Raw genomic sequence first — 56,665 nt, 5'->3', positions numbered from 1 at the left:
TGGCGAACCCGTAGATCTGGTCGGTCATGACTGGGGCTGCCTGCTGACAGGCCGTCTGACGTCGATCCGGCCGGATCTGGTGCGGACCTGGACCGGCATCAGTGGGCCGATCGACCCGGAATATCCGTGGCACTATCTCGCCAAGATCTGGCAGACGCCAGGTGAGGGCGAGCAATGGATGAAGGATCTCGACCTCGAGGAATTTGCGGCGAAACTCATCGAGGCGCAGATGCCGAAAGATGCGGCGGATGAATCGGTTCGGCATCTCGATGCCACTATGCGGGCAAGCATTCTCGCACTTTACCGTTCCGCAATCGAGGTAGGGGCGGAGTGGAAGCCGGGTCTGAGCAGCATAACCGCGCCAGCGCTAGTGATCTGGGGCCTGGACGATCCGTTTCTGCCGCACCGCTTCGCCGACGAGCTCGGCAATGCCACACACGCACGCGCCGTCGTTAAGCTGCGCACCTCGCATTGGCCGATGATAGAGCGTCCGGCCGATGTCGCGCGCGAACTCGAGGCCCATTGGGCTCACGGTTAACTCCCTACGCTTGCGTCACTTGGGCTCAAACCCACGCAGCCGCAACGTGAACGGCAATGCTTGGTCTCTCGCTATGCATTTGTCCGGAAACGAAACCATGTGACGCAGCACGGCGAGCATTGCCGGGCTGCACCAGACAGGAGCACGCCTACATGACCAATTCAGCAAACTCCCGGATCAGCGTCGGCATCGTCGGCGCCAGTGCCGATCGAGGCTGGGGCGGAATTGCTCACGTCCCGGCACTGCGGGCGCTCGATGCGTTCCAGATCCGCGCCGTCAGTACAACTCGTATGGAGAGTGCGAGCCGACTGGGCGCCGATCTCGCCTTTGACACACATCAGGCGCTGGTCGTTCGGCCGGAGGTCGACTTGGTGGTGGTTGCGGTCAAGGTGCCGGATCACAAGCAGGTCGTTTCGGACGCGCTCGCCGCGGGCAAGATGGTCTATTGCGAATGGCCGCTCGCGCGAAATCTATCGGAAGCCGAAGCGCTGGAGGGGCTTGCCCGCGAACGGCGGCTGCGTACAGTTATTGGCCTGCAGGGCGGCCTGCATCCGCCGATCCGCTACCTTCACGACCTCGTCCGGCAGGGCGTGATCGGCATGCCGCTCAGCACGAGCATCCGAGCGCATCTGAACGACGACATGTGGGTCGGCCGATATGACCCGCCATTCGAGTACATGGCTCGCGCAGAGAATGGCGCGACGCTTCAAAGCATCATGCTCGGCCACGCGCTCCAACCACTGGCCCACGTACTCGGCGGATTCGAGAGCCTGTCCGCCATCGTCGCCAATCAGCGCGGCGACGGCGTCCGCCTTTCGGATGGCTCGTGCCACCCGAAGGATGCGCCCGACGAGATCATCGTCGCCGGCGTTCTCGAAGGCGGGATCGTCACTTCGCTGCATTACAGTGCCGGACAGTCCGTCGGCTTGGTGTGGGAGATCCAGGGCACGGAAGGCAGTCTGCGCGTGGAGACGGCGTCGGGCTACATCCACTTCGGTGATATGACCATCACGTTGCGCCGCGGCAGCGAGCCTGTCCGGCACCTACAGGTCCCAACAGCATATGCGGCTCCCGACCTGCAACTCGAAGCGCCCGCGGCGGGTGTCGCCCGGCTCTACGCCCAACTCGCCGCCGACCTCCGCGACGGAACCGCAGATGCGCCAGACTTCGCGGTCGCGCTCGATCGTCACCGGGTGCTCGAGGCGATTACACAGGCCAATCTAACGGGTCATCGCCAGCATCTGTCCCTCCGCGTTACAGGCAACCCCAATCCCTAAAAACCTAGGAAGGGCCCCAGGTCGACGTGTTGAAACGCCCCGGCTATGCAATCGAAGTCTGACTTCGGTACAGTTGTGCGGCCGGGTTCCAGCGTGTGTCCGGCGTTAGAAAGCGGCTTCAACACGTCGCGGGCCTTTATGGAATACGAAGATCAGATCCAATTGAGCCACCACTTTCCGATATTGTGGCTTTGACTAGATCCGGTTTACATAAAGGGGCGCATCATTGGTGAGAGGCTGGGCGCAAACGTCTCCGCTCAAGCCTCACACCAAATTCGAAACTAGTCCCGTCGTCTCTCTCTTCTCATGCGCTCATGCTGCCGGCGTGCGTCTTCTGCCATGATCTGGCTTAGCCTTGCTGACTCAAGGGTCCGCAGTTGTGCGTCGTCACGACGCTGCTGCTGCTGGAGCATACATGCGGTATGAGACGAAGATCCATATTGTGCGCCCATTCCCGAGCAGGTGTCGAGATCGGCGTAGCGTTCCTGTTCCGGTGTCTGGCAACCGGTCAGGATAAGGAGGCCTGCGAACATTGTTCCGGCAGACAGGCGTCGGATGACGATGTGATCTTGGGGGGCTTTGCTCATTTGATGTACCTTCTTTTTAGGCAAGTCAGTCAATTGCGAGAGCGAAGCGCGATCCCGCCAAAGCCATATGGAATCTCACAGTTACGCAGAAATTACGTGATTCCGGACCAAGCTGGCTTTCACGGTTGACCCCGACGCGACGTCATAGTTCAGGCAGTGTGTCGATATTGTTTGATTGTGGCGGCCCGCGTTGGCGCCGTCGACGATGCGAGGTTCGACATGACTGCACCTGATCTCATCCCGATTGAAACGCTTTTTGGAATGCCAGAATTTTCGCGGGCGCAGATTTCGCCCGATGGCCGGCTGGTGGCCTATCTGGCCCCTTGGCGTGGACGGTTGAATATCTGGGTGCGGCCAGTCGGACAAGGCACGGCGCGGCGACTGACGGGCGATGACACGCGCAATATCGACGGCTTTAGTTGGACGCGAGATACTCGCTACCTTCTCTTCATACAAGACACCCAGGGCGACGAAAACTGGCACCTTCATCGTGTGGAGGTGGACGGGGCAGAGGCGGTGGGTGGGAAGGCTAGGACTGTCGACTTGACGCCTTATTCCGGCGTGCGGGTAATGGGACTGGAGTTGTCCGCCGCGTTTCCAAGCAAGGCTTTCGTGCAGATGAACCTTAGAAGTCCGGATCTGATCGACCTGTACGAGGTCGATATCGAAAGCGCTGAAACCAGGGTCGCGGCCTTGAATCCTGATCGGTTCGTACGCTGGATCGTTACGCCGAACGGACCGATGCATGCCTTCATCATCAACGACGTGGGTGACCGCGAACTGGCTCGTTACGAAAACGGTGTTTTCACCACGTTGGCGAAGCTGAGCGGACGCGACCAGCCAATCGGACCGATGCCGCTGATGGTTGCGGCGGATGGAGAGAGCGTCTTGGTTGGCTGCAACGCGGGCAGCGACCATACCTATCTTGCTGCCATTGACCTTGCGACGGGCAAGTGCAGGGTAATCGACAGCCAGCCAGATTGCAGCCTCGATACGCCACGGCCCGAGGCCGACCCGCGCTTTCCCTCCAGCCTAATCACCAATCCTGTGACAGGCGAGCTGCTGGCAGTGCGTTACCTTGGCAAAAGACAGCAGATACGGCCGCTGAACCTGCGTTTCGCCGCCGTTCTAAACAGCTTACAGCGTCTGTCAGACGGGGAAATAGGCTACATTTCCTGCGATGCCGGTGGGCGACAATGGGTGGCAGAATTTTGGGATGACCGGCATCCCGGTACGACATGGTTTTACGAACATGAGAGCGGCGAAGCGCATGTGCTTGGCGAGCGATTCTCAGCGCTCTCGGCTGAGCGGCTGGTGAGCGTGCGACCCATCGATGTGATTTCGCGAGACGGATTGACCTTGCCGTGCCATGTCACGCTGCCAGTCGGGTTCGATGCCAAGGATGAGCCGCGTGCGCTGCCCACCGTGCTTCTGGTACATGGCGGGCCGTGGTATCGCGACGCCTGCGTTTATGATCCTGAAGTGCAGTTCCTCGCCAACCGCGGCTATGCCGTGCTGCAGGTGAATTTTCGCGGCTCGACCGGTTATGGTAAGGCGTTCATGCAAGCCGCGATAGGGGAGTTCTCCGGGCGTATGCATGACGACCTGATCGACGGGCTCGACTGGCTAATCGGGCAGGGTATTGCCGACCCGGCGCGGGTGGCGATCTACGGCTGCTCCTATGGCGGTTACGCCGCGCTGGTGGGCGCCAGCTTCACGCCGGAGCGTTTCACCGCAACCATCTCCTACTCCGGCATCTCCGATCTCCGGATGCTAGTGAATGGAGTGGTCCCGTTCGTACAGCCTACGCTGATCAACACCTACCTTTCTTACATGGGCGATCCGGACATCGAGACGCAGAACCGGGACATGCTTGCGCGCTCGCCGGTAAGCCGGCTTGATTGTATTTCCAAACCGCTTTTGGTGGTTCACGGCGCGAACGATGTGCGTGTCGCAAAGGCACAGGCGGATATGGTGGTGGAAAGGGTGCGTGCGAATGGTGTGGAGGTCGACTATCTTCTCAACGAGCGCGAAGGGCACTGGTTCATCAACGAGGATAGCAATATTGAGCTTTATCGGAAGATCGAGCGCTTTCTTGCACGGCATTTGAGGGGCGAGTAATGAGGGCGGCGCATGCGCAGTAAGGAGATTGCAGGACTGGCGCGCGTGAGCATCCGCACGCTGCGGCACTACCACCAGATCGGACTTTTGCCGGAGCCGCCAAGACAGAACAATGGGTATCGCATCTACAGCGTGCCGCATTTGATCCGACTGCTGCGTATCGGTCAATTGACAGCGCTCGGTTTCTCGCTCTCGCAAATCCCAGCGTTTCTCGACGGTCGTGCCGAGATGAGCGGGGACAGTTTGGACGCTCTTCTTGAGGGGCTCACGCGGCAGATCGAACTTCTGGAGCGTCAACGCCGGGCTGTTACAGCCCTGCGTGACGGCAAAGGACACCCCGACATGGCGCCGGAATTTGCTGCGTCTCTGATGGCGCTGGAGGTCGGGCGAGAGCCGAAAGCGGTGCGAGCTGGTCGGGAGCAATCTGTACTCCTGTCACACCTTTTGAATGAAGAGCAGCACGCAGAACTGGCTCGGCTCTATGACGAACTAGCGGATATCGAACATGGTGTTACCGCAAGAGAACTGGGGGATCGATTCGATGCGTTGGGGCCCGGTAGCGACGACGTCGAGATTTCAGCGCTTGCCGAAGATTACATCGCCCATCTTGGATCATGGATGAGGGACTTCGACAACGCCTTGAGCGGCGGTAGGAGGCACCAGGCAGCAACGCTGCTCTGGCTTCATGCCCTGGAGAATACGAACAACCAGCAGAAGCGCCTGCTGGTGGAGATCAACAGCGGGCTGGCGTCTGAGCGGTGATCGGTGGTTTGCGTCGGGCCGCTCGCAAAATGATTGATCGATTGCGGGGTCGAGCCCAGTCGGCCCGGCGAGCTTGAAAATTTGCGCTGTCCTTACCCGGACATCATCAAGCCATATTCTATACACTTGGTTATGACTGGATTCAGTTATAACCAAGAGCAATATCATGGATATCAACGTTGCTTTAAAGGCATTCATCCGCACCGTCGAGAAGGGTTCTATTACTGCTGCGGCACGGGACCTCGGGGTAACGCAGCCGGCGGTCACAAAGCATATTTCGAACCTCGAACGGCACGTTCAAGCCAGGCTTCTGGAGCGCTCGTCGAAAATCGTTCGCCCGACGGCGCATGGACTCGAATTATACGAAGCCAGCCGCATTGCGATCGCATCAATCGACGCGGCGCTGGAGGGCGTCCGCATCAACACAGGTGAAATCGAAGGCAATCTAAGAATTCACGCCCCATCTTGCATTGGTGTTGGTCATCTCGAACGTATAGTCGGGGAATTTCAGGATGAGTATTGCGGGATCTCCGTCGAACTGGCTCTCGACGAGCGCACAGTCGACTTGGTCTATGATAATTTCGATTTGTCAGTCCACTACGGCAAAATCGAGGATCAGGACGTCATCGCACGCCGCATCGGTTGGGTGGAGCGATTTCTTGTAGCGTCCCCTCTATATTTGGAACAGGTAGGGCAGATCGACGATACGGGACGGCTTTCAGAGCTCGAGGTCATTGGCACTCCGAAGATGCTCGCTCAGCGCAACACTATTTCCCTATTGGGACCTAGTGCGCGCGCCGAAGACGTCACCGTCAGGCCATTACTTATAACGAACAATGCGCATGTCATGATTGCAGCACTTTTACGGGGACGGGGTGTGGGACTGGTGCAGAAGAACCTCGTCTTGGACTTGTTGGCCAGCGGCGAGCTGGTTAGGGTGCTTCCCGAGTATTGGCTGCGATCTACCGAAGCTTTTCTTGCTTATCCGTCCACAAAGTTCATGCGACCGGTCGTCCGGGCATTTACGGACTTCGTTATGCCGCGGCTCCGGAACATTGACGGGATCTCTCCGGAGCAGCGGTAGCCCTACATGGCATAGCCAACGGTTATGACGGCTATCACTCATACAGATATGGAATATTCCGTCTGTTGAAGGATACCGTGCGACTCAAGCACGTGTGCCAGCCGCAACCCGAAAGTCGCCTTCCATGATGCAGAACCGAAACAGTTTCATATCCCGTCGTACGTTCATAGTCGGCTCTTTAGCCGCGCCGGTCATACTCGGCGGATGCACAACAGTCCAAGAAGGATCGGCCTCGTCCCAGCCCATTGCCACTCCGCAGCCTTCACCGGTCGGCCCGGATCTTGCTTCCCGTTACGCTGCATTTGAAGACGGTGGACATTTCGTTCCTGCAGTTCCTTTTGAGCGAATGAACCCGGAATATCTCAGGCAGCGCGTTGCTGACCCGACCGGGGAGGCGCCGGGAACTGTTGTCGTCGATACGCCAAGGCGATTTCTCTATCTGGTGGAAAACGGCGGAACTGCGTTACGATACGGCGTTGGCATCGGGCGCGACGGATTTTCATGGGAAGGGAACGGATATATCCACTGGCGTCAGCATTGGCCAAGATGGAAGCCGCCAAGCGAGATGATTGCCCGGCAACCCGAACTGGAAAAATACTCTGTCGCAAACGGAGGGATGGATCCTGGTCTTCATAACCCGCTCGGCGCTCGGGCCCTTTATATTTTTCAGAACGGAGAAGATACGCTGTATCGTCTCCACGGCAATCCCGAATGGCAATCAATCGGCAAGGCCGTTTCATCCGGCTGCGTCCGCCTCATGAACCAAGACATCGTTGACCTTTATGACCGCGTTCCGTTCCATGCCCCAATCGTCGTGCATCAGACGCCGATGGCGGTGTGATGGTAAATTGAGTGTTACGCGTTCCGAGATGCTTGGCGGCGATACGATTGCGATGGTCGCCTAATAATACTGCGGGGCAAGATCGCTGCAGATATTTTCTGAAGAGAGCCACACGTGGGGAAACGCGGCGAGCAGACCGTTTCTCAGCCATTGCTGTGCCGGGTGCCCGTCATTGCGACGATGCCAGGACAGCACGAATGGTACCGGGTTTAGGGGGAGCGGGAAATCGAAGACTGCAAGACGCTCCGCAAAGCCTGAATGAGCAACGACGCTTTCGATGACGGTCGCGACCATATCCGACGATGCAACCAATGCCGGTGCGACGTGCATATGAGGAATAGTCACGGCCGCCCGCCTCCTGAAATTCTTCGAAGCCAGTGCGGCATCAGCAACATCCAGACCCTCATTATCGGGCGCGACCAGGATATGCGTCAGAGACAGAAACGTCTCGGGATCGAAAGGGCGGCCGAGGATTGGATGATCCTTCCTAAGGATACAAACGAACCGCTCCTGGAAAAGCCGGGCACTCAGGATCCGGCTCGTGGGCGTGGGAGGAATGCCGACCGTTAGATCGACGCCGCCACTGTCGAGCAGGGAAACCGCGTCATCACGGCTGCTATAATCCCTGACCTTGATATCAATTCCGGGGGCTTTTTCCTCAAGCAGCGACAGGAGGCGCGGCAATATGACTGAACCAGCATGTGCCGAAACGGCAATGGAAAAAGATATGGTCGATTTGCCGGGATCAAAACCCTGCGTAAATTGCAATGTCCGCTGAATTTCCCGCAGAGCAAGTGAGATCGGTTCGGCAAGTTCTACCGCTCGCGGTGTAGGCTGAAGTCCGTTCGGCCCGCGAACGAATAATTCGTCACGCAGCAGAAACCGCAATCGCGACAAAGCCGCGCTCATGGCCGGCTGGGTCCGCCCAATACGGCTTCCGGCACGTGTGACATTGCGCTCGGAATTGAGGGCATCAAAGGCAACGAGAAGATTGAGATCGATACCGTGCAAATTCATGGAATGGATAATTAAACTCATCCCTCATCGATCTCAAGCATCTTTTCCGTGTCAGCGCGAGTGTCCGTTTCCGTCATTCAGCAACCAACCCGGATACTCGACGGGTAGACGACTGACCTCATCGAGCTTCGCCATGTCGTTATCGTCCAGCTCAATCGATGCGGACCGAATGTTTTCCTGCAATTGCTCGACGCGCTTCGCACCGATGATGACGGTCGAGACGACCTTTTGCTTCAGCAGCCAGGCGATCGCGATTTGCGCCGGGCTGGAGCCGTGTTTCTCCGCGACAGCTTTCAGGACCACGATCAGGGGCTCTCCCCGTATGCGATCGATGGGTGGAAAATCCAATTCCGTCTGTCGACCGCCTGCGGCATTGCCCCCAGCTGAATACTTTCCGGTGAGATAGCCGCCGGCAAGCGGACTCCAGACCATGAGGCCAACACGTTCCGATGAGAGCAGCGGGCCGATCTCCCGCTCCAGATCGCGTCCGACAAGCGTATAGTATGCCTGCAGCGACGTAACAGGTGCGAGGGCTCTGGCGCGTGTTATCCCGATCGCCTTCATGACCTGCCACGCGGCCCAGTTCGAAAGACCGATGTAGCGAACATCGCCGGCCCGGACGAGTGTATCGAGCGCCTCCAGCGTTTCCTCGATCGGTGTCGCGGAATCGAATGCGTGGATCTGGTACAGGTCGATGTGGTTCAGACCCAGCCGGCCGAGGCTTGCCCGGCATTCAGAGATTATATGTCCGCGCGAAGCACCGCGATCGTTCGGTCCGTCACCCATGGCGGAGGCGACTTTGGTGGCGATCACGACATCGCTGCGCGACACTCCAAGGTTCTTCAGTGAACGTCCCAGTATTTCTTCGCTGCGTCCGTGCGCATAGACGTTTGCCGTATCGAACAGGTTTATGCCGGCGTCGAGAGCGGCCTTGACCAGTGCATCGGCATCCCCCTGTCCAAGTCTTCCCACCTTTCCCCATAGCCCGTCAGTTCCGCCGAATGTCATGGCGCCGAAACACAATTCCGACACGAACAACCCGCTTTCACCCAGCTTGCGCATTTGCATGATGTCGTCCTTCTTTTTGAAATTCTCGAGTTTGGCGGGCGGCGGTAGCTTTCGTTGAGCGTATTGCCAATTGATTGCGCTAACGGCCTGCTCGACATCCGGTACGAACGCCGAGCCATTCTGCGATACCTCAAACGAGGTGCTGCCGTTCGCCAGTTCTTGCCGCAAGCTCGACGGCCGCGATCAAACGGCTGTTATGGCGGGCATGTTCGAAACCGGGAGTGGTATATGTACCATTCCTCAAATCGCGCCCCAGGGACGCATAGACCTCCCCGACATTGATAGCGGCTCCTGCCCAGAAATCGGCGGCTGTTGGGCCTACACCGTTGGCGACCGGCCTATCGGGCGCAGCAAATTCCAGGCTTGATGAAATTGAAATGTCTCCGACCTGTACACCTGCCAGATGATTGCCGGTGAGCTTTAGCCAGCCCTGCGAGCCACGGATCTCGAAAACGAAACTCGCGTCATCTGCAGGGACGCCGGCCAGAATCTGCACGGATACAGGCGCACCACTTGCCGTCTTTGCGATCAGATCGAGATGATCCGGAATCTCTCGCTTCGAAGTCTCACCTGTATCGACGATCTCGATCTCCGGCCAGAGCAACTCCGTGCGCGCATCGACCTCGGTAATGTTGCCGAGCACAGCCTCGATGACGTCCAGCACGTGGCCTGCCGTGATCGTCATGAAGCTGGCGCCAGAAGCGGCCTTGTTGAAATAGTCGTACATGCTCGGAGATTGCGGACCGTAGCCGAATGTGGTTGCGCCGACACGGGCGGACATCAAACGACCGAGCTTTCCTGACGCGACTAGTTCCGCCGCTCGTCGGACGGCAGGATTATACCGACCTTGCAAGCCGATCGCGGTATGCAAAGACCCGACCGCTGCGGCCATCTCGTTTGTTTCCGCCAGCGTTGAGCCTAGAGGCGCTTCGCAATAGACGGCTTTACCCGCGTGCAAGGCGGCAATCACGAGATCCTTGTGCGCCGGCACCTTCACGGCGACCGTGATGACGTCAATGGTTTCGTCACTGATCATCGCGTAGGGATCGGCAAACCAGAGTTCTGCGCCGAATGCTTCGGCCGCCGCCTTGGCGCTTTCCTCGCGTCGGGTCGCGACTGCCGCCAGCGTGAGGTGAGCTTGTGACTCCAGGGCTGGCACATGCGATGCGCCTGCCCAACTTGCGTGAGTGTCTGCTCCAACAATACCCACACGAAATTTCTTATCCGACATCTGCAATGCTCCAAATCACGTTACGGGACGCTACCTGCGTTCGAGCAAGATCTAATCGACCCCGGCACTGCGACGAAATCGATAAACGGTATGGGCGGATATCCACGCCATGGATATCGCCTAGTGCCCCTGTGGCCACACTGCGACCAAAAGAAGTATTGCCCCGGTTGTCGCTAAAGCGCTCAAGACCACGCGTGCCCGAAACGAAAGGGTCGGCGGGTGCCAAGGCATTCCTGACTGCCGCTTAGGCGGACGAACCGGATCGAAAGGACCAGCACCCCTAGTGAACACCTGTTTTTCCTGACGGATTTCCGCCAGCTTATGGCGGATACGAATTGCGAGGAGCACAGCCAGATAGGCCGCCGTTAAGAAAGCCAACACCGCTGCCAGTTCCAAGGCGTTCTGATGGGCAAGGACCCAATCTCGCGAAACAGTCGCGACGCCGTCGATATAGGCTCCGAACAAGGCCTGGCCGGTGAGGGCGCCAATCGAGTTGATCGCCCCAAACAGGACGATAAAACTCAAGAGTTCTCGGCTGCCTTTCTGCAACGCGCTCGTGATACCTAAGACCAGTGCCGGCCCGAGAAAGAACATGGCCGCGAATGAGATCACCGCTTGGGACAAATAAAACCAGGGCAGATGCTCAAAACTCGTAGCGGAGCTGTCGGCAAGTGTCGCGGCAGCTATTGCGGTGACCGCCAGCATCATGGGCATCACCAGTTTTTCGACGTTCACCGCGATTGCGCTCACGATCACGCCGGCAACAGCGCTGACAAAGGTGACGATCGAAAGTGCTCCGAGGTGTTCGTCGCTGCCTCCCAGCGACGTCAAAAACCTGGTTGCAACATTCTGTTCGGCAAGGACGATCCTGGCCATGAGAATTGCAAAAGCAAAGCGGACGATGTCACCGCTCCCGAGCCAGCACAGGTTGAGGAGGGGTGCGGTCCGGCCGTTCTCGAGTATCAGCGCGCTGATGATCATCGGAAGCGCGAGCGACAGAAACCAAATTATCCAAGGCGCCTCGAGCCATTCTTCCAGTCGTCCGAGCCCCAACACTGCCACAATCAGAGCGAGGCTACCACCCAAAAGCAGGAAGGTGAGGAAATCCAAAGGTTCGAACGCCCGCTCTCGCTCGGCGGGCGGCAGCCGGAATGCCCCGACGGCTGCGAAAGAGAGAAATGCGAGACCGGCTTCGAGCAGAAATATCGACTGCCAATGCGAGCTGATAGACAGCCATGGCGAGATGACGGTCGCAAGCGGGAACGCGCACTGCGAGATGCCAAGGCCAAGTATCAGCCCCCTGACGCGCCAACGGCCCGGAAGGGCCTGCATCACGTAGAACAAAGACAACGGCGTTAGCGCCGCCGCAACAAAGCCGCTTGCAGCCCTAATTGCGAGTGTGAGCCAGTGATCTGCGGTCAACAAATAGGTAAGGGAGAGGAGGGCATACAGGCCAAGGGCAACCAGCGTGAATACACGCAGACCATACTGCTGTCGGAACTTGATCAGCAGCAGATTGGCGGAAATATTGGTCATGGCATAGGCCGTTGGCAGCCAGGCCGCCTGAACGGAGCTCAACGCCAAGCCCGCTTTTAACTCCGTAATGTTGACCATGACGAGTGCGTTGCCCAGTCCGCCTATCAGACCGACCAGAATTGCGACGAGGGCATAGGCGATCCGCAGCGTCAGGGCATGCTCTGGCGTCGCCGGCGACCCAGCGACCACTGGTCTTTCATGCTCGGGAAAGTCTCATGCTTCCTCACGAAAAAAGCTACGAACTCGCTGCGTCAGTCTCATCATCGTGCTCTCGTCGTTGGTTTGTCGGGATCAATCCGCAGCACCGTAACGCAATTTCGGTGGCCTGAGGTGTTGCTGGTTTTGCAACATAGGGTTCGAGGGATCGTGACTTGTTGCGAGCGGTGCCTCGTTCAAAATCACTGCACATCCGTTGACAGAGCGGACAGGTTTCACCTCTCAACTTCACGAGGGTAGCAAAGATGTTTCAAAGATCTATCGACAGCATTACAACCACGCCGCCTCTCGGCCCCGGCTTTGCGGGCGAGAGACACAAAGCAGCCCTCGTCGTTGCACCGGGAAATTTTTCCGCAACCGACCCGTTCTTTTTGATGGCGGACGATCACGTGACCGGCGAGGGGCAATTCGGTGAGGCCCACCCTCATGCCGGCCTGGAGACCGTTACGTTCATGCTTCACGGCACCATGGAGGATGCCGGCGGACGCCTGGGCGAAGGCGACGTGGAATGGATGACTGCCGGAAGCGGCATCGTGCATTCGGAAGATGCCCAGGTTTCGACAGGCATGCGTCTGTTTCAGCTATGGCTGGTTCTCCCTGAGCGGGACCGCAACATGGCGCCAAGGGTACAGATCCTGAGACGGGACGAAATGCCGGTACATTGCGGCGTCGGTTTCGAGGCGACCGTCTACAGCGGTCGTTCGGCAGGGATCATCGCATCGACGAAGAATGCCGTGCCTGTAACCTTGGTCGAAATTCGGCTTGAGGCAGGCGCCGAGTTTGAGCAGGTTCTGCCGTCATCATATAATGGCTTCGTCGTGGTCATCGCGGGCGAAATCGAGGCAGGCACCGGGGCGACGGCTCTAACTACGGATAAGGTCGGCTGGACCAGTCCGTTGGCGGTTCACGGTGACAGCTTTATGCGGCTGAGGGCGGGGAAGGACGGTGCTCGGGTGCTTTTGTATGCAGGCCAACCGCAAAACATCCATGTCGTGGCACAAGGACCATTTATCGCAGGCTCCAAAGAGGAGCTTGCCGGCTACTATGCCGCATACCGCCAAGGCAAATTCCCCAATGCCGGCACGATGCGACCTGTCTGATCTGACTGTCCAGCTGCCATGAAACCACAAAGGGTTTCGTTATCAGCAACCCGACGTTCCGCCATTGCTGTCTTTAGCCGTTCGACAGCACGGATATGTTCGCGAACAGCAGGCCCGCAAACGGGCTGAGAAAACCAGCCGCTTCACCACCGCTCGTTCAAAACTCAAGCGGATCGGATCAAGCCTTTCCGAACACGGATCGCGTGGTCCGTGAGCAGGATCACTCGTCCCGGTATCCGAAATCAGCCCTTGGAGGAAAAGATGACCCAACCCGCCACCGCAGCCGTACTGGAAGAAAAAAACGGCCCTTTCATTCTTCGTGAAGTGAAGCTTGAGGCGCCGCGCCCCGACGAAGTGCTGATTCGCATGGTTGCTACGGGTATTTGCGCGACCGATGCTCATGTCAGGCAACAGCTCATGCCAACTCCGCTGCCGGCGATCTTGGGCCATGAAGGCGCCGGCATCGTCGAAAGCGTTGGATCGACCGTATCGCATCTCAAGCCCGGCGATCATGTCGTTCTTTCCTATCACTCCTGCGGCCACTGCAAGCCCTGCATGTCTTCCCATGCGGCCTACTGCGACCACGTCTGGGAAACGAATTTCGCAGGCGCCAGGCTCGATGGAACGATCGGCGTTGCGGCGCCTGATGGGAACACGCTCCATGCGCACTTCTTTGGTCAGTCTTCATTCTCCACCTATGCGCTCGCTCATCAGCGCAATGCCGTCAAGGTCCCGGACGATGTTCCGCTCGAGCTCCTCGGACCGCTCGGTTGCGGGTTTCAGACCGGAGCCGGCTCGGTCTTGAAGGCGCTCAAAGTGCCGGTCGGTGCTTCGATCGCGATCTTCGGAGTAGGGGCGGTGGGACTGGCTGCAATCATGGCTGCCAAGGTCGCCGATGCGGCAATCATCATCGCCATCGATGTCAATGCCGAACGGCTGAAGCTCGCTAACGAACTCGGCGCGACACATTGCGTCAACCCGCGTGAGCAAACCGATGTAGCCGCGGCGATCAAAGATATCACCTCTCGCGGCGTCGAATACGTTCTCGACACGAGCGGTCGGAAGGAGAACCTCGATGCCGGCATCGGCGCTCTTGCTCCGATGGGGCAGTTCGGTTTCGTCGCCTTCAATGACCATTCGGGCGCGGTCGTCGATGCCTCCCGGCTCACGGTAGGGCAAAGCCTCATCGGGATTATCCAGGGCGATGCCATTTCCGGCCTGATGATTCCGGAACTGGTCGGTCTTTATCGAAGCGGCCGTTTCCCGTTCGATAGGCTGCTCGCCTTCTACGACTTCGCCGACATCAATGAGGCATTTGACGATGTCGCGGCAGGACGGGTGATCAAGGCCGTCCTGCGCTTTCCCCCGCAAGCTGCTTAACCACCTACTTTTCTTTCGATATCGCAAACACCATGGAGGATTGATCATATGTGCGACCGACACCAGAAGCTCATTAGAGCAACCGACAAACCGAACTTTTTCGGGATCGACCACTACGGCTTTCCAGAGGCCGGGGAACATCCCGCGGATCCGCCGGGATATTATCCTGATTACTTCTCTTCTGAACGCTTCCAGAGGCTCGGCTACCATGTCGAGGAGCTTCGTGGTGGCTTCTACTGGGTCACCAGCGGCGGCTATGACGCGGCCTTCGTCGTGACAAGCGATGGCGTCGTCGCCATCGACGCGCCGCCGACGATCGGTGAAAACATGCTGGCCGCGATCGAAGACGTTACGGACAAGCCGGTAACGCACGTGATCTACAGCCATTGGCACACCGATCACATCGGTGCGGCTTCGGTTTTCGGACCGAATGTCGAGATCGTCGCGCACGACATCACCAGGGAATTGCTCGAGCGGTTCCCTGACCCGAACCGCCCATTACCGACCGTGACATTCGACAAGGATCATCTGCTTGTCGTCGGCGGGGTGACGCTCGAACTGTCCTACAAGGGCGAGAACCACTGCCCTGGCAACATCTTCATCTATGCGCCGGCGCAAAAGGTACTGACCGTCATCGATATCGTTAGCCCCGGCAGTGCCACCTTCATGCATTGCGACGCATCGCAGAATATCACCGGCTGGTACAAAGCCCAGAAGCAGCTTATGGAGTATGACTTTGATTTCCTCGTCGCCGGCCATCACATGAAATACGGGACGCCGGAAACGGTCGCGGCTTCGATTGAATATTTTCAGGACGTTCTCGACGGAGCACAGGCAGCGGTGGATCGCTTCAGCCGATCGGATGCGCTCGTCAGCATCCTGGAGGGCGCCGGCTGGGACAAAGTGTTTTCAGGCACCGAGAACTGGATCAATTCGATGGCCAATTTTGCCACGAAATACGTCCTGGAAAAGAAGAGCAGCAATGGCCAACTCTGGTCCGAGCGGCTCGCCGGCGTGACGACCCAGACGAAATACCACGCCTATACCGTTCTGGAGTCGATCCGTCTGGAAAGGCCGCGGCCGAACTACCGCCTGCGCGGCGAAAATCCGCCACCGTTCCTGACCTGAACCGGCATCGTCCTCCGGCATACCTCGAAATCGAGTGGGCATTACCGTCGTGTCCGGAGGCCGCCGGAGAGCGCGGGCCGGATCTCGCGCGCCCTTGCAACATCAGAAAGGCAAGTCAATGACGACGTTTTCCGCGGCACCTTTGTCTCGTCTTCCAAACGCGGCCGCTCCATCGATCCGGCGACATATGAGACGATCGGAGATTATCCGGACGATGGCGGAGCGGCCGCGCAGTCTGCCATCGAAGCCGCAAAACGCGCATTCCGCGGAACCGCTTGGCGCGACGATGCTGAGCTTCGGGCAAGGGTGCTCGACCAGATGGCTTCGGCAATCGAGCGAAATCGCGAGCGCCTGATCGACATCCTCTCGCTTGAGAACGGCAAACTGCTCGGCGAGGCGGCGCTGGAGATCGACGGTAGTCCGAGCAAGCTTCGATACTGGGCTGCTATGGTGCGTACGGAGGCAGGGCGAGCGACATCGCCCAAGCCCGGCAGCCTCTCCGTGATTCTGCGCCAGCCGATGGGAGTGGCGGGGATCATCGTCCCTTGGAATTCTCCCGTCATATTGTCGGTTCGTTCATTCGCTCCAGCGCTCGCCGCCCGCTGCTCGGTCGTCGTCAAGATGCCCGGTCAGACGGCGCAGGTCGCCAGTGTTCTAACCGAGGTCCTTGCGGAAGCGACAGACCTGCCGGAAGGTGTCGTGAACATGTTCGTCGAGAGCGGTGCGGACGGCGCTGCGCTTCTGGTTGAGAGTCCCGATGTGCCGACGATCAGCTTCACTGGAAGCACACAGACCGGGCGAACCATCGGGGCTATCGGTGCAAAGAGAATGAAGCGGTTCGGGCTCGAACTCGGCGGCAAGACCCCAATGATCGTGTTTGACGATGCCGACCTTGAAGCCATGCTGCCTGTTCTCGAAAAGGCTCTCACCATCTTTGCTGGTCAGTTCTGCATGACCGGCTCACGGCTACTGGTGCACAGTTCGATCTATGAATTGGTGCGCGACCGCCTCGCCGAAAGGCTGCGTGCCGTCAAAGTCGGGCCGGCATCGGACCCAGCGAGCGATATGGGGCCACTCATTGACAAGGAGAACGTCGCCCGTGTCGACAGCGTAGTGAAAGATGCGCTGTCGAAGGGTGCAACTGTGGTCGTTCGAGGCGGTCCCGTGCCAGCCTTTGGCAAAAGGTGCTTTTTTCCGTCCTTCGATGCTGGAGGTATTAGACAACAGCCTTCCGATCGTGCAGCAGGAAACGTTCGGTCCCGTCATAACGATCCAGCGGTTCTCAGATGAGCGGGAAGCCGTCGTGCTAGCAAACGATAACGACTATGGCCTGTCCGCCTCGGTCTGGACGCGGGATCTGGATCGCTCGTTACGGGTCGCACAGGCGCTTGAAGCGGGAAGCGTATTCGTCAACGACTGGGCCAAGGTGTACGACGGGACAGAGGAGGGTGGCTTTAAGCAATCCGGTCTCGGGAGGCTGAACGGCGTTGCCGCCATCGAGGACTTTATCGAGTACAAGCACATCGCCCTCAAGCCGGGCTTGCTGCGATAAAAGGAGCCAGTTGGACAGAAGGTGTGCTTCCTTTAAGCCAGCGCATCGATTGCTGGAGCTTCAATTGAAATTCGCATTCGGTCTTCCGGCGTAATCTCCACTTAATATTACCAACCCAGTTTGGCTGACCGATGCAGACATCTGACAAAATTGGTCGGCGTCTCCTCTGATTGAATACAGCAACTTCCGAGAGGATAATGATTTGCAAGACAAGGTCGACGCTTTGAAGCAGGCGGAAAGAACTATGATGGATGCGATACATGCAGCCATCATCCAGGCGGCGAAGGAATCGGAGGCTGCATTTCGGCCACTTGGACCACCAACCACCGCCCAAACTTACTTCGCGGATGCCGCCATGCGTCAGCTTTTTTTGCACCTTTGTGGTGCGAATGCGGACACGGCCAAGGGTGGTGATCCAGAGCACGCCTGGGAAATACTCTATTTGGGGCGCGGCACGGCCCGCTATTGGGAAAAAGAACACGGAATTCGGTCGAGGCGCCGAAAGGCAGAGAGCCATGCGGAGCTCGAAATAGAGAGACGCGAGAAATCTGCCCTTGCGCAAAGCGCTCAGAAGTTCGCAACCGACACTGTCATCCGCGCACTGGTCGAACATGCCAGCATTTCCGACCCCGATCTGCGCGATCGTATAGCGGCCTTCGTCGAGCCGCGTGTCAGCGTCACCGATCCACTTTCGCAAGTCGGGCAGGAATTCGGCGATTTGGCTAAGGTTTCGCTCGTCCGCCTTATCGGAAAAGTCACTTGAAAACCGTCTGCAATAGGTTGCAGTTGGCCCCGCTCTCCAATGACCGCATCTAGCCTTGCGGTTTCCATCGCAGGTCGTGTCCTTGAAAGAACGGCGAGAGGATCGCCGCCGGTCGCCTTCCGGGTAAATGACCGTAAAGGCGGACCATCGTGGCCATTATTAGCAGCAAAACGCTCGGATCCATGGCAGCGCCAACCGCTTTTCAACGCAAAGGCTCGTCGCTCGAAAGGTGCCTCTTCTTTTGCATCCCATTGCCATGTCGACTTCGAAGGACCGCAAACGCATCAGATTTCACGTTCGAACTTCTCATACAAGAAGTTCACCAGCGCGCGCACTCGAGCAATACCCGCGCGGGCTGGCGGCATCAGTATGTGTAGATCTGCTCCCGCGTGACTATAGCCCGGGACTACCTCTTCGAGGTCGCCGCTGGCGAGCGACTCTTGAACCATGAAGACAGGCAGGACCACGATACCAAGTCCGGCGCGCGCAGCGGAAAGCATCATTTGACCATTGTCTGAGCGGAATTGTGAGTTCACGCGGACTTGTTCCCATCCATCCGGACCTTGAAAACGCCAGCCGAACGTATCAAAGGAGTAGAGGATCGCGCTATGCGCCGCCAGTTCAGAAGGCTTTGAGGGGCGCCCTCTTGCTTCCAGATAGGAAGGACTGGCGACGACAGCCCAGCGGACCTTTGCAAGCTTGCGCGTAATTAGCACGGAATCAGGGATACTTCCGATTCTTACCGCCAAGTCATACGCCTCGGCTACTAGATCCGGCTGACGATCTTCAAAGCGTACATCAAAGTGGATCCGCGGATGGAGCAGGGCGAATTCTGCCAATAGTGGAGCGAGACAGAACTCCCCGAAAGCTACGGGAACGGAAACTCTGACCTGACCGGATGCTTCGGTCGTTGACCTCACAACCATTTCCTGCGCGGACTCTAACTCGGCCAGCCCAGAAGCTGCTCGCAGATGATACTCGCGGCCAACATCTGTGAGAGCTGTTCCCTTTTGGGAACGTGTGAGCAGTGTTGCACCTAGAAAATTTTCTAGACGACTGATGCGGCGGCTGACGATCGATTTGGCAATCCCCAAACGGCTGGCCGCACCCGCGATACTGCCGGTTTCGACCACCCGAATGAAAGAGATTAGATCCAGGATCTCAACAGACTCGGGTTCCGCCATCAACAACACTCCCCTCCAGTAATTGCAGCTACTGCAACACGGGGCATGAAATATTGTCAAGTTCCCAGTTCGTTCTTCGGTCGTACTAATGAACTTCAGCAACATGATAAGGCCGAGCTGAATTAACGGTCCGCGCAAGTTCCAGTCTTGGTGAAGATCACCCTCAACCGCCGCGATAGGAGACCAGGTTGACCCGGCATTATGATCGACTTTGGGAAAGCAGGATGGCCCTCTGCCTCGGAACTCTGCCGCATTAGCCGCCCGAACTTTATCCACGCAGTAAGGGCGTGTCGCGTCGTTCGTAATTCCGCAACAACAGGTTTCGCCTTGACGGGCTATTGCGTCGGCGATCCAGGCCTCATGCTTGTTTTGACAGAAAACCAGGAGATTGAATTGGAGCTGCCAAACGAAAAATCCGCTAGCCGCATTATGGTGGCGCAACTTCTTGCAAAACGTCGGACGCAGTATTCACTTGGCAAAAACATCGTGCTTCCCGACGAGGAGATCGATGCACTTATTCGCGAGGCGGTTCGCCTATCCCCCTCGGCGTTTAACTCGCAGAGTTCGCGGGTTGTGATCCTGCATCGCGACGAAAATCAAAAACTCTGGGATATTGTGAAGTCTGAGTTAAGTCATATCGTCGAAGGAGAAGCTAAGAAGCACTCCTTTAGAAAGATCGACAGCTTCGCAGCTGGAGCAGGAGCTGTTTTATTCTTCGAGGACCGGAATGTGATCAGAATCTTACAAGATCAGTGGCCCCTATACGCTGATCACTTCCCAGATTGGTCAGAGCAAGCCTCTGGAATGGCTCAACTTTCGGTCTGGATCGCGCTCGCGGGCATCGGAATTGGTGCAAGCCTTCAGCACTACAACCCTTTGGTTGATGCAAAGATCAAAAGGCATTGGAACATACCTGATACCTGGAGATTACGCGCGCAGATGCCGTTCGGCTCCAACGAGGCGCCTTTTCCCGCAAAGACAATCATTTCCGACGGTGACCGCTTTCGAAGCTTCTTTCGCTAGATCTGTGGGGAAATCCCGCATATCTTTATTAATTATATTCAATGAGTTAGAAGAATTAAAGCGTAGGCTCAAGGTTCACATCCCTTCAAGGCGAAAATGTTATTTTTCGGTGGCCAATTCGCTGAAATTCTTGATGCTGACTGAGGCGTCGGGGAACTTTGCTGTGATCTCCAGCGTCCCGCCAAGAGCTTCGATGTAACGTCGCAGGTTGCTGACATAAATATCGGCACGCTGCTCCAGCTTTGCTACAGCTGGCTGCTTCACGTGGAGTGCGCGTGCTACATCCTGCTGGGTCTTTTCACGCGCTTGACGCAGCTCATGTAACGCCATTTCCTCGAGAATTGCCTTGGTTGCTTCATCATTGCGGGCGCGACGTTCAGGCGCCATACTCTTGCGCAGGTCGTTAAACGAGCGATGTCCAGTCATATCAACCCTTCCTTCCCGATCTCGATCAGGTAATTGTCATATAGGCGATCAGCGACCGGAATCATGATCTCGTAAAAGCGGTCGTCGCCGGTTTTATTTCCACCGACCAGCAAAATAGCGGTGCGACGCGGATCGAAAGCGTAGAATACCCGGTAGGGTTCACCGCCGCTCTGAATCCGCAATTCCCGCATATGTTCGTGCCTGGAGCCTTCGATGCCGGATGAGTACGGGAAGGGGAGTTGTGGTCCTTTGGCTTCGAGAAGCCCGACCACCCTTACAATATCGTCCTGAATGGCTTCGACCAACGTCGCGTACCACTCACCAAACTCATCGGTATATTCAACGCTCCAACTCATCGATGCTCCAAATGTATTCCATCTGTGGAATATTTCAAGCGATATTCCGTAGATGGAATAACGCGACCGCTGTCCACTGGCAAGTGGCGACGATACCAGGTTGTAAGCGGCTGCGATCTCAGTTGATTCCAGCGAGTGTTTTATCTGTACCCGCCTCGAAACTAGATGGTTTCTTGATGCGGCTTCCACAAGTCGGTCGACTAGCAGGCAAAAAAATAGGGCCATCGGAAAACCGAGGCCCTTGAAGTGAAGGTTAAAACCTCCAGAGGGGAACAGCTGATGCGATGGCACTGGGAAGAGGCCATCGCGTGCATCAGCTATGGGCTTTATGCTTAGAATTTATGCGATGCGCAAACAAAAATTGTGCAATGCACCTATGCGCAAAGCGATGGGAAAATCGAGCGCCCGGAAGTTTGCGGTTTCACGTCCCATGGAACCCGTCTCCATCAGTCGTGGGCGTCGACCCCAAACTGATGTCCGGAGTGGAAGGAACCAAGCACCAAAGTGTCGGGGCAGCGAGATCCGCATCACCACGATCATTGTCGGTCGGAGGCGGCCCATAGGAGGCGTCCTATTCCCGCTCTTGATGGATGGCTCCTGGTCCGGCCCCGGATCTCCGTCGATCAACCCGCTGACGGGGTCCGTGAGCCAAGCTGCGGCCGCTGCGGCTGCGCCTTCGCGGTGATCGCGACCGGTTCCGGACACTGACGGGAGCCATCGAGCGGGAATGGCCCGCTCCAACGATGGAGCCCTCAGATGAATACGGATCTTTTCCTCGCGCAGAACCACGCCTTCCAGCTTTCCCGTATGCCTTCACTCATCGATATGAATAGCGTGACCACGATGGGATGGATCCAATTGGTGGTAACTCTGCTTATCACTCTTATCGTTGTCGACCTATCATGGGTATTCTTGGCATCGAAAGCTCGACACTTCCTTCGAAACAGCCGAGCGATCCGGCGCATCAATTAGATCAGCGGAGCTGCAATGGCATTGGCTGCAGCTGCGATCGCTACACGGTAGTGCATCGCAGAAGCTCTGAATTTGGCAGCTTCTTCTCCGATGCCATTGGTTCGGCAAAGTTTGCGGTATGTTGGATTGTGATTCAGATCGAGCGAGGAGCCAAGATGACCGAAGATATCAGCCTCGAATTTTCTTTATTTGTTGAACATGGGCGGGAGAGAGAGGCCGCCAACTTCTATGCCGCTGCCTTTGGTGCGCAGGAAGAGAACACCAGTGACATCGATGGCGTTTTGGCGGCTGTCGAAATGCGGTTCGGAAACCTGCCTGTTTGGGTCGCCGGCTCCAATCCAAATCGCGAAAAATCCCCTTCCTACGGCGGTCCGTTCTTTCCAAAAGAGCCGGGGGCGGTTAGCACGATGTTCCACCTCAATGTTGGCAACATCGAAGATGTGATGCAGCGTGCCCTTGCGGCCGGAGCTGTGGTCCGCGACGAAATCCAGACCGACATAATCGGTCGGCGCGTGGCCTCGATCTTCGATCCTTTCGGCCACATCTGGGCGCTCGCAGAGCGTAAGGCCGAGGGCATGTCACTCGCGGCGTAATTCTGTCGCAAATGTCTGTCGCGAAACTTTGATTTTTGCGAACGAGTTTTACGACAGAATTTCCCTTGAGTTTTCAGCGCCACCGATTTTGTCGCGAATGTTAGGAATTACGCGACAGCGCGGCGACGATCGGCAATAGCTCGCTCGATACCGGGCGCGGCATGATTTCCAAACCACTGAATCAGTTTTTGAATGTCATCCCCCGCCGGGGATGTATCGCCTGCGCTGATCAGTTCCGCGCTTGCCTGTGCCATGGCAACGAGAACGCAGGCCGCCTCTGGCACGTAGGGAAGGTCTGCCGCTTGGTCGTGGCGCTCGCGGATGATCTGATAGCGAAGGTTCTCCGGTAGTGTCCAAGCACTGACAAGAAAATCGTGAACGCTGACCTGCTGCCCTCCAACCGCGATGGTCGCGTCTCGGTCGTTTTCAGAATAGCCGGCCGCCTCGATCCGTTCACAGGCATCGATCGCCGCACCCATCATTTCCCGGATCAGATTCCAGTCGGTTTTCATGTGGCTCTCCTTCTTTGCAAAACTCCCGAGTTTTGCTCGATATGTTATTCCGACTTTTGCAGCGCTTCAAAATCAGGAGTTCTGCAACGGCATGGATGCTTCGATCAATCTCGTCCAGTAGGCGACCCCATAGGGGATCGCTGCATCGTTGAAGTCATAGGCAGGGTCATGCAGCCCCGCCGTGCTGCCGTTGCCAAGCAGCGCAATATTTCCTGGCCGTTGTTCGAGCATGAATGCGAAGTCTTCCGAGCCCATGAGCTGCGAGTGGTCGGGATCGACGGAATCCTCTCCCATAACGGTACGGGCAACCTTCACAACCAACGCTGTTTCGGCTGGATGATTGACCACTGCGGGATACAGGTTTCTGAATGTCAATGTTGCAGTCGCCCCGTAGGACGCAGCGATACCCTCCGAAATGTCGATAATACGTCGATGCATGGTGTCTCGAACCTCCGGTTCGAACCAGCGGGCTAGGCCACGCAGCTCGCTCGATCCGACAAACGTTCCTCCGGGCTTTCCGCCTTGAAACGATCCGAAGGAGATCACGCCGCTTTTGAGCGGGTGGACGTTGCGCGCAATAACGGTTTGCAGGGCAATGAGGATGTTGGCGGCGGGAAGCAGCGCGTCAACGCCAGCCTGAGGACTAGCAGAATGGGCGCTCTTGCCATCGACCGCTATCTTGAAGCTCGCCACGGCAGCCCCAAACGGGCCGGTGCGGGTGGCAAAACGACCAACGTCCAGGCCCGGTTCGTTGTGAAGGGCGAATACCCTCTCGATCCCCCAGCGTGTCATCAAGCCGTCGTCGCACATCGCCTTCGCGCCGGCCTGTCCTTCCTCCGCTGGCTGGAAGATCAGAACGGCGGTGCCATCGAAGTTGCGTGTTTCTGCCAGCGCCTTTGCAGCACCCAGCAGCATCGCCGTGTGTCCGTCGTGCCCGCAAGCATGCATTCGGCCCGCCGTCGTAGAAGCGTAGGAAAGTCCTGTCGTTTCGTGAATAGGCAGCGCATCCATGTCGGCGCGTAGACCGACCACCCTGCCGGAAGAATGATTCCGGCCGTGGAGAACGCCAACAACGCCGCTCCTCCCAACCCCCTCGGTAACCTGATCGCAGCCAAAGGTGCGTAGCTTGTCGGCTACGAAGGATGCGGTGCGAGGGAGCTCGTAACCAAGCTCCGGGTTGGCATGCAGATCACGGCGCCAGGATATGATTTCGTCGTGCATGGATGCAGTCCCGTTTTATATCGACTGTCATTAAACGGCATGCTCCCGCCAAATGCAAAAATCTGCAACACCTCCGATGCAAAGGTTTAGGAATCTCGCGGCAAAGGCTCCGGTCCCATCAAGGCATCGATGAAGGGAGCTTTTTGTGCAAGATATTCGCCAATACCGTCTCGATTGTCGGCCTCAAGTCGAAGTTTCAAATCCTCGTATTGCTGTCGGATAACGGGATCATTCCGCAAAGGGTCGCGAAAACGGAGCATTCGCTCTATCTGCCAATGCCCCTTGATACAGACGTGCACCTTATGTGTTCGCACACCATCGGCATCGCGACGGTAAAAATGGTGGCCTTCTGACAGGTCCTTTCCCCGGGCATAGCCCAAAGCTCGCATGGAATCGTCACAAGCAGTCTCATTTCGATGCTCTGAGACTTCAACCAGGAGATCGATTTCAGGTTTTGCGGCCAGGCCAGGGACGGCCGTACTCCCTACGTGATGAATCCCGTCAAGCTCGACACCGAAGCTTGGTGCAATCCGGTCCTTCTCAGCGGAAAATAGAGCACGCCACCGACTGTCATAGGGGGCGATTTCGCTGGTGAGCGCCACCTTGTGTCCTCCCAAATCCTAAAGTGGCCCGTTGCTGTGGCAGCGGGATAGAGCACCCAGCGCAACGGCTGGATGCTCCCTTTCATTATTTATGCGACAGCTTTAGGGCGACCAGCGCTCATCAACTCGATTAGTCTTTTGAGTCGAGTCACCACGTCACTGGTTTCCAGGAGTTGCTGCTTGTGCTTGATACTGGTCGATAGCAACGGGGCGACTGTGTCAGCCAACAGGCTCGGATCGCCGATCGAAGGCAGGCCGAAACGGGCTTTGGATCCTGGCGGAAGCGCGGAAAAATCGACATCGGCGTAGGTCTGATAGGCATCGAGAACCGCATTCGAAAGAGCGGTGGCCTCCTTCGACTGGCCGCCCTGTTCTTCAATCGGCGTAACCTCCGCCGCCAGGAACTCGCCATCGGTAAGGCGGACGATGCCTGTTCGCTGAAGACCACAGACGGTGACCTTGAGAGCTCCGTCCGCCTGAGTCTGACGATCGACCACGTTTGCTATTACGCCCACCGGATGGAGGGCCTCAAGAGTGTTGGGACGATCGTCGGCACCATGCCTCTGGGCGAGAACGACAACACGCCGATCACCGGCAAGAGCGTGTTCCACGGCTTGCCGAGTTTTGTCGCGCGCCACGAAAATCCGCGAGATCATGTGCGGAAACAGGACCATGTCCCGCATAGGAACGATGGGAATGTTTACCCCGACTGGAAAAGGCGTGCTAGCCCGGGCCGAGGTTGTCGACGACTGGGTCGCTTGGATCCTTGCGGCCAATACGTTCCAGTCTCGATAGCCAAGAATTCGAGCAATTAGCTCCTGGCTCTCACTGTTGGTGAAGGTGACAGATTTAGCGTGAAGCGCTTCACGTAGCGTTTTCGCCATAGCTTTGGCATCGCGGAAATCGCGCATGAGATGATCCTTTGCATAAACGAACGGAGAGTGTCAGGGGCTTGCGTTGCTGACCCGTTCGTTCGGGCAAAGGGAGCCATAAGTGGCTCGATACATTCACCATACCCCGACGGGGCGCAAGCAGCAGGCTGTATCTACCGAGCACCAATTGTGCGCAGAAGCCTTTTACTTGTCAATCTCAAGCTGGACGAGACTCCATCTTGGAAGGAAGCCGCCGCTCCCTATCGCAAAATTCCCGATTTCTTTTTCAGTTTTGCGTCTGACATTTGCGACAACGCAAAATGCGGAATTTCGCGACAAGTTTCTGCAACCAAGCTAAGCCCGACTTTGACCCCCTCACTGCCGCGTTTCAGTCTCTTTGCCACGTAATGTGAGAGGATGGTTCAACGGACGGTTCTTCCGTTACGGCTCGACAGTCGGGAAGCCGACTTTGCCGGGAAGCCGCGTGGTCTCACGAGTGTCACCGCATTTCTCGCATTTAAGGTAGCTCCCAGGTTCCATTTTCAGCAACATCTAACACTCTGTCGGCTGGCTTTCCGTCAGCCTGACATCGCCCAACCGTTGCGTCGATGAGCGGCCCCATAGCAGCGCATCACCAGCCGATCGCGCGGAAACGGCGTGAAACTCCCGAGCAAAACAGAGACATACAGAGGTACTCTCCGTGAACAACATCTCCACACTACCTCTTTCGTATCCCTCCGGCGTGGACCGCCTTGCGAGTTTTTGGCGATACCGTGATTTTGCGCTCTTGAGAGTGGACTTAAGAGCGCAATGAGGAACTATGGCACAGGCCATTTTGCTGACGGGTCACGAACGGCGTCGTCGTTGGTCACCGGACCAACGGCTGGAAATTCTGGAGGCAGCATTTGCTCCGGGGGCAAATGTCTCGGAGGTAGCGCGTCGTTTTGATGTTTCGACGGGGCTGCTGTACACGTGGCGGCGCCAAGCGCTGACTGTGAAAGATGGGCCTGCTTTTTTGCCGGCAACAGTCCTGGATGTTCCTGGCGGCGGCGGTGGTGGTGCGGCAACCATCGTTGTGGACTTTGCGAACGGTATCAAGGTGAGGATTGGGTCCGGAGCGCCTTGTGATCTTGCCGCAGCAGTAATGCGAGCGCTGAAATGATCCCGATCAGTTCGAGCGTGCGGGTTTGGATTGCGAGCGGCCATTGCGATATGCGCAAGGGGATGCAGGGCCTTGCTCTGATCGTGCAGGAAGGTCTTGGTCGTGATCCGTTCAAGGGTGACGTTTTTGTCTTCCGCGGGAAAAGCGGCCGGCTGATCAAGGCTCTTTGGCATGACGGAATTGGGCTTTCGCTATACGCAAAGCGGCTCGAGCGTGGCCGTTTTATTTGGCCGGTGACTGAGGGCGGAGCGATTGCGCTGACGGCTGGCCAGATGTCCTATTTGCTTGAGGGAATTGACTGGCGAAACCCGCAGCAGACATGGCGTCCGACGAGCGCTGGATAGCGATTTTTGGCGAGGACGTTGCTACGACAAAAATGGTCGAAGAGTTGGCAGAAGGTGCCGATGTCGCGTTTATTCCGCAATGCGGCTTGGCGCCAGGGTTCATCTCGATCGTCGCCAATGACCTGGCCAAGCGATTCGAAAGTTTCGACAGCGTGCGCATGCGCGTTGGAGCGCTTCCGCAATATCCATCGAACGCGCTGAACTACAATCTGACCTGGAGCACAGACGGTCTCATCAATGAATATATCGAACCCTGCGAAGCGATCGTCGAAGGCAGGCTCGTCACCGTACCCGCGATGGAAGAGCGAGAGGAATTCTAGCTTGATGGCGTCACATACGAGGCGTTCAATACGTCTGGAGGCCTCGGCACCCTGACAAAAACGCTGGACGGCTGGATCCGTACGATGAACTATCGAACGATCCGTTATCCGGGGCATCAGGCGATCATAAAGGCTTTGCTCAACGACCTGAATCTCAGAAATCGTCGCGATGTCCTGAAGGACCTCTTTGAGAATGCCCTGCCAGCAACCATGCAGGATGTAATCGTCGTTTTCGTGACCGTCTGCGGCTGGAAAGACGGCCGTTATATGCAGGAGACCTATGCTAACAAGGTTTACGCAGGTGTTGTCGCCGGCAGGATGATGAGCGCGATCCAGATTACAACAGCCGCCGGGATTACGGCCGTTCTGGATCTGCTTATGAATGGTCACCTGCCGCAAAAGGGTTTCGTACGTCAGGAAGAGACGATCCTTACGGATTTCATGAGCAATCGCTTCGGCCAAGTTTATGCGCCGGCGGAAGCTCGTCTCAAGAACGCTGGCTGACACCAGTCCCGACAGATTACAGCGGCTGCGCATCTGCGGCCGCTGTTATTTTGCTGATCAAGCGTTGTGAGCGATTTCAGGCATGGGCACTTCAATGCACATGCCTCAGAAAATCTCGGAAGCGATCGCTTGGTGGCACCGTCAGCATCTCGCCCGGATTTCCGTCATGGACGACATGCCCGTTTTCCATGAATAGAAGCCGAGAACCGACGCGTTTTGCAAATCCCATCTCGTGGGTGACGACAACCATCGTCATTCCCTCAACGGCAAGGGTTTGCATGACTTTCAGAACTTCTTCGCGCAATTCCGGGTCGAGCGCTGAGGTCGGCTCGTCGAACAACATCATTTTAGGTTCGACTGCCAAGGATCGTGCGATTGCAACACGCTGCTGTTGCCCGCCCGAGAGCTGTGACGGATAATGGTTCATCCGTTCGGCCAGTCCGACCTTTTCCATGAGAGTTGCCGCAATATCCTTTGCTTCCGCTTTCGTGCGGCCGCGTGCCCGAATAGGGCCGAACATGACATTTTCCAATGCTGTCATATGTGGAAACAGATTGAATTGCTGAAACACCATGCCAGCCTCAAGACGGATACGTCTGATCTCGCTTTGCGAGCCGCGCACGCTGAGACCATCGACGGTCAGGTCGCCGCCGCTGATCGTCTCCAGCACATTGATACAGCGAAGCATGGTGGATTTGCCTGATCCGGAGGGCCCAACGACAACGGCGACCTGGCCGCGGTCGATGGATAGATTGATCTCCGGCAAGACGAGATGCGCTCCGTAGCTTTTGGACACGCCCTTGAATTCGATCATGTTCATGGCAGACGTGCTCCGCGCTCGATAGATTTGAGGGTGAAGGCGAGAAGGCTGATCACGATGAGGTAGATCAGCGCCACTGCGGTCCAGATCTCAACCGCACGAAAATTTTGGGCCATGATCTCCTGGCCGCGCCGGGTCAGTTCCCCGACCCCGATGACGAGGAAAATCGACGTGTCCTTGACCACGCTGACGAACTGGTTTCCCATCGCCGGCAGTGCGCGGCGAAAGGCAAGGGGTGCGATCACATAGGCTAGAACAGTCCGGAAGCGAAGTCCCATCGACAATCCGGCTTCCTTCAGGCCGTTGGGGACGCTTTCCAGCGCACCCCGAACGATCTCGGCATTATAGGCGCCGGAATTGATGATCAGGGTTATGATCGCGGCGCTGACCCCACTGATGCGGATGCCCAGCATGATCGGTAGAGCGAAATAAATGAACATGACCTGCACGACGATCGGCGTACCCCTGATCAAGGCAACGTAGATCTGCGCCGGTATATTTGCCACCCAACTGCCATAGGTGAGAGCGCAACCGGTCAGCGTGCCAAGCACGACACCGCCCGCCAGGCCGCCCAGAGCGATGAGGATCGTTAGCTTCAACCCGTCCAAAAGATCCGGAAGGGCATCGATGATTGCACTCCAGTCGAAGGTCATGGGTGATCTCCTGTCGAAAAGGCGGACGCGGGCTCGGCGTTATCGGTGGTTGCTGATGGTTTAGGGGCGACGGCAACGACGAGCTCGATTTCCAGAAGTCCAGCACTCGGCAGGCTGGCCACACCGATTGCCGAGCGCGCGTGGTGGCCGCGCTCCCCGAATATTGCAAGGAGAAGATCGGATGCGTGATCGAGCACCGCTGAATGGGCGGTGAATTCGCTCGTCGAATGAACATAGCCACGAAGAAACAGGATGCGCTCCACCACGTAGCTGTCTTCGAGCGTCGTGAGTACGCTCAGTGCACGCAATACGCATGCCTGTGCTGCGAGCTTGATCTTTTCGGGCGACGTCGTCTGATCAACTGGCCCGGTAATCACGTCATCTGCGAGACGACTGACCTGGCCGGCCACATAGGCGATGTCGTTATGGATGGTAACGGCCGAATATTTGCCACGCGGGGCGGGACTGTCGGGTAGCCTCAATCCGATATGGTTGAGCTGGGGCTGGATTGCGCTCCTCATATCAGTCACCTCGCCGCACTGCGCCGCCGATCCAGCAGCCGCGCAGATCGCCCCCGTCAATGTCAAAACGGATCGAAATTGCCGAGGGACGGTTCATGGCCCGCCCCTGATGCACGGTGATCTGCCGGCCAGACCGATCGACGAGGCCGTTTTCCAGCAGCCCGAAAGACAGTGCGGAAGCGGCAATTCCTGTGGCGGCATCTTCGGGGTAACCCGATGACTGCGGAAATTGCCGGGCATCAAAGATCTGTTGCCCACGATCAAGCACTGCATAAGGGTAGAGACCCGTAGATCCGATCCGTGTGCAAACCGCCTCCATCCTCGAAAAGTCTGTCTGAAGGTTGTTGAGGATGGCTTCGCTTCTCAAGGGAACCAGGGTCTTGACGCGGCTTGTGGAAGCATTCTGGATGGGGAATTCGGCAAGATCCGCGGCGGTGATCCCCAGGACGCTGATGATGTCATCCCTCAGGGTGTCATCTGAGATCACTTCGATCTGCCCCTTCGGTTGCGTTATCTCAACCGCTGCTCCCTCAGCTGTGCGGCCAGCGATACGTGCGCTGACCTTCCCGCTCTTGGTCAAGATCGTCAGCTCGTCTGACGGGAGCCGGCCAAGGTTGTCGAGTAGCCAGACGCAGCCAATCGTGGCATGGCCGCACATCGACATTTCGTGATTGGGAACCCAGAAACGGAACTCGAAATCGCACGCGCTGTCATCCGGGGCGGGAAGAACGAAGCCACTCTCATGGCCAAAGGCCTTGGCGACGGCCTGCATGTCGGCATCCGTCATGCCCTGCGCATCATACCCTATCGGTGCCGGGTTACCGCCGGCGGCGCCAGAGGCGAAGACGCTTACAACTTCAACTTTATCAAAATGCTGCATTGCTTATCCGATACTCACTTCGTCCGTGAGCCTTCAGAATAAGCAGAGGGATGTTTTGAAGCGCGCCCCAACGGGCCTTACGTCTTGATCAAATGGGCCAAGCTTTGCCGAACATCGGACGGGGTTTGTCCACTTTGCCGGCGCATGGCGCGGGCAAGTGCCGCGCCACTTTCGAAGCCGACACGATATGCGATCTCGCCAACCGGAAGATTGGTCTCTGTCAAAAGCTCTTGTGCTCGAGTCAATTTTGTCTGGAGCTGGAACTGGCCGATAGATAACCCGGTCCTCTCCCGGAAAAGTCGCGTTATATGGCGTCGCGAAATGCTGAAATGTTCGCCAAGCATGTCGAGGGGGACGTCCCGGTCGGCATGTTCTTTCAAGTAGGACTTGATGTCTTCGACAAGCGCCAAGCCGTGATCCTGATGTGAGGCATTGGGCAGAATGTTACCCGTGACGACATCCGAGATGCATTGCAACACCAACGCTGAGGCGAAGGCATCCCGAATTGCGGCAGTTCCATAGGAGCCGTTGTCCTTGCGGATAACGAGCTCTTGTAGAGCGCGCAGCGTTGGAGACCGTTCGACGAGAGCCGTGGTCTGCGTGCGCCGTCGAAACTCGCTGAGCGAGCCGACTTCCATATCAAGCTTGCGAAGGTTTTCGCCGGTTACATAAATCGCCACATGGTTTTGTCCGCCAAGCCCACCACGTGTCTCATGAGCGCAATCGGCCGGCACGACCGCGAATCGTTCCTGTGAGAGCCAGGCACCGTCCCGCCGGTCCTGATGCTTGAGCTCGACAGTGCCACGGCTTGGCAGAATGAACATAAGGCAATCGTGCCAATGCCAGGGCATGGCGTAATTGCCACCCACGGAAAGCGTCGCCGATTCCGGAGTGGCGGAAATCAAATTGTCCACGTCTTTCGGGTGGGAGACTTGCTCAAAGGATCGCAACATTGCGTCAGTAAACGCCCGAAACGGACGAAAATCAATAGTCGGCAAACGACTGATTGTTGCGCAGGCATCGACCGGATAGCCCGCATTTTGCGGGAGTTTCCGGTTCAGGCTTCTCCTAAATGGCTGCTGCCTCCGCTCTCGGTGGAATGGCCCGTTCGGTCAACATATTCGGCCCGATGGGACGCGACCTATCGAGCAATGCCTGCCTAAACTGAACATCGCCAGCAGGATAAACGACGGTCGGCTAGTGAACAATCCGAACGCGCCTCTGGCCCAACCTCAGAGGGATACAATGGATCGTCGTTCGCTTCTTAAATTTGGCCTTGCTGCCATCCCAGTCATTTCGTTCGCTGGCCTGTCGAGGGCAGAGGATGCGGAACTTGTCGTTGGCTCGAATGTCGGCGCGCCTCCATTCGCATTCAAGCAGGGCGATGGCTATACAGGTTTCGATATCGAGATCTGGGCGGAAATCGCCAAGGGCCTCAATCGCAAATGGCGTGTGCAGCCGATGGAATTCGGTGCCCTCATTCCGGCTCTCCAGACCAATAATATCGACGCAATCGTCTCGCAGCTATTCATCAAGCCGGCTCGTCAAAAGGTGATCGACTTCTCCGATCCTTATTACGATAGCGGCCTTGTTGCAGTGACACGCATCGATGACAATTCCATCCAGACGCCGAGCGACTTGAATGGCAAGACAATCGGGACTGAGACCGGGACGATTGCAGTCGACTATATTCAGAACGACCTGAAGGGAGCCACGCTTGAGCAGCTGCCGAGTATCAACAATGCGCTCCTGGCTCTGCAGGCCGGACGCACAGATGCCGTCATCTATGACACGCCCGCTCTGCTGTATTATGCGAGAAATGCGGGCGAGGATAAGGTAAAGGTCATCAAGCCAACACTCGTCGGTCAGAATGTCGGCGTTGGTTTCCAGAAGGGTAGCCCGCTGGTGGCGCCGGCGAATGTGCAACTGGCTGCGATGAGAGCCGATGGCCGTTATAAGGCAATTTGCGACAAGTGGTTCGGCGAATAAATCAGTTTCGCGCTTGAGATCAAGCCGGGAGCATGTAAAACCACGCTCCCGGTGATTTATGAGTGTGTCCTCCTCGGCACGACGATGGCCGGTATGCCACAAAACCTCCGGAACATAATGTCTCAGTCCTTTGAAAAAAATTACGGCTTTGCCCGAGATGACGTCGGATTGCATAATTGGCGCGAGCGTCCTTTCAACACATGGGGTTTCCGCAACATTCCGGAACTGATCCCGACCGCAGAAATTCCCGTGGTCGGTGGTGTGGTGGAGGAGCCAAAAGTCGATGAAGCCTGGCTGACCTCTCATGAGATCATGGTTGGAGATCGAGTGATGCACATTTCCGATGTGCTGGCGCAGACTTTTACCGACGCGCTCGTGGTGATGAAGCGCGGCAAGATAGTCGCCGAGTTTCACGCGCCTGACTTTACCAATCGGTCACGCCACATCCTGTTTTCCGCAAGCAAATCGGTAACCGGCATTCTGGCAGGCATTCTGGTTGCAGACGGATTGCTGGATCCGGACGAGCTGATTTCGGCTTACGTTCCAGATCTGAAGACGTCTGCCTTCGGCGACGCGAGGGTCCGCCACGCGCTGGATATGCGCACGAGCCTCGTTTTCACCGAGAACTATGGTGACCCGAAGGGTGATTTTGCACGCTATCGCCGAGCTGGCCTGCTTGATCCGGCGCTTGATGGCGAACCGGCCGAGACGGTCATCTCCTTCCTTGCGTCCCTGAAAAAGGCGCCATTCGAGCATGGGGGGCCATTCCTCTATTGCTCGCCCAATTCCGACGTCGTCGGCCTGGTGGTCGAGCGAGCCGCTGGCGAGCGGTTCCCGGACCTGATGGCGAAAAGGCTCTGGCAGCCACTCGGCGCAAGATCCCATGCGCGCATCACCGTCGACCGCGAAGGGACAGCCCGCGCAGGAGGCGGTCTGTTCATGACCGCGCGGGATTTCGCCCGCTTCGGGGACCTGATCCGCTGCGATGGATTGGTTAACGGCAAGCAGATCGTACCGTCCGAATGGATTCGGGATACGGTAACAGGTGGAGATCGTCAGGCCTGGATCGACGGGAACTTCGCGAGTTGGCTGCCGGCTGGTTCCTATCGTAATCAATGGTACCAGAGCGGTAACGCGGACGGCGCTTTCTTCGCGCTCGGCATTCACGGGCAGTGGCTGTTGATCAATCCCCGGACGGAAGTCGTCATCGCCAAATTTTCGTCTCAGCCGAACCCTGCGATGGACGAGATGAAGCAGATGAACATCGCCTTGTTCGAAGCCGTTAATGAGCTCGCTTGAACGGGCAAGAATTGCCGACGGTTACGGTGAAACGGAGCGTGAAAACAGGTTCTTCGCTTTTGTAGTTCTTCTGCGTTGCCCGCTAGAACGCGTGCAGCACTTCGTGCGACAATCGGAATCTTCAAGCGTTGATAGCGCTGATTGTTGTTTCTTTATCGCGTGACATTCTGGCCAGTGACCTTTCAGCAGTCGCTTCTCAATGACACCTTACAACGCGATCTGGAGATCCCACTTATGAAGCGACTTCTCGTTATGGCAGCCTCGTTGGCTGCACTTTCCACGTCAACGTCGGCATATGCCGCAGATGCTGTTGATCAGATTCCAACGGCACCGGTTGCCAACGATGCACCGGCAGTGTTCTCTTGGGACGGTGCCTATATCGGTGGCCATACCGGCTACGGTTGGGGTACCGGGAAGGCAACCGGTCTTGGATCCGACAGCTTTGACGGCTGGCGTCTTGGCGGGTTTGCTGGTTACAACTGGCAGCTTTCCAACGGCTTCGTTGCCGGCGTTGAAGGCGATCTCAATTATGACTGGGCCGACAAGAACTATGGCGATGGCTTCAAGCTCGAGAGCGGCCTCTCCGGTTCGGTCCGCGCCCGCGCCGGTTACGCGATCGACAACACGCTGATCTACGCTGCAGGGGGCTGGACCGCTACCAACGTCAAACTCAAGACCCCAGCAGGTAACGACGACGATACGCTGAACGGCTGGACCATCGGCGGCGGTGTTGATCACGCCTTCACCGACAAGATCTTCGGTCGTCTCGAATATCGTTACAATGCCTTCGGCAGAGACGAAATGCTCGGCAGAAATATCGACTATAAGCAGAATATCGTCCAGGTCGGCGTCGGCTTGAAATTTTAATCGAGGGCTACAAGCCTCAAGCGGAAGCCGCCTGTACCTTGGTGCCGGCGGCCTTTCTGTATTGGGCGGAACTATGCTGGACGGTATTCTAAAGGTCGGCTCTGCGATCGTTCAATCCCTGAAGCGTGGGCAATAGATGCACCTCATCCGATCTTGCGCGGGAAGAGTGTTGCCGGAATGATCAGGTAAAGATTCGGAGCGGCCAGCTTTGCCTTCCAATAAAGTCAATGGGGATTGAATGCGCGACATCGACGACTTGATCTCCGGGCTCATTCGCGCTGCGAATGATCCTGCCCGCATGGCGCCCGAGGATCATTCCGGTCTGCTCTACCAAGCGATCCTGGCGATCACGGATTTGCGTCGCCAAGCCGGTTTTCCCCCAACCGGAACGTCTCGCGATGGCATCATCCAGCTGCGGGCTGTCGCGGGACAACAGGAAGATATTGATCCATCCGAGCGTGCTGCGGCCCAGCTGGAAGCGGCCGACATGATCACGACACTTCGCGTCGTGATCAAAAGCGGCGTCTCGACCAGAATTTTCGAACACGGGGCCGCGGACTGAATTGCGTTCGGCTTGAGCGTCCTCACGCCAGAATTTTCAGGATGCGCGCGGAGCTCCAGTGAAAAAGGGCGCCAATGGCAGCTCCAAGCAGGACCTCAAGGCCTCTCCAGAGCCCCGAATGCCATAGGTCTGTGCCGGTAGACTGGCTGAGATAGACCAGTGGCGCTGTCCACATGGCGACCCGCATACTTGGATATCTTCGTGCAAAGGCTGCGCAGAGACCAACACTCAGCCCTATTTCCAAGGCGGTTGAGTTCGATGAGATGGTGGGAATGCTTCCTACCAGTACGGCGATGGCAATCCCAGCGCAGGTTCCCAATACACGAGCTGCCGCCGCCCTTACAGTCGCACGCTCGTTGTCTTGCACGACAATCAGGGACGACATGGCTGCCCATACTGGATGTTGCAGACCCAGTGAAACGGCCAGAAAATAAGATACAACGGCCCCGCCCGAGCACCTGAGCATGAAGGCGGCGTCGTTCAGGATCGATATTCGTCTGCGTTTGTCCACCGGATCACTCGATCGACTTGATACCGCCTTGCCAGCTGCCCGCACCTACCCTCTCGGGTAAGGGGCGCTCGTGCCGGAGTTTAGGGGCCGCGATAGGATGTAAGTTCAAAGAACCGCATGGTTCAGGATCGCCAACCTGACTGCCTCGGCAATGCTCTCCGCATCGCGGTCGCCGTCGTACCGTCTACCGTTGATAAAGAGCGATGGGGTCCCGTTTACGCCGCCGCGCACACCACCGGTAAAATCGCTATCGATCTTGGCATCGAAACGGCCAGCCAACGCCTCTCCAAGGAGGGGCAAAGGCAAGCCAATCCTCGGTGCGTATCGGTAGAGATTTTCTTCACCCAACGCTTCCTGGTTCTCGTAAAGCAGATCATGTGCCGGCCAGAACTGCCCGATCGACGCTGCCGCTTCAGCAAATTGTGCCGCAGGCAAAGCGTTGGGGTGTATCTCAGTCAAAGGAAAGTTTCGGAAGACAAACCGCATCCGATCGCCCATGGCTCGAGCCACCTGCTTCAAGACCGGATAGGCCTCGCCGCAATAGGGGCACTGGTAATCACCGTATTCGATGAGCGTTGCAGGCGCGGTTGGCCGACCTTCAACGTGATCCTGACCGCTGACCGCTTGAAATAACTTGCTCATTAGGTATCTCCTTCGGGTTCGACCCTTGGATTAAGATTTTCGAGCGCGTCGAGAATACCATCGGCGCCGGGATTGATTCCGATGGGCGACACGTAGCTCCAACGCACGATGCCGTTCGCATCGATGACAAAAAGCGCTCGCTCAGTCGTTCCTTCCTTTTCCCGGTAGACGCCGAAACTGCGGGCGACCGCACCTTTGGGCTCGAAATCGGACAGAAGCGGAAAATGAAGTTTGCGCTCTGCCGCAAAAGCCTCGTGGCACCAGACACCATCGACCGAGATGCCGAGCAAGCGGGCGCCGGTCTTTGCAAATGTGGGGAGGATCTGATTGTAAAATATCATCTGATCGCCACAGACCGGGCTCCAGTCGGCGGGATAGAAGGCCAAGATGACAGGCGTACCTTTGAGCTCAGCCAAAGAAAGTGTCTGATCGGTGGTCGAGAAAAGCCTGAAGTCGGGCGCTACGCTTCCCGCTGGCAGCGGGGATGCTAAATTATCTGACATGGTTGTTTTTCCTCGATCCAACTCGTGTTGGTTGAAACCTTCTGGGACCCAAGCACGAGATGAGATTGCTCACGAGATCGCGCTCCGACCGACGAGGAGATTTTCAATCCCGGAGACGCTGTCCGCAACTATACGTACGTGTGGCCATATGGGTCTTTAGTTCAGATCGACGCGTCACCGAGCCCGCTCAGCTGATCCGCCGCGCACACACCATTGCAATGGCTGTCGTGGCGAACACGACGCAAAGGATTGCGAAAAGGTTATGCTCGGTTGTCATGTCAAAGCTCTCGTTACGCGAGAGGATAAATCCCGCAACGGTCATGATGAAGCAGACCAAGCCGGTATAGGCGACGCCGATCGGTGAAAAGGCCGCAATCGAAAGCATGATGAGCGGAACATACAGTCCGCTTGTGTAGGGCGCAAACGGTCCCAGGATATCCAGAAGGAAAATCGCGGATGCCGAAAGAGGAATGATAAAGAGCAGCACGCTTGGCGCCCGTTCGTTGATGATCACGACAATACGTCCTTCTGACTGGCCGGCCGGCCTCGCACGTTCACGCGAGCGCACGCTCTTGTCGGCTGATGATGACAGGAGAAAGATATGATCACTCTGTCGCCATCGGAATCGCATCAACGTCTAATATGATGGCACGTTCGTATAGGCACCGCCGCAACTTGCGAGGCCTGTCCCGGTTCGGTCTAGTTCAGGCAACGCATCCTTCCGTATCGATGGGCGAGATGGGCGGTGAAGGCTAGGCCGATATGCTGAAGAGCTTGGCTTTGGATGCCGTCCGAAGCGTGAAGCAGCGGAAGGATTGCCGCCCCGAGGGCGGCGATCGTCTGGTCGTAAATACCTCTGCAAATGGCAAGGTCATCAACGCGCGGCTCCCCGGCCTTCTCGGCAAGCTCTGTCAGATGCTGATGCGGGAAGTGAAACACGATAGCATCGAATTTCCCTCGGATTGAGATTGCGGCTCCTCGCTCCAGACTGACGAGACATATCGAGCCTTGCGGATAACGCGTCGCGGGGGCGGTTGACTGATCAGGGAGCAAATCGCGATGCTCGACATCGATGAGGTAAAGGACGAGGAGAAACGCCTCATCAGGAGGCAAGATCACAGGATTGGTGCTGTCATCATAAATGTGCTGAAGATGCGCGATCGCCAGTTTGGCTCCCCGCAGGGGCCTCGTTACAAGGAAGCGAGTGTTGTTTGCGCGAAAACAATCAGCAATTTCTCTACCAGCAACCAATGGTTTTCTCGCCTCCGTCTGCGGCGCATGATCAGATTTTGGGCTAATGTGTCCAGCTTGAATTTGTATATTGTCGCGGTGTTCTTTCTGCCCGCATGGCATGCCTATGGCATGATCGAGGAAAATCGGTCAAAATGTCGCCTTCAGCTATCAACCTCTGCCAGTCCGTCTAGCGCCGGCGTCTCTAATAAGAAAGTTGAGCACCTTGAACCATGTGTTGACCATCGGACCTAACCTGCAGGTCGAAAGGGCAACGGACAGTTTTGGTTGCCCTTTTGACAAGCTTTATAAGAACCAGACCGTTGAAGGTGCAGATATCCGCTTCTTTCGTAAAGGGACGCGGGAAACGAGTTTGGAGCAGGTTACGACCCCCGCCAGCGATCGAGGATTTGCGATCGGTATTTCCATGATGAGGGGACACACGCGGCGCATATTCCACGAGCATCATGCGACTACCTACGCGTTTGCCGAGGATTCAATCTATATCCGTAATCTCGCTGATCCGTACAAAGCGGATCTGGCTGGACCGTTTGATTTCCTGCTTCTGGAGATTTCTCCCGCATCGCTGGATCGGATCGCCCAAGAAAGTGATCTGGCCGGGGTCGCCTCGCTGGACGTCACGACCGCATTAAGCGACCCGGTTCTCGCCAATCTTGTGAAAACGCTGATCCCCGCGTTGGAGCAGCCTAACCGGGCAAGCCAACTTTTCGTTGATCAGCTTGCATCCGCGATCGGCACTCATATTGTCCAGCAATATGGAGGAAAGGCGCTTGCATCGAAGAGTACCAGGAAGTTGTCCCGCTCCCACGAAGCTCTGGCAAAGAATATTCTTTTGAACAGTCTGAGGGGCGATGTCTCGATCCTCGAAGTCGCACAGGCTTGCAACCTATCTCGCGGATATTTTATTCATGCGTTCCGTGAAACGACCGGGATGACACCTTATCGATGGCTGCAGAACGAGCGGATCTCGCGTGCATGTGAGCTTCTGCGAACCTCCGAGCTATCGCTTTCAGAAGTTGGAACGGCCTGCGGTTTTGCTGACCAGAGCCATTTCACCCGCGCATTCGCGAGTGCCGTTGGCACTTCGCCAGGCTCTTGGCGGCGCAACGCCTGAGACCTGAGCCGCACGTGAGCTAAGACTGGCTTCCGGGTTCCCTTACTATTCGATACCGGGCGATCGACCTGCAACAACGCAAGTCATCGGCGCAACCATACTTGGGTATGGGCGCCCCAGACTGAGAGCTATCGCACCTGTATTTCAGTTGAGTTTCGACGCGTCTGCGTGACCGGCACAATTGCAGCCAGCAAGTGTTTCACCAGCCGTATCGGAGACCAACCATGCATTTCCAAAACGCTTTTGACGAGCGCGCCTCCAATCTGGGGAGCGTTCGGGGTAATAAAGCCGAGCGTAGGTTCCCGGATGCAGGGCAGGTTGGGTCAGCTCCGCTTTTTGATCCCGCTTCAACGACCGTTCCGGGAGGATTGGCGGCCTGGCAGATCAAACGGGTTACTGCGCATATCGAGGCGAACCTTTCCGAGAAACTCTGCCTCGATGACCTTGCGGCGCTTTCCAAATTGAGCACGAGCTACTTCGCTGCAGCGTTCAGGCGCAATTTTGGGACTTCACCCTATGCCTATATCACCGTGCGTCGTGTGGAATTGGCCAAGCAGCAGATGGCGGAGGGCAAGCTGCCGCTGTGCGAAATCGCTCTCGAGTGCGGTCTGGCCGACCAGGCACATCTATCGCGTGTTTTCCGGCGCGTCACCGGTACGACACCGACTCTGTACCGACACTGGTTGAAGCGCCAGGCCGTCAATCGCGCAGCAGCATAAAGCTGCTTCTCCGACCTTGTTGTCGCCCTGTTAGCTCTTCAGGTGCGGATGACCGGCCAATCGATCGCTTCGGGCGCCTGCTCGATTATGACACGTATCTCTAGTAGGACCTGCCGTTGCCTGCGCATCTCGGAAAACACAGTCAGGTGACGCTCATCAAGAACGCTCTTGCGAAGTTCGGCAAGCTTTTTTCCGTCGCGCCTGCCTGCTTCTTGACCACATAGTCGCGCAGTCTTGCCCGGAAGACCGCGTATAGGCGGTCCTGCGCGCAACCCTCACAATCTCAGCGATTGCGGAACGGACAGGCCGCCCATGTCTGTTGCAAAACGTCTCGCTGCATTGGATTAGAGGCGAGCCCGCAAGTCTCATGGACGGGTGCGTTTGGCGCTGATCGGCGTCAGCGAATGCTCGCCTCTAATCCAATCGCCGCTTGATCGATTGAAGCAGATGATCGAACTCCGAATTCGACATGTTGGCCAGCATCAGATTGTCGGCGACCTCAATCACGGCCGCAAGAACTTCCTGCTCGCCCCAGCCGGAAGCGATAGCAGAGCCGACCAATGTTTGCAGCCCTGCCTCAATGGCATGCTGACACTCCAGGTAGCGGCTCGCTTTGTCGTCCGGACCTGAGGGGGGGGAATGGAAATACATCGCTCATCGTCGTGACTTAGGTCTTAGTGGGATTGGCAGAAAGTTATGCCCGCAAAGCGGCAGAACCGTTTTCAACGGCGAGAACAACTCCTGCCTCGACATGATATCAAGGCAGGAGCGAGCCGATTAGCTTTGCGTTAGCCGATTGAGAACGGGACGGTGACGAAGCGTTCGTTGCCGCCGCGCTGGATGAGCAAGAGGACCGCCTTGCGGCCGGCCTTACCCGCTTCGGCAACCGCAGTCTTGGCTTCTTCAGCAGACTTTACTGCTTGCTGGTTTACCGCAACGATAATGTCGCCCGGCTGAAGCCCAGCGTCAGCTGCTGGCCTATCGGGTGCGACGCTATCGACGACAGCTCCTTTCTCCTTTTCGGGCAGGTTGAGCGCCTGACGGACGTCGTCGGTGATATCCGAAAGACCGATACCAATGGTCGGGACCTTATGGGCGGCGGGGCCGCCCTTGCCAGTCTCGGCCGATGCCTGCTGATCCTGACCGTTCTCGCCGATCGTCAGGCGGAGATTCTTCAACTCACCTTGGCGCCAAACGGTCACATCTTCACGGTCGCCGGGCGAAAGATCCGCAACCATGCGCGAAAGATCGCGTGGCGACGTTAGAGCTTTTCCACCAAGCGCTGTAATAACGTCACCGGTCTTGATACCCGCCTTGGCAGCCGGTGTGTCGTCGTTGACGGCAGCCACCAATGCGCCCTCCGGCTTTTCGAGGCCGATCGCGTTTGCCACATCGGCGGTAACCGGCTGGATCTGCACGCCGATAAAGCCGTGCTCGATCGAACCGCTCTTGATCAGCTTGGCAACGATGGCCTGTGCCTGATCGGAGGGGATGGCGAAACCGACCCCGACACTACCGCCATTGGGCGAATAGATTGCGGTGTTGATGCCGACAACCTTGCCGTCATTGTCTACAAGAGGACCACCGGAATTACCGTGATTGATCGGTGCGTCGATCTGGATGAAGTCGTCATACGGGCCGGAGTGCAGGTCGCGACCACGGGCGGACACGATGCCGGCTGTCACCGTCGTACCGATCCCGAACGGGTTGCCGATCGCCAGGATCTGATCGCCGAGCTTGAGATTATCGGAATCACCCCACGACACGGTTGCGAGCGTCTTCGTTGCTCGGACCTTGAGCACGGCCAGGTCGGACTTCGGGTCAGCACCAATCAGCTTAGCTGGCAATTCCGTTCCGTCATCAAGTGTAACCTTGATATCTATTGCCTTGTCGATGACGTGGTTGTTGGTGACTATGTAGCCATCCGGGCTGATGATGAACCCTGATCCCAGAGCCTGAGCTCGTTGGGACTGAGGCTGCTGCGGCACCTGGCGCGGCGTGGGGACGCCTTGCTGACCAAAGAACTGTCTGAACTGATCGTTGAATGGCGAATCTTCGCCGAACGGAGATCCACCGGTTGCGGCGACGGGCTCTGCCTTCATGGTCGTTGTGATCGTGACGACTGCGGGTTTATCGGCGGCGACGATCGAGGCGAACGATCCGGCTGGTGCAACAATGCCGGCGACTGCCGGGCTGGTCGCGGCGAAGGCGGAATTTGTACCGAGGATGATTGGGGTTGCCAGCGGGACGGCGATGATTGCTGCGCCGACCAGTGCAAGGATCCGGTTTCTACGAATTATATTTGACATGGGTTTTCACTTTCTGGCTGGATTAAGACAAACGAGGGGCTTCGCCGCGTCAAATGCCGCGGTCGGAAAGGTTGAGAATTTTTCGTATCAGGCAGGCCGAATTAATCCGGCGAGCGGTGGCCTAGTTGCAGGCTCGAGTACGGTACATGTCACCCCATGCATCTTGGCGCCATACAACGTGGCAAGACGCATAGTAGGAGCCGATCGGGGCTCGGCTATAGGCATATGGTGCCGGTCCGTAAGGGGCGGGGGCGTAGACAGGAGCCGCATATACCGGGGCACGAGCTGCGCCGGCAAGGAACGAGCCACCGATGACCCCTCCGGCGAGGCCAGCAACAAGGCCACGGCCAAAATTGTTATGTGCTTCAGCCTGGGAGGCGGTGGCGAGAGCCGTTCCAGCAATCGTCAAGGCGACCAGACCCGTAGTGACGAACTGACGTGGTGCAGTCAACATGGTCATGATCCTTCGCAATCGGTCACGGCATTTCGCCGGACCATGGAGATGACCCTAGCCCGTGGCTGATTACAACTGGCTATCCGGGCGGTTAAACGTTGGTAATTTTTGGACAATCCGATTGTCGCCACAGCTGATCGAACATTTTTGGCGGCCGGTATTGGATCAGAACCCTTGATCCGTCTCATTTGGATGTTGCCCTTTCGGTCAAAAACGCAATATGTTGTGCGTAGGAACGTTAGGGGAACATGATGGCGTGTTGCGGGGGTGCTTAGACTGGCGACTGGCTTGCATTGTTGGTACAAGGGTAATGATGTCCGGGAAATTCACCGCCTACCTGATAGAACCGACTTTCGGAACAATTCGCTATGTCAGCATCGATCGCGGTCTTGGAAAACAATCGATCAAGTCTCTGATCGGCTGCACTATGATGGATGCCGTTCACCTCGGAAAGCGCCATCTGGCTTATTGCGATGACAATGGGTTTGGCGACGGCCTTCGGTCCGTGTGCGAGCTCGTCGGGTACCCCAGACCATTTGCCGGCAACCTTCTGGTTGCGGGACTCGATGGTGAGGGAGAACTGACCGCGCCACATCAAACAATCTCAGCCATCGCAGATCTCTTCGCGATCGTTCGGCCAGTCTTCGATCCTCTTCTCCGCGAAGACAACGCACCAGATCTTTCCGGCACTACTCGCCTTAATGTTCGCATCGAGCGCCGGACTCCCGTCATTATGACCTCATGAGCGATATGAGGATATCCGGTTTAAGGAGCGACGCGTGGGCCGCAGACATAAAATCAAGGTAAGGCATGGCGGGAAAATCGACACGGACGCAATCGTTGGCTTCGACCCACCCCTGCGTACCTTTTTCCTTCACGCATTCATCGGGAGCGCTCGAGAAGTCTGGCTCGGGACGATGCTCGAGGAATTCACCAGCCTTCAAGCCATCATTCAAGAAGCGCGACGCCAAGGTTGCGAAATCGCACCAATCGGACAAAAACTGATCGTGGAGATGGTCGAGCTTGCTGCACAGCATCTCACGCCAAGTCTTGCCGAAAAGCTTGGGATCGTCCGATAGGCAATCCGCTTGTATTAGCAGCATTCATACTTGGCCGCAGAACTTATAGCCGGGGGCTGCGCGGCTTGTTGATGGATCAAAAGAGAGAAATACCGATTTTAAGGATTGTTTCGAACCCGTCGACGCGATCACGCAGAAGCTAGTGGATGGAATCTAACGCTTGGTGCCCGCGTTTAACGGCGGCGATGATTTTGTCGGGATCGGCGGTCCAGGTGAAGGGCTTTGGCTTGTTGTTGTGCTCAACGAGGAAACGGTTGATGGCGGCCTGAAGATCGACGACGGAATGGAAAATGCCGCGTTTCAGACGCCGCTTCGACAGCCTGGCGAAGAAACCTTCCACCGCGTTGAGCCATGAGCATGAGGTCGGAGTGAAGTGGAAGGTGAAACGCTCATGACGGTCGAGCCAGGCTCTCACCTTGGGATGCTTGTGGGCAGCATAGTTGTCGAGAATGACGTGGACAGGCTTGTCGTCGGGCACCTGGGCGTTGATGGCGTTGAGGAAGCGAATGAACTCCTGATGACGATGACGCTGCATGTTGCGGCCGATGACGGTGCCGTCGAGCACGTTGAGGGCGGCAAACAACGTGGTTGTACCGTGCCGCTTGTAGTCGTGGGTCATTGTGCCGAGCCGGCCCTTCTTCATCGGCAGGCCCGGCTGGGTGCGGTCGAGCGCCTGGATTTGGCTTTCTCATCGACCGACAACACGATGGCGTGGGCTGGCGGATCAACATAGAGGCCGACGACGTCTCGCAGCTTGTCGACGAATTTCGGGTCGTTGGACAATTTGAACTGCCGCCACCGGTGAGGTGCGTGGCCATGGGCTTTCCAGATACGCCTGACTGCGCTGGCGCTGATGCCGGCGGCCGTCGCCATCATGTCGGCCGTCCAGTGCGTCGTCTCGCCCGGCGGATCAGCCAGCGTCACGGCCACCACACGCTCGCCGACTTCGGGTCCGAGCCGCACAATGCGCGACGGCCGCGTCTTGTCGCGCAAGAGACCCTCGACGCCTTCTGTGGCGAAGCGCTTTGCCAGCGCCATACGCAGGTCTTCGATTTGCCGGTCTGGCGCATGATCTCGACAGTCCCGACGCCATCGGCACTCAGAAGGATGATCTCGGCCCGCCAGACGTGCTTTTGGGGCGAATTGCGATCCCTGGTCAAGGCCATCAGGCGTTGGTAATCGGTTGGCGAAACGGTGAACGATATTCCTGTGCGCATGCGCCAGACTCGCATGCCAACCCAGCAAAAGGAATCCCATACCGGACTCTTATGTCAGGCGGTAACCACTAGAGCTTTGAATAAACAGGCATGCGGGGCCGCAAACTCCTGGCGGATCTTATCGACATCGAGAGAACGACGGAGCTATGGATTCGCAAGAAGTAGGCTCAAGAGGATGCTCCGAAGCTGCTACGACGCACGGGCGGCGTAGAGGCTCGCGCGCTGCTTTGCCGGGGCGATGGCCACCGTCTGCTCGAAACAGACAAACGATGACCATTGGTGTCAGACGGGGATTCAGGCGCCAGCCAGGCCGTCGCCGATCATGTTACCAGGGACGATGACCTTCTCGTACTGTTCTTCGGTGACGAAGCCCGAGGCAAGCGCTGCCGCTTTCAAGGTCGAACCGGTAGCGACAGCGTCTTCAGCGATGTGCGCGGCATGCTGGTAGCCGATGACAGGCGACAGCGCGGTTACGAGCATCAGATTGTTGTCGAGATAGGCCTGGATCCGATCCCTATCGATCTCCGTGCCTTCCACCGAGTATGTCCTGAACTTCTCGCAGCCATCAGCCAGGATGGCTGCCGAGTGCAGGAAGTTGTTGATGATGATCGGGCGCATTGCGTTGAGCTCGAAATTGCCTTGGCTTCCGGCAAAGGCCGTGGCCGTGTCATCGCCGATGACCTGGATCGAGATCATCACCATCGCTTCACACTGGGTCGGATTGACCTTGCCGGGCATGATCGACGAGCCGGGTTCATTGGCGGGCAGCTTCAGCTCGCCGAAGCCGCATCGCGGTCCGGAGGCAAGCCAGCGCATGTCGTTGGCGATTTTCATCAGGGCAACGGCTGCACCTCGCAGCGTTGCCGATGCCCGCACCATCGGGTCGAGTGACCCCTGGGCCATGAACTTGTTCGGTGCCGTGACGAACGGTTTACCGGTCAGCTCGGCGATCTTCTTCGCGACATTGACCGAGAATCCGGCCGGCGCATTAAGGCCGGTCCCGACTGCCGTGCCGCCGAGTGCCAGTTCCAGCAGGCCCTCACGGGTGTGCTTGATTTCCGCGATCACCGCCCTGATCTGAGCGGCCCAGCCCGACCATTCCTGGCCGACGGAAAGCGGTGTGGCATCCTCGAGATGGGTGCGACCCACCTTCACGACGTCCATCCAGCCCTGAGCCTTCTTTTCGATCGTGGCGGCAAGCTTTTCAAGCTCCGGAACCAGCCTGTCATCGATGACCGTCAACGCGGCGATATGCATCGCGGTGGGGAAGCTGTCATTCGACGACTGACCCATGTTGACGTCGTCATTGGGACCGATGGGACGCTGGGTGCCAAGCGTGCCGCCGAGCAGCTGAATCGCCCGGTTCGACAGGACTTCGTTGACGTTCATGTTCGACTGCGTGCCGGAGCCCGTCTGCCAGACGAAAAGTGGGAAATGGTCGTCAAGCCTGCCGTCTATGGCTTCGTCGGCCGCCTTGACGATGGCATCCATTTTCCAACCAGGAAGATGCCCCGAATTTCCGTTGACGAGTGCTGCCGCTTTCTTGACCACGCCATAGGCGCGGTACACGGCCTTCGGCATGCGGTCGCCGCCGATCGAGAAATGTTGCAACGATCTTTGCGTTTGCGCGCCCCAATAGCGGTCGGCTGGCACGCTTACCTCACCCATGCTGTCGAACTCCGTGCGTTCACCATGAACCTCAAGGCCGATCGGGACGTCCTTCATGATCGGGTGGTTGCTGGCTGTGTCATTCATGGTCTTTGTCCTTTCGTGCGGATGTAAGTGTGAGCGTCGTTGGATAGCCCGAGAGAGGCAGTGCCAGCCCGATGCCGATGGCGATCGTGGTCACGGTAGTGGTGATAGCGAGAGCCATAGTATTGGCGACTAGCTCGTGTGGTGCGGCAGCACCCTGGGACATGATCTGCAGCCCGCCGATTCCGGCTCGAAATCCGAACGAACCGGGGATCATCGCGACAACGCCGGGGAAAGCGAACACGACCGCCGGGACGCGATGGATGGATGCCGCAAGCCGCGCGATCACTGCCGCGGCAAGAGCGCCGATCAGTGACGCGATGGGCAGGTTCAGTCCCACGCCTTCAAGGCTAGTTCGTAAGCCATGGCTGGCCATCCCCGCCAGAACGCAGAAGATGAACGCACGTGGCGGGACGTTGAACAAAATCGCAAAGCCGGATGCCGCAAGACCAGAGAAGAGCAGGTCTTCCCATACAGGCAGTATGCCTGGACCGGCATCGACCGGCAGTTGGGCGCCGGTTAAGAACCCAACGGTGAAAAGAGCAAATCCGATCGCCAGGACCAGCGCGATGCCGGTGGTCAGGCGCGCTATGCCGTTGCCCGCGTGCCCCGTGCCGACCTCCCGGATGCCGTTGATCAGCGGAACGCCGGGCACGAGAATCATCCCTGCGGCCGTGAGCGCAAGTATCGGCGACTCTTCCGGGAGAAGCCGCAAGGCAAGAACGGCGACGATACCGCTCAGGATGGCGACCAGGAAGGTGACGGCGAAGGGGTTGGGCAGGACCGCTGGAAGCCGGTGACGCAGAATAATACTGACAAGTCCCGCCACAAACGATGCGATCGCGACCGCCAATGTCGAGCCAAACAGCATGGCCAGTGACCCGGTCGTGACCGCAACACCGAGCACGACGACATATTCCGGATAGCCTCCACTATCGGTCTCGGCGGCATTGATGCGCCGCTCGATCATCGCAGGTTGGTCAACGCCAAATCGCATCTCATCGACAATCTGCTGGATCTGGAGCAGTTTACCCATGTCGACACCGGTCGCTGTGACCTCATGCCCGACCTTGGTGCTGAACTGCTCCTCGGAGCCAACCGTGACAAGTATTCCCTCCGACGTGACGAGGACATGGGCGGTATGGCCGAGATATCCCGCGACCTCCGTCACGTTGTGAGCGACGTGCTGAGCATCGGCTCCGTTGACATAGAGCAGCCGGCCTATACGAGCAGCAAGATGGGCAGCCCTTGCCGCCGGGACGGGGACCCGGCGGCGTGGAGCCCTAAAGTCCTGGGCCATATTCATCGCGTATCACACGAATTCGAGGCCAAGGACGGGCGCGGTTTCGGATCTGATCTTGCGGCAGGCTTCAGCGTCTACCTTGAGGTCGATCCCGTAGGTCGGAATGACTTCGCGCAGGCGCGGCAACCAGGCGTCTTCCGTCAGTCTGTCTGCAAAGCACTTCTCCAGCACTTCGATCGCGATGAATGCTGCCGTCGAGGCGCCGGGAGAGGCGCCCAGAAGTGCGACCAGCGATTTGTCGGCTGCCGCAATCAGCTCTGTGCCAAATTCCAGTTCGCCGCCGACGTGCCCTTTGGGTTTAATGATCTGGACGCGCTGGCCAGCAACTGCTTCCGTCCAGTCTTCCTGTTTTGCGAGCGGGAAGAAATGTTGAAGGGTCTCAAACTTGGTGCGGTCGGTCGCGACCACCTGCCCGATCAGGTATTCCTCCAACTGCAGGCTGTGAACAGCCACGTCCAGCATCGGAAGAATGTTTGCCGGACGGATCGAGCCGAAGAGATCGAGATAGGATCCCTCTTTCAGGAACTTCGTCGAGAAGCCGGCATAGGGGCCGAACAGGACGGATCGCTTGCCGCCGATGATGCGCGTATCAAGATGGGGAACCGACATGGGCGGAGAACCGTGGGCCGCTTTGCCATAGACCTTGGCATGGTGGCGGCTTGCAACCGCCTCGTCATCGCAGCGCAGCCAGATGCCGCTGACCGGAAAACCGCCATATCCGTGACCCTCGGGAATACCCGACTTCTGAAGCATTTCGATCGAGGCGCCGCCCGCGCCAATGAATACAAAGCTGGCGATCGTGAATGACGTGTCACCGGTTTCGGTATTTTCCACTTCAACGCGCCACCTGCCGTCCTCCTGGCGGGCGAGGTCGACGACGCGATGCCTGTAGAAGACGGCAAAGCCGTTCTGATCCGACAGCTGGGACATCAGAAGATGGGTAAGCGCACCATAATCGACATCTGCGCCGCTCACGATCCGCGTCGCTGCGACCGGTTCACCGGCGGCACGGCCTTCCATGACCAACGGCGCCCATTCCTCAATCTTGCCCGACGCGTCCGAGAACTCCATGCCATAGTAACAATGGCTCGTGGTCATCGCATCGAAACGCTTGCGCAGGAAGGCGACATTGTCCTCGCCGGTGACGAAGCTCATGTGCGGGCAGGCATGAAGGAACTCACTCGGGTCCTTGATCGCCCCCTTTCGCACGAGGTGCGACCAGAGCTGGCGGGAGATGTCGAACTCGACATTGACCTCAAGTGCCTTGTGGATGTCGATCGTCCCGTCGGGACGCTGCGGCGTGTAGTTGAGTTCGCAATTGGCCGCATGGCCAGTACCGGCGTTGTTCCATCCATGCGAGCTTTCAAGCGCGCAGTCGTCAAGGGTTTCGAACACCACCATGGACAAGCTGGGCTCAAGCTCCTTCAGCATGGTCCCGACGGTCGCGCTCATGATGCCAGCGCCGATGAGAACGATGTCAGCCTTTTCGATCATGTCAGCCATTGGTCTGCCCCTTTGCTTCATGCGACGCGGAAGCGACGAACCCCGACTGGATGCCGTCGGCGAGGATCACATAGGCGCGACGCCACGGATCATCACCGAGGAGTTTCCAGCGATGGCCGCTTCCCGTGGTGTCTTCGGCGAGCAGGATATCGCCCGGACGAATGGTGAAGCGCTCCTTGCGTTTGGTTTCGAATTCCAGCTTTCCGCTCAATGTCAGGACGAACTGCCTGATGGGAGCCGGATGCCATTCGTAAGCACCGCCAACGGCGGTCTCGCGAAAGGAGATCGAGGCCGACTTGAAGACCGCGCTCAGGGCGTCTCCCCGATCGCCCTTCGGAAGCTCGACGAAGCCTTCCTCGAATTCGGAATTGCCTTCGCGATCGGTCCAGATACGGACGCATCGAAACATGTCTTTCACCTCACTGTTCGACAGACTGCGATGGAAACGAAGCCTGTTCGGTTTGTTGTGAGGTGCAGCCTAAGCTCGCCATATTCGTTGGCGTAACCAAGCTTAGGTATAGGTCGGCTCAGACCTTGGCCTATAAATGCGTCCGGCCAAGTCCTGCATTTCGCGCCCGGAAACCGGGCAGACGGCATGCGAGCTTATGTCGTCATGTCTCCTAATTTCGCGACTGCGTAGGCGCGATATCGGGCATCCGGGAGACCTTCGCCTCAAGGGCGGAGATGAAGACCCGTACCTTCGGAAGGACCAGCCGTGTCGTTGGATAGACGGCCCAGATGCCCAGCGGTTCAGGGTCTGCATCCGTCAGGTGAACCGCGACCAATTTGCCCTGTCGAATATCGTCGGCAACATTCCACCACGACAGAAGTGCGATCCCCCCGCCGGCGACGCTAGTAGCATGGCAACCCTCTATGCTGCTGCTGGTAAAGCGGGAGTTCAGACGGACGTGCGTTTCCTCGCCATCCTGAATGAAGGTCCAATGGGTGGCGCTTCGCAGAGGCAGGCATGAATGCTGGCTCAGCTCTTTGGCAAGCGAAGGAGTTCCGCGCTCGCCCAGATACGACGGACTGGCGACAAGTACGCGTGGATTGTCGGAAAGCTTGCGCGCGACGAGGCTGCTGTCGCGCAGCCGGGCGATGCGGATGGCCAGGTCCGTACCCGACGCGACCAGATCGGGAAGGCTGTCGGTAAGGTCGAGCGAAACGCGCAATTCCGGGTTATCGTCCAATAGTGTCGGGATAAATGGTGTCACAAATTTCAGTCCAAAAGAAACCGGGACCGAAACGCGCAGCAACCCTGATGCTCCGCGCGTGTCGGAGCGAAGCCGGGATACGGCCTCGGCCTCGTTGTCGACAAGCGCCTGTGCGAACGGTAGAAAGGTTTCTCCTTCGGGCGTGAGCGAGAGGGATCGCGTCGTCCTGTGAAGGAGCCGAACGCCAAGCTCTGCCTCGAGGTTCGCAAGGCGGCGGCTTGTGACCATCGGCCCGAGGCCAAGCCGCCTCCCAGCCTCAGCGAGGCTCCCGGCATTGACCGCCGTGGTGAAGACCAAAACGTCTCCGGTATCCATTCTATCTGCTTTCGTTATAGAGGTAGAACATTCAAGCTGGCTAAATCGATATCCGATAAAGCGCTAGATGTCCTGCAGATTTCAACTCAACGCAGATGGACATCGTCATGAACATCAAATCGACCTCAGGCGTAGCAAGATCGGCACATCTTGGCCGACCAGCGCTTTTTGCCATGACCGCTGCAAGTGGTATTGCCGTTGCCAACATTTACTATAACCAGCCGATGCTCGGCATCATGGAGCGGGATTTTCCGGGCCAGTCAGTCACGGGTTTCGTTCCGACTGCGACACAGCTGGGCTATGCCATCGGCTTGTTCTTCGTGCTGCCGCTTGGCGACATCATAAACCGCCGCAAATTGATCATCATTCAGTTCCTCATCCTTGCAGTCGCACTTGTGCTTGCCGCACTGGCACCGACCGCTTGGAGCCTTATCGCCGCCTCGCTTGTTGTCGGCGCCAGCGCCACCGTCGCGCAGCAGATCGTGCCCTTTGCGGCCTCGCTCGCGGCGCCGGAGAAGCGGGGATCGACGATCGGAATGGTAATGGCCGGTGTCCTCACCGGGATACTGTTCTCCCGAACGTTGTCAGGGTTCGTCGGCCAGCATTTCGGTTGGCGTGAAATGTTTTGGCTGGGCGTACCGATGGCTTTGATCGCCTCTGCGATGATGTATGCGACGTTGCCCGACCATGCGCCGGTATCGCGCATGGCGTATAGGAATGCTCTCAAGTCATTGGCTCACCTGTGGAGGCGCGAAGGTGCCCTTCGCTCAGCTGCCCTCATGCAGGCGGCTCTTTTCGGATCGTTCACGGCATTCTGGTCGGTATTGGCGCTTTATCTGGCGACTCCGAAGTTCAGTCTCGGGGCGGATGTCGCCGGCCTCTTCGGCATCGTCGGTGCAGTTGGGGTATTTGCCGCTCCGCTCGCAGGAAGGGTTGCCGACCGTAAGGGTCCACATTTCGTGGTCTGGCTCGGCATCATCCTGACGATTGTTGCCTGGCTGATCTTCGGAATTTGGAGTTCTCTGATCGCGCTCGTCGTCGGCGTCATCGTCCTAGACTTTGGGATTCAAAGCGCACTCGTATCGAACCAGCATATTGTCTACGCCCTCGATCAGGAGGCTCGCAGCCGGCTCAATACGATCTTCATGACCGCCATGTTTCTCGGCGGAGCCGCGGGCGCTGCCTTCGCATCTGCGGCCTGGAGTTATGGCGGTTGGATCGGCGTTACCGTACTCGGCGGTTCGCTCGGGATCGTTGCACTGGTCATCAAGTCTTTCGAGCACCGTCATGCGACAACGCTCGCTCACCAAGGAAATCGGTCATGAAACCCCTTCGCATCCGTATCGTCGGAGGCTCGCTTGCCGGGCTGTTCGCAGGAATTCTGCTCGGCCGTGACGGCCATGATGTCAAGGTCTACGAACGCTCTTCGACCGGGTTCGCCGGCCGGGGGGCAGGGCTTGTCCCGCAACAGGAGGTCTTCCACATCCTGCGCGAGATTTGCGTCGAGCACCTCGCCACGTTTGGCGTCGTACCCAGGACAGGATCTATCTGGCGAAAACCGGCGAGGTGAGCCAGCGCACGCATATGCCGCAGACCCAGATCTCATGGGACCTGCTTTATTCCGCCGTCGTATCGAGGCTCGGGGCCGACAACTATATTCTCGGAAAGCCGGTAAGGTCGGTGCGCGAAGAAGGCGGATCCTCGGTCATCGAGTTTGACGACGGTTCCGCCGAAGCGGCCGATCTGGTCATCGGCGCGGACGGCATAGGATCGGTTATGAGGTCAGCCATCAATGCCGATGCCACCAGCCGATATACCGGCTATGTCGCTTGGCGTGGCCTTGTCCCAGAACGCACGTTACCACCGTCTGCTTCACCGCTCCCCGGAAATTTCGCCTTTTACGTCGCGCCGGGAAACCATGCTCTCGGCTATCTCGTGCCCGGTGCCGGCGGAGAGATCGTCAATGGTGAGCGTCGTTATAACTGGGTCTGGTATCGGTTTGTCGATGAGAGTGACCTGCAACAGACCTTTACCGGTCAATCCGGACGGTCTTCGCGGTTCTCGCTTGCACGAGGCGAGCTTTCCAACCCGCGGCGCCGGGCGTTGCGTGAGGACGCGGCGCAGTTCCTTCCGCCCCAGTTCGTCGATGCGGTCGATGCGGAGGCAACCCCATCCGTCCAGGGCATTTTCGATTTCGAGGCGGATCGCATGGCCGGGTCTTCGATCGCGCTGATCGGCGATGCGGCCTTCGTGGTGCGCCCCCATACGGCAATGGGCGTCGGCAAGGCGGCCGGTGACGTGATGTCACTTCGTGCGCATATCAAACAGGCAACACGCCTTGGCGATGCGCTGCGAGGCTTTGAAGCCGACCGGATTGCGGTCGGACGCGAGATTGCGGCATACGGGCAGGAACTCGGCCGCTCGTCCATGCGATAGACCCTCGCGTCCGGTCGGATCAGAACGGCGGGGCATGGGCGGAACCGATACGATGAGGCTAGTCCCCCTAAACGTACGTATGGTTCAGCCATGAAGCGATGAGGATTACGGTTCGACAACTCAAACGTTTCGCCCGGACGTGGGCGGGAGAGGTCGAACGATGTACGAAGATTCGGTCAATAGTTTTGCCGAGGCCGGCGCCCACAAGGCGCAAGTTGTCAAAACCCAGTTCTTCGCATTCCTAATTGGCGCCGCGATGGCCGGCGCCTATATCGGCTTCGGCGACGTGCTGATGTTCACCGCTGGAGCTCATGTCGATCCGGCCTGGGCCCATCTGGTCATGGGCATCGTGTTCTCCTCGGCGCTGACCATCGTGGTCTTTGCGGGCTCTGAACTGTTCACTGGTACCGCAATGTACATGCCGCTCGCCGTTCTGACCCGTCGCGCCGGCCTGGCTGACATGATCGGCGTCTGGTGTGCCGCCTGGGTCGGCAACCTGATCGGTGCTGTGATCCTCGCTGCTCTCATCCACCTTGCCGGCGGCGGCGTCATGCTCGGCGACGGCAGCGCGACTTTCTTTGCCATAGTCTCGGGTAAAATGTCGGCAGGCTCTCTTGCTCTGCTCGCCCGCGGCGTCCTTTGTAACTGGCTGGTCTGCCTCGCCATCTGGATGGCAGGCAGGACAGATAACGCGGCAGCCAAGATCATGTTGATCTTCTGGCCGATCACCATCTTCGTCGCTTCCGGTTTCGAGCATTCCGTCGCCAACATGTTCACCTTCTCGCTAGCGCTGCTCGGCGATCATCCAGCCGGTGTGACTGTTGCCGGTGCGATCCACAATCTCGTCTGGGTGACGCTCGGCAATCTCATCGGCGGCGCCGTCTTCGTGGCGCTCGGGTATTGGGCGCAATTCTACAGCAGCGGACATGTCTCGTTCACACCCAAAGCCATGCCCGTGCGTGCGCGCGCCAAGGCGGCCCGCGGCGACAAGTGAAACCAGAACCGATCCAAAAAACGAGTAAGGAACGATCATGAACCCTCTGTCTCGACGCCATATGCTTGCCCTAGGTGCTGCCAGCGGCGCCGCGTTGGCGGCGACATCCGCGAGCGCCGCAAGCTTCGGCAATCCTGACCATCCGCTGGAAGGTGCGATCAACGCAAATCCGGGTTCCCTGACCGACCCCGGCCCGAAGAATCCCGTGCTGAACGAGCAGTTTCCCTCATTCCAGAACCCACCATCGACGGATGTCGGCGACATGCAGCTCTTTTGGGCCTCTTTCAACAATGCGCCGAAGCGTATTCAGAACGGCGGCTGGGCCAGGCAGGTGACGAAGGCGGACTTCGCGATCTCGGATGCCGTCTCCGGCGTCAACATGCGCCTGAGCGCTGGCGGCATCCGTGAGATGCACTGGCACCGTGCGGCAGAATGGGCAATCGTGACCAATGGTCGATGCCGCATCACGGTGCTCGATGCCAAGGGGCGTGCCTATGTCCAGGACGTCGGGGCAGGGGACCTGTGGTATTTCCCGGCGGGCTTTCCGCATTCGCTGCAGGGGCTTGGCCCCGATGGCTGCGAATTTGTCATTGTCTTCGACGAAGGCGACCAGTCCGAATACGGGACCCTTCTTCTGACCGACTGGCTTGCACATACCCAGCCGGAACTGCTTGCCAAGAATTTCGGCATGCCGCAGGATGACTTCAAGAATATCCCGCTCGAGGACCTGTGGATCTTCCAGGGAACCGAGCCCGGCCCGTTGTCGGCCGACCAGGAGGCGGTCGCATCTGCCGGTCTGCCGGAATATCCGTTCACCTACCGGCTAGCAGCCTCGGCGCCGTTGAAGCAGAATGCCTCCGGTACGATCCAGCTTGCCGACAGCAGCGCCTTCACCGTTTCGAAGACGATTGCCGCTGCGATCGAGACGATCAAGCCGGGTGCGGTGCGGGAAATGCATTGGCATCCCAATGCCGACGAATGGCAATATTGGATCAAGGGCGAGGGCCGGATGACGGTCTTCGATGCCGGTCCCCGCAGCCAGACCGCGGATTTTCGTGCGGGTGATATCGGTTACGTCAAGAAAAGTCAGGGGCATATCATCGAGAACACCGGCAAGGCGGATCTCCAATTCGTCGCCGTCTTCAAGGCGCCCGAATATCAGGAAGTCGGGCTCGCGTCGTGGCTCTCCCACACGCCGCCTTCGCTCGTCGCCCAGCATCTCAACATGCAGCGCAGCGATATTGCAAAAATCCCCGGCAACAAGCCTGGCATCATGCCAGACTGAGGCCGCGACCATTCAGTAGCGCTGTTACGATGGCGGCGCCGCCTGTGGTCCGAAACCACCGCTACCAACAGCCGTACGGCCCGCTTTCAGGCACGTCATGGTCAATCTATTGCCGATTCCATATAACCGCAGAGAGTTCAACCATGGCGCCCTCAACGCTTTTCGCCGAGGCTTGTCTACG

The 56,665-nt window shown here is 57.7% G+C and carries 56 protein-coding genes and 3 pseudogenes (2 of these 59 only partly in view); 30 read left to right on the top strand and 29 right to left on the bottom strand.

Annotation, left to right across the window (positions count from 1 at the left end; genetic code table 11):
- The 6 genes from ACQZ45_RS19125 to ACQZ45_RS19100 form a co-directional block, all read left to right on the top strand.
- A protein-coding gene (locus tag ACQZ45_RS19125) for an alpha/beta fold hydrolase (protein WP_448742453.1) crosses the window boundary here: on the top strand, positions 1-538 show its 3' portion. It extends 185 nt beyond the left edge of the window; the window shows 538 of its 723 coding nt (coding positions 186-723); the start codon falls outside the window, past its left edge; it ends in the stop codon at positions 536-538.
- Positions 539-690: 152 nt separating this feature from the next.
- Complete coding sequence (locus ACQZ45_RS19120) at positions 691-1,815, top strand: Gfo/Idh/MocA family protein (RefSeq protein ID WP_448742452.1); 1,125 nt, start codon at positions 691-693, stop codon at positions 1,813-1,815.
- An 806-nt stretch (positions 1,816-2,621) separates the two neighbouring features.
- Positions 2,622-4,523: a S9 family peptidase gene (locus tag ACQZ45_RS19115; protein ID WP_448742451.1), complete on the top strand. Its 1,902-nt coding sequence runs from the start codon at positions 2,622-2,624 to the stop codon at positions 4,521-4,523.
- A 12-nt stretch (positions 4,524-4,535) separates the two neighbouring features.
- Positions 4,536-5,285: a MerR family transcriptional regulator gene (locus ACQZ45_RS19110; protein WP_448742450.1), complete on the top strand. Its 750-nt coding sequence runs from the start codon at positions 4,536-4,538 to the stop codon at positions 5,283-5,285.
- A 166-nt stretch (positions 5,286-5,451) separates the two neighbouring features.
- The gene (locus ACQZ45_RS19105) at positions 5,452-6,369 is read left to right on the top strand and encodes a LysR substrate-binding domain-containing protein (RefSeq protein WP_448742449.1); all 918 of its coding nucleotides are present in this window, start codon (positions 5,452-5,454) and stop codon (positions 6,367-6,369) included.
- A 124-nt stretch (positions 6,370-6,493) separates the two neighbouring features.
- The gene (locus ACQZ45_RS19100; RefSeq protein ID WP_448742448.1) at positions 6,494-7,210 is read left to right on the top strand and encodes a L,D-transpeptidase family protein; all 717 of its coding nucleotides are present in this window, start codon (positions 6,494-6,496) and stop codon (positions 7,208-7,210) included.
- A 60-nt stretch (positions 7,211-7,270) separates the two neighbouring features.
- On the opposite strand, the gene ACQZ45_RS19095 is transcribed toward ACQZ45_RS19100, so the two are convergent.
- From ACQZ45_RS19095 to ACQZ45_RS19080, 4 genes are all read right to left on the bottom strand, one after another.
- On the bottom strand, positions 7,271-8,248 hold the full coding sequence (locus tag ACQZ45_RS19095; protein WP_448742447.1) for a LysR family transcriptional regulator: 978 nt from the start codon (positions 8,246-8,248) through the stop codon (positions 7,271-7,273).
- A gap of 30 nt (positions 8,249-8,278) precedes the next feature.
- The gene (locus tag ACQZ45_RS19090) at positions 8,279-9,295 is read right to left on the bottom strand and encodes an aldo/keto reductase (protein ID WP_448742446.1); all 1,017 of its coding nucleotides are present in this window, start codon (positions 9,293-9,295) and stop codon (positions 8,279-8,281) included.
- Positions 9,296-9,425: 130 nt separating this feature from the next.
- On the bottom strand, positions 9,426-10,526 hold the full coding sequence (locus ACQZ45_RS19085; RefSeq protein ID WP_448742485.1) for a Gfo/Idh/MocA family protein: 1,101 nt from the start codon (positions 10,524-10,526) through the stop codon (positions 9,426-9,428).
- Between the two features lie 120 nt (positions 10,527-10,646).
- The gene (locus tag ACQZ45_RS19080; protein WP_448742445.1) at positions 10,647-12,251 is read right to left on the bottom strand and encodes an MFS transporter; all 1,605 of its coding nucleotides are present in this window, start codon (positions 12,249-12,251) and stop codon (positions 10,647-10,649) included.
- A gap of 272 nt (positions 12,252-12,523) precedes the next feature.
- Between ACQZ45_RS19080 and ACQZ45_RS19075 the strand changes: the two genes are divergently transcribed.
- From ACQZ45_RS19075 to ACQZ45_RS19050, 6 genes are all read left to right on the top strand, one after another.
- Positions 12,524-13,378, top strand: a complete 855-nt coding sequence (locus ACQZ45_RS19075; RefSeq protein ID WP_173993568.1) for a pirin family protein — start codon at positions 12,524-12,526, stop codon at positions 13,376-13,378.
- 261 nt (positions 13,379-13,639) lie between these two features.
- The gene (locus ACQZ45_RS19070) at positions 13,640-14,758 is read left to right on the top strand and encodes an NAD(P)-dependent alcohol dehydrogenase (RefSeq protein WP_448742444.1); all 1,119 of its coding nucleotides are present in this window, start codon (positions 13,640-13,642) and stop codon (positions 14,756-14,758) included.
- Positions 14,759-14,806: 48 nt separating this feature from the next.
- A complete protein-coding gene (locus ACQZ45_RS19065) occupies positions 14,807-15,886 on the top strand; it encodes an MBL fold metallo-hydrolase (protein ID WP_173993572.1) in 1,080 nt (359 codons plus the stop codon).
- A gap of 6 nt (positions 15,887-15,892) precedes the next feature.
- A complete protein-coding gene (locus tag ACQZ45_RS19060; RefSeq protein ID WP_448742484.1) occupies positions 15,893-17,176 on the top strand; it encodes an aldehyde dehydrogenase family protein in 1,284 nt (427 codons plus the stop codon).
- Positions 17,091-17,438 carry an aldehyde dehydrogenase family protein gene (locus ACQZ45_RS19055; protein ID WP_448742443.1) on the top strand — a complete coding sequence of 116 codons (348 nt, stop codon included), beginning with the start codon at positions 17,091-17,093 and terminating at the stop codon, positions 17,436-17,438. Before ACQZ45_RS19060 ends, ACQZ45_RS19055 begins: the two co-directional genes overlap by 86 nt.
- Before the next feature lie 223 nt (positions 17,439-17,661).
- Positions 17,662-18,201 (top strand): hypothetical protein, encoded by a 540-nt coding sequence (locus ACQZ45_RS19050; RefSeq protein ID WP_448742442.1) that lies wholly within the window; start codon positions 17,662-17,664, stop codon positions 18,199-18,201.
- A gap of 284 nt (positions 18,202-18,485) precedes the next feature.
- Here the strand turns inward: ACQZ45_RS19050 and ACQZ45_RS19045 are convergent, their stop codons facing one another.
- Positions 18,486-19,385 (bottom strand): LysR family transcriptional regulator, encoded by a 900-nt coding sequence (locus ACQZ45_RS19045; RefSeq protein WP_448742441.1) that lies wholly within the window; start codon positions 19,383-19,385, stop codon positions 18,486-18,488.
- 429 nt (positions 19,386-19,814) lie between these two features.
- Here ACQZ45_RS19045 and ACQZ45_RS19040 point away from each other — a divergent pair, with 429 nt between their 5' ends.
- On the top strand, positions 19,815-20,408 hold the full coding sequence (locus tag ACQZ45_RS19040) for a nitroreductase family protein (RefSeq protein WP_448742483.1): 594 nt from the start codon (positions 19,815-19,817) through the stop codon (positions 20,406-20,408).
- 99 nt (positions 20,409-20,507) lie between these two features.
- Here ACQZ45_RS19040 and ACQZ45_RS19035 read toward each other — a convergent pair whose 3' ends face one another.
- Together ACQZ45_RS19035 and ACQZ45_RS19030 are read right to left on the bottom strand one after the other, a co-directional pair.
- Positions 20,508-20,834 carry an XRE family transcriptional regulator gene (locus ACQZ45_RS19035; RefSeq protein ID WP_013637255.1) on the bottom strand — a complete coding sequence of 109 codons (327 nt, stop codon included), beginning with the start codon at positions 20,832-20,834 and terminating at the stop codon, positions 20,508-20,510.
- Positions 20,831-21,190 carry a type II toxin-antitoxin system RelE/ParE family toxin gene (locus tag ACQZ45_RS19030; RefSeq protein ID WP_041699467.1) on the bottom strand — a complete coding sequence of 120 codons (360 nt, stop codon included), beginning with the start codon at positions 21,188-21,190 and terminating at the stop codon, positions 20,831-20,833. The genes ACQZ45_RS19035 and ACQZ45_RS19030 overlap by 4 nt, the downstream gene beginning before the upstream one ends.
- 902 nt (positions 21,191-22,092) lie before the next feature.
- Between ACQZ45_RS19030 and ACQZ45_RS19025 the strand changes: the two genes are divergently transcribed.
- Complete coding sequence (locus ACQZ45_RS19025; RefSeq protein ID WP_236736263.1) at positions 22,093-22,755, top strand: VOC family protein; 663 nt, start codon at positions 22,093-22,095, stop codon at positions 22,753-22,755.
- Between the two features lie 107 nt (positions 22,756-22,862).
- Here the strand turns inward: ACQZ45_RS19025 and ACQZ45_RS19020 are convergent, their stop codons facing one another.
- The 4 genes from ACQZ45_RS19020 to ACQZ45_RS19005 all read right to left on the bottom strand — a co-directional run bounded on the left by ACQZ45_RS19020 (position 22,863) and on the right by ACQZ45_RS19005 (position 26,001).
- The gene (locus tag ACQZ45_RS19020; protein WP_065689012.1) at positions 22,863-23,267 is read right to left on the bottom strand and encodes a hypothetical protein; all 405 of its coding nucleotides are present in this window, start codon (positions 23,265-23,267) and stop codon (positions 22,863-22,865) included.
- Positions 23,268-23,339: 72 nt separating this feature from the next.
- Complete coding sequence (locus tag ACQZ45_RS19015; protein ID WP_065689013.1) at positions 23,340-24,488, bottom strand: amidohydrolase; 1,149 nt, start codon at positions 24,486-24,488, stop codon at positions 23,340-23,342.
- 86 nt (positions 24,489-24,574) lie between these two features.
- The gene (locus tag ACQZ45_RS19010) at positions 24,575-25,090 is read right to left on the bottom strand and encodes a GrpB family protein (RefSeq protein WP_065689014.1); all 516 of its coding nucleotides are present in this window, start codon (positions 25,088-25,090) and stop codon (positions 24,575-24,577) included.
- 89 nt (positions 25,091-25,179) lie between these two features.
- Positions 25,180-26,001, bottom strand: a complete 822-nt coding sequence (locus tag ACQZ45_RS19005) for an LON peptidase substrate-binding domain-containing protein (RefSeq protein WP_448742440.1) — start codon at positions 25,999-26,001, stop codon at positions 25,180-25,182.
- A 781-nt stretch (positions 26,002-26,782) separates the two neighbouring features.
- Here ACQZ45_RS19005 and tnpA point away from each other — a divergent pair.
- The 3 genes and pseudogenes from tnpA to ACQZ45_RS18990 form a co-directional block, all read left to right on the top strand.
- The gene (tnpA, locus tag ACQZ45_RS19000) at positions 26,783-27,124 is read left to right on the top strand and encodes an IS66-like element accessory protein TnpA (RefSeq protein WP_065689016.1); all 342 of its coding nucleotides are present in this window, start codon (positions 26,783-26,785) and stop codon (positions 27,122-27,124) included.
- Positions 27,121-27,468, top strand: a complete 348-nt coding sequence (gene tnpB, locus ACQZ45_RS18995) for an IS66 family insertion sequence element accessory protein TnpB (protein WP_012478004.1) — start codon at positions 27,121-27,123, stop codon at positions 27,466-27,468. Before tnpA ends, tnpB begins: the two co-directional genes overlap by 4 nt.
- Positions 27,469-27,479: 11 nt before the next feature.
- Positions 27,480-28,292, top strand: a pseudogene (locus tag ACQZ45_RS18990) (saccharopine dehydrogenase family protein); the annotation flags it as partial.
- A gap of 91 nt (positions 28,293-28,383) precedes the next feature.
- Here the strand turns inward: ACQZ45_RS18990 and glnQ are convergent.
- The 5 genes from glnQ to ACQZ45_RS18965 all read right to left on the bottom strand — a co-directional run bounded on the left by glnQ (position 28,384) and on the right by ACQZ45_RS18965 (position 32,080).
- Positions 28,384-29,112 carry a glutamine ABC transporter ATP-binding protein GlnQ gene (glnQ, locus tag ACQZ45_RS18985; RefSeq protein ID WP_448742439.1) on the bottom strand — a complete coding sequence of 243 codons (729 nt, stop codon included), beginning with the start codon at positions 29,110-29,112 and terminating at the stop codon, positions 28,384-28,386.
- On the bottom strand, positions 29,109-29,765 hold the full coding sequence (glnP, locus tag ACQZ45_RS18980) for a glutamine ABC transporter permease GlnP (RefSeq protein ID WP_065689018.1): 657 nt from the start codon (positions 29,763-29,765) through the stop codon (positions 29,109-29,111). Before glnP ends, glnQ begins: the two co-directional genes overlap by 4 nt.
- Positions 29,762-30,286, bottom strand: a complete 525-nt coding sequence (locus tag ACQZ45_RS18975; RefSeq protein WP_065689019.1) for a RidA family protein — start codon at positions 30,284-30,286, stop codon at positions 29,762-29,764. Before ACQZ45_RS18975 ends, glnP begins: the two co-directional genes overlap by 4 nt.
- Before the next feature lies 1 nt (position 30,287).
- Positions 30,288-31,166, bottom strand: coding sequence for a PhzF family phenazine biosynthesis protein (locus tag ACQZ45_RS18970; protein WP_065689020.1), 879 nt, complete (start codon positions 31,164-31,166; stop codon positions 30,288-30,290).
- Positions 31,167-31,243: 77 nt separating this feature from the next.
- Positions 31,244-32,080: a helix-turn-helix domain-containing protein gene (locus tag ACQZ45_RS18965; RefSeq protein ID WP_065689021.1), complete on the bottom strand. Its 837-nt coding sequence runs from the start codon at positions 32,078-32,080 to the stop codon at positions 31,244-31,246.
- A gap of 331 nt (positions 32,081-32,411) precedes the next feature.
- Between ACQZ45_RS18965 and ACQZ45_RS18960 the strand changes: the two genes are divergently transcribed.
- The 4 genes from ACQZ45_RS18960 to ACQZ45_RS18945 all read left to right on the top strand — a co-directional run bounded on the left by ACQZ45_RS18960 (position 32,412) and on the right by ACQZ45_RS18945 (position 35,883).
- On the top strand, positions 32,412-33,155 hold the full coding sequence (locus ACQZ45_RS18960) for a transporter substrate-binding domain-containing protein (protein ID WP_448742438.1): 744 nt from the start codon (positions 32,412-32,414) through the stop codon (positions 33,153-33,155).
- A 168-nt stretch (positions 33,156-33,323) separates the two neighbouring features.
- Positions 33,324-34,454, top strand: a complete 1,131-nt coding sequence (locus ACQZ45_RS18955; RefSeq protein ID WP_448742437.1) for a serine hydrolase domain-containing protein — start codon at positions 33,324-33,326, stop codon at positions 34,452-34,454.
- Between the two features lie 234 nt (positions 34,455-34,688).
- The gene (locus ACQZ45_RS18950; protein ID WP_065689024.1) at positions 34,689-35,321 is read left to right on the top strand and encodes an outer membrane protein; all 633 of its coding nucleotides are present in this window, start codon (positions 34,689-34,691) and stop codon (positions 35,319-35,321) included.
- A gap of 238 nt (positions 35,322-35,559) precedes the next feature.
- Positions 35,560-35,883: a hypothetical protein gene (locus ACQZ45_RS18945; protein ID WP_448742436.1), complete on the top strand. Its 324-nt coding sequence runs from the start codon at positions 35,560-35,562 to the stop codon at positions 35,881-35,883.
- Positions 35,884-35,905: 22 nt separating this feature from the next.
- On the opposite strand, the gene ACQZ45_RS18940 is transcribed toward ACQZ45_RS18945, so the two are convergent.
- From ACQZ45_RS18940 to ACQZ45_RS18920, 5 genes are all read right to left on the bottom strand, one after another.
- Positions 35,906-36,349, bottom strand: a complete 444-nt coding sequence (locus tag ACQZ45_RS18940; protein WP_065689183.1) for an FUSC family protein — start codon at positions 36,347-36,349, stop codon at positions 35,906-35,908.
- 150 nt (positions 36,350-36,499) lie between these two features.
- On the bottom strand, positions 36,500-37,036 hold the full coding sequence (locus tag ACQZ45_RS18935) for a DsbA family protein (protein WP_065689026.1): 537 nt from the start codon (positions 37,034-37,036) through the stop codon (positions 36,500-36,502).
- Positions 37,036-37,539, bottom strand: coding sequence for a redoxin domain-containing protein (locus tag ACQZ45_RS18930; protein ID WP_112495593.1), 504 nt, complete (start codon positions 37,537-37,539; stop codon positions 37,036-37,038). The genes ACQZ45_RS18935 and ACQZ45_RS18930 overlap by 1 nt, the downstream gene beginning before the upstream one ends.
- A gap of 187 nt (positions 37,540-37,726) precedes the next feature.
- Positions 37,727-38,053 carry a hypothetical protein gene (locus ACQZ45_RS18925; RefSeq protein WP_065689028.1) on the bottom strand — a complete coding sequence of 109 codons (327 nt, stop codon included), beginning with the start codon at positions 38,051-38,053 and terminating at the stop codon, positions 37,727-37,729.
- A gap of 185 nt (positions 38,054-38,238) precedes the next feature.
- Complete coding sequence (locus tag ACQZ45_RS18920; RefSeq protein ID WP_448742435.1) at positions 38,239-38,790, bottom strand: hypothetical protein; 552 nt, start codon at positions 38,788-38,790, stop codon at positions 38,239-38,241.
- A 214-nt stretch (positions 38,791-39,004) separates the two neighbouring features.
- On the opposite strand from ACQZ45_RS18920, the gene ACQZ45_RS18915 reads away from it, so the two are divergent.
- On the top strand, positions 39,005-39,904 hold the full coding sequence (locus ACQZ45_RS18915) for a helix-turn-helix domain-containing protein (protein ID WP_448742482.1): 900 nt from the start codon (positions 39,005-39,007) through the stop codon (positions 39,902-39,904).
- A gap of 224 nt (positions 39,905-40,128) precedes the next feature.
- Positions 40,129-40,623, top strand: coding sequence for a helix-turn-helix domain-containing protein (locus tag ACQZ45_RS18910; RefSeq protein WP_081308654.1), 495 nt, complete (start codon positions 40,129-40,131; stop codon positions 40,621-40,623).
- A 414-nt stretch (positions 40,624-41,037) separates the two neighbouring features.
- On the opposite strand, the gene ACQZ45_RS18905 is transcribed toward ACQZ45_RS18910, so the two are convergent.
- Positions 41,038-41,274, bottom strand: a complete 237-nt coding sequence (locus ACQZ45_RS18905; RefSeq protein WP_448742434.1) for a hypothetical protein — start codon at positions 41,272-41,274, stop codon at positions 41,038-41,040.
- A 137-nt stretch (positions 41,275-41,411) separates the two neighbouring features.
- Positions 41,412-42,932: a DegQ family serine endoprotease gene (locus ACQZ45_RS18900; RefSeq protein WP_065689033.1), complete on the bottom strand. Its 1,521-nt coding sequence runs from the start codon at positions 42,930-42,932 to the stop codon at positions 41,412-41,414.
- Positions 42,933-43,696: 764 nt separating this feature from the next.
- On the opposite strand from ACQZ45_RS18900, the gene ACQZ45_RS18895 reads away from it, so the two are divergent.
- Positions 43,697-44,131 (top strand): DUF3846 domain-containing protein, encoded by a 435-nt coding sequence (locus ACQZ45_RS18895; RefSeq protein WP_448742433.1) that lies wholly within the window; start codon positions 43,697-43,699, stop codon positions 44,129-44,131.
- Between the two features lie 34 nt (positions 44,132-44,165).
- A complete protein-coding gene (locus ACQZ45_RS18890) occupies positions 44,166-44,465 on the top strand; it encodes a hypothetical protein (protein WP_158006711.1) in 300 nt (99 codons plus the stop codon).
- A gap of 139 nt (positions 44,466-44,604) precedes the next feature.
- On the opposite strand, the pseudogene ACQZ45_RS18885 reads toward ACQZ45_RS18890, so the two are convergent.
- From ACQZ45_RS18885 to ACQZ45_RS18860, 6 genes and pseudogenes are all read right to left on the bottom strand, one after another.
- Positions 44,605-45,682, bottom strand: a pseudogene (locus tag ACQZ45_RS18885) (IS630 family transposase).
- 294 nt (positions 45,683-45,976) lie between these two features.
- Positions 45,977-47,437 carry a class II fumarate hydratase gene (gene fumC, locus ACQZ45_RS18880; RefSeq protein WP_448742432.1) on the bottom strand — a complete coding sequence of 487 codons (1,461 nt, stop codon included), beginning with the start codon at positions 47,435-47,437 and terminating at the stop codon, positions 45,977-45,979.
- The gene (locus ACQZ45_RS18875) at positions 47,430-48,740 is read right to left on the bottom strand and encodes a threonine/serine exporter family protein (protein WP_081308655.1); all 1,311 of its coding nucleotides are present in this window, start codon (positions 48,738-48,740) and stop codon (positions 47,430-47,432) included. The genes fumC and ACQZ45_RS18875 overlap by 8 nt, the downstream gene beginning before the upstream one ends.
- A 6-nt stretch (positions 48,741-48,746) precedes the next feature.
- Complete coding sequence (mqo, locus tag ACQZ45_RS18870; protein WP_112495586.1) at positions 48,747-50,240, bottom strand: malate dehydrogenase (quinone); 1,494 nt, start codon at positions 50,238-50,240, stop codon at positions 48,747-48,749.
- Complete coding sequence (locus tag ACQZ45_RS18865) at positions 50,233-50,649, bottom strand: hypothetical protein (RefSeq protein ID WP_448742431.1); 417 nt, start codon at positions 50,647-50,649, stop codon at positions 50,233-50,235. Before ACQZ45_RS18865 ends, mqo begins: the two co-directional genes overlap by 8 nt.
- A gap of 211 nt (positions 50,650-50,860) precedes the next feature.
- Positions 50,861-51,769 carry a LysR family transcriptional regulator gene (locus tag ACQZ45_RS18860; protein ID WP_065689038.1) on the bottom strand — a complete coding sequence of 303 codons (909 nt, stop codon included), beginning with the start codon at positions 51,767-51,769 and terminating at the stop codon, positions 50,861-50,863.
- A 107-nt stretch (positions 51,770-51,876) separates the two neighbouring features.
- Here ACQZ45_RS18860 and ACQZ45_RS18855 point away from each other — a divergent pair, with 107 nt between their 5' ends.
- The 5 genes and pseudogenes from ACQZ45_RS18855 to ACQZ45_RS18835 form a co-directional block, all read left to right on the top strand.
- Positions 51,877-53,094: an MFS transporter gene (locus ACQZ45_RS18855; RefSeq protein WP_065689186.1), complete on the top strand. Its 1,218-nt coding sequence runs from the start codon at positions 51,877-51,879 to the stop codon at positions 53,092-53,094.
- Positions 53,091-54,205 (top strand): annotated as a pseudogene (locus tag ACQZ45_RS18850) (FAD binding domain-containing protein). Before ACQZ45_RS18855 ends, ACQZ45_RS18850 begins: the two are co-directional and overlap by 4 nt.
- Before the next feature lie 160 nt (positions 54,206-54,365).
- Complete coding sequence (locus ACQZ45_RS18845) at positions 54,366-55,199, top strand: formate/nitrite transporter family protein (RefSeq protein WP_065689039.1); 834 nt, start codon at positions 54,366-54,368, stop codon at positions 55,197-55,199.
- 37 nt (positions 55,200-55,236) lie between these two features.
- Positions 55,237-56,484 (top strand): oxalate decarboxylase family bicupin, encoded by a 1,248-nt coding sequence (locus ACQZ45_RS18840; protein ID WP_065689040.1) that lies wholly within the window; start codon positions 55,237-55,239, stop codon positions 56,482-56,484.
- A gap of 143 nt (positions 56,485-56,627) precedes the next feature.
- Positions 56,628-56,665, top strand: the beginning of a protein-coding gene (locus ACQZ45_RS18835; protein ID WP_065689041.1) for a hypothetical protein. It continues 280 nt past the right edge of the window; only the first 38 of its 318 coding nucleotides appear in the window; its start codon is at positions 56,628-56,630; the stop codon falls past the right edge of the window.

It is taken from the genome of Agrobacterium sp. 16-2014-1-2a, assembly GCF_053522705.1.
This window is presented reverse-complemented; position numbering and strand designations above follow the sequence as displayed.

Bases quoted from the DNA above. Each gene is read 5' to 3' on its own strand.
- ACQZ45_RS19025 (WP_236736263.1), top strand. From the start codon at position 22,093: ATGGGTATTCTTGGCATCGAAAGCTCGACACTTCCTTCGAAACAGCCG.
- ACQZ45_RS18935 (WP_065689026.1), bottom strand. From the start codon at position 37,036: ATGAGCAAGTTATTTCAAGCGGTCAGCGGTCAGGATCACGTTGAAGGT.
- ACQZ45_RS18875 (WP_081308655.1), bottom strand. From the start codon at position 48,740: ATGAATATGGCCCAGGACTTTAGGGCTCCACGCCGCCGGGTCCCCGTC.
- glnQ (WP_448742439.1), bottom strand. From the start codon at position 29,112: ATGAACATGATCGAATTCAAGGGCGTGTCCAAAAGCTACGGAGCGCAT.
- ACQZ45_RS18865 (WP_448742431.1), bottom strand. From the start codon at position 50,649: ATGTTTCGATGCGTCCGTATCTGGACCGATCGCGAAGGCAATTCCGAA.
- ACQZ45_RS19090 (WP_448742446.1), bottom strand. From the start codon at position 9,295: ATGCAAATGCGCAAGCTGGGTGAAAGCGGGTTGTTCGTGTCGGAATTG.
- fumC (WP_448742432.1), bottom strand. From the start codon at position 47,437: ATGAATGACACAGCCAGCAACCACCCGATCATGAAGGACGTCCCGATC.
- ACQZ45_RS18840 (WP_065689040.1), top strand. From the start codon at position 55,237: ATGAACCCTCTGTCTCGACGCCATATGCTTGCCCTAGGTGCTGCCAGC.
- ACQZ45_RS18975 (WP_065689019.1), bottom strand. From the start codon at position 30,286: ATGAGGAGCGCAATCCAGCCCCAGCTCAACCATATCGGATTGAGGCTA.
- ACQZ45_RS19065 (WP_173993572.1), top strand. From the start codon at position 14,807: ATGTGCGACCGACACCAGAAGCTCATTAGAGCAACCGACAAACCGAAC.
- ACQZ45_RS18895 (WP_448742433.1), top strand. From the start codon at position 43,697: ATGATGTCCGGGAAATTCACCGCCTACCTGATAGAACCGACTTTCGGA.
- ACQZ45_RS19005 (WP_448742440.1), bottom strand. From the start codon at position 26,001: ATGCGCGATTTCCGCGATGCCAAAGCTATGGCGAAAACGCTACGTGAA.
- ACQZ45_RS19075 (WP_173993568.1), top strand. From the start codon at position 12,524: ATGTTTCAAAGATCTATCGACAGCATTACAACCACGCCGCCTCTCGGC.
- ACQZ45_RS19120 (WP_448742452.1), top strand. From the start codon at position 691: ATGACCAATTCAGCAAACTCCCGGATCAGCGTCGGCATCGTCGGCGCC.
- ACQZ45_RS18860 (WP_065689038.1), bottom strand. From the start codon at position 51,769: ATGGATACCGGAGACGTTTTGGTCTTCACCACGGCGGTCAATGCCGGG.
- ACQZ45_RS18960 (WP_448742438.1), top strand. From the start codon at position 32,412: ATGGATCGTCGTTCGCTTCTTAAATTTGGCCTTGCTGCCATCCCAGTC.
- ACQZ45_RS19030 (WP_041699467.1), bottom strand. From the start codon at position 21,190: ATGAGTTGGAGCGTTGAATATACCGATGAGTTTGGTGAGTGGTACGCG.
- ACQZ45_RS18905 (WP_448742434.1), bottom strand. From the start codon at position 41,274: ATGTATTTCCATTCCCCCCCCTCAGGTCCGGACGACAAAGCGAGCCGC.
- ACQZ45_RS19070 (WP_448742444.1), top strand. From the start codon at position 13,640: ATGACCCAACCCGCCACCGCAGCCGTACTGGAAGAAAAAAACGGCCCT.
- mqo (WP_112495586.1), bottom strand. From the start codon at position 50,240: ATGGCTGACATGATCGAAAAGGCTGACATCGTTCTCATCGGCGCTGGC.
- ACQZ45_RS19100 (WP_448742448.1), top strand. From the start codon at position 6,494: ATGATGCAGAACCGAAACAGTTTCATATCCCGTCGTACGTTCATAGTC.
- ACQZ45_RS19035 (WP_013637255.1), bottom strand. From the start codon at position 20,834: ATGACTGGACATCGCTCGTTTAACGACCTGCGCAAGAGTATGGCGCCT.
- ACQZ45_RS19115 (WP_448742451.1), top strand. From the start codon at position 2,622: ATGACTGCACCTGATCTCATCCCGATTGAAACGCTTTTTGGAATGCCA.
- ACQZ45_RS19055 (WP_448742443.1), top strand. From the start codon at position 17,091: ATGCTGGAGGTATTAGACAACAGCCTTCCGATCGTGCAGCAGGAAACG.
- ACQZ45_RS18930 (WP_112495593.1), bottom strand. From the start codon at position 37,539: ATGTCAGATAATTTAGCATCCCCGCTGCCAGCGGGAAGCGTAGCGCCC.
- ACQZ45_RS18940 (WP_065689183.1), bottom strand. From the start codon at position 36,349: ATGCTCAGGTGCTCGGGCGGGGCCGTTGTATCTTATTTTCTGGCCGTT.
- tnpB (WP_012478004.1), top strand. From the start codon at position 27,121: ATGATCCCGATCAGTTCGAGCGTGCGGGTTTGGATTGCGAGCGGCCAT.
- ACQZ45_RS19015 (WP_065689013.1), bottom strand. From the start codon at position 24,488: ATGCACGACGAAATCATATCCTGGCGCCGTGATCTGCATGCCAACCCG.
- ACQZ45_RS19085 (WP_448742485.1), bottom strand. From the start codon at position 10,526: ATGTCGGATAAGAAATTTCGTGTGGGTATTGTTGGAGCAGACACTCAC.
- glnP (WP_065689018.1), bottom strand. From the start codon at position 29,765: ATGACCTTCGACTGGAGTGCAATCATCGATGCCCTTCCGGATCTTTTG.
- ACQZ45_RS18900 (WP_065689033.1), bottom strand. From the start codon at position 42,932: ATGTCAAATATAATTCGTAGAAACCGGATCCTTGCACTGGTCGGCGCA.
- ACQZ45_RS19020 (WP_065689012.1), bottom strand. From the start codon at position 23,267: ATGAAAACCGACTGGAATCTGATCCGGGAAATGATGGGTGCGGCGATC.
- ACQZ45_RS18845 (WP_065689039.1), top strand. From the start codon at position 54,366: ATGTACGAAGATTCGGTCAATAGTTTTGCCGAGGCCGGCGCCCACAAG.
- ACQZ45_RS18970 (WP_065689020.1), bottom strand. From the start codon at position 31,166: ATGCAGCATTTTGATAAAGTTGAAGTTGTAAGCGTCTTCGCCTCTGGC.
- ACQZ45_RS18950 (WP_065689024.1), top strand. From the start codon at position 34,689: ATGAAGCGACTTCTCGTTATGGCAGCCTCGTTGGCTGCACTTTCCACG.
- ACQZ45_RS18945 (WP_448742436.1), top strand. From the start codon at position 35,560: ATGCGCGACATCGACGACTTGATCTCCGGGCTCATTCGCGCTGCGAAT.
- tnpA (WP_065689016.1), top strand. From the start codon at position 26,783: ATGGCACAGGCCATTTTGCTGACGGGTCACGAACGGCGTCGTCGTTGG.
- ACQZ45_RS19110 (WP_448742450.1), top strand. From the start codon at position 4,536: ATGCGCAGTAAGGAGATTGCAGGACTGGCGCGCGTGAGCATCCGCACG.
- ACQZ45_RS19040 (WP_448742483.1), top strand. From the start codon at position 19,815: ATGGTGGCGCAACTTCTTGCAAAACGTCGGACGCAGTATTCACTTGGC.
- ACQZ45_RS19095 (WP_448742447.1), bottom strand. From the start codon at position 8,248: ATGAGTTTAATTATCCATTCCATGAATTTGCACGGTATCGATCTCAAT.
- ACQZ45_RS18855 (WP_065689186.1), top strand. From the start codon at position 51,877: ATGAACATCAAATCGACCTCAGGCGTAGCAAGATCGGCACATCTTGGC.
- ACQZ45_RS19045 (WP_448742441.1), bottom strand. From the start codon at position 19,385: ATGGCGGAACCCGAGTCTGTTGAGATCCTGGATCTAATCTCTTTCATT.
- ACQZ45_RS19105 (WP_448742449.1), top strand. From the start codon at position 5,452: ATGGATATCAACGTTGCTTTAAAGGCATTCATCCGCACCGTCGAGAAG.
- ACQZ45_RS18910 (WP_081308654.1), top strand. From the start codon at position 40,129: ATGCATTTCCAAAACGCTTTTGACGAGCGCGCCTCCAATCTGGGGAGC.